Annotated in this window: 41 protein-coding genes and 2 pseudogenes (2 of these 43 cut by a window edge); 29 read left to right on the top strand and 14 right to left on the bottom strand. The window is 75.2% G+C overall.

The features are described from left to right. The 3 genes from cobN to ACFVFR_RS20800 all read left to right on the top strand — a co-directional run. A protein-coding gene (gene cobN, locus ACFVFR_RS20790) for a cobaltochelatase subunit CobN (protein WP_383703771.1) crosses the window boundary here: on the top strand, positions 1 to 2,595 show its 3' portion. It extends 1,053 nt beyond the left edge of the window; the window shows 2,595 of its 3,648 coding nt (coding positions 1,054-3,648); the start codon falls outside the window, past its left edge; its stop codon occupies positions 2,593 to 2,595. Beyond that, a complete protein-coding gene (locus ACFVFR_RS20795) occupies positions 2,588 to 2,998 on the top strand; it encodes an NUDIX domain-containing protein (protein WP_383703773.1) in 411 nt (136 codons plus the stop codon). The genes cobN and ACFVFR_RS20795 overlap by 8 nt, the downstream gene beginning before the upstream one ends. Before the next feature lie 685 nt (positions 2,999 to 3,683). Continuing rightward, positions 3,684 to 4,838 carry a macrolide family glycosyltransferase gene (locus ACFVFR_RS20800; protein WP_383703899.1) on the top strand — a complete coding sequence of 385 codons (1,155 nt, stop codon included), beginning with the start codon at positions 3,684 to 3,686 and terminating at the stop codon, positions 4,836 to 4,838. Positions 4,839 to 4,982: 144 nt separating this feature from the next. Here the strand turns inward: ACFVFR_RS20800 and ACFVFR_RS20805 are convergent, their stop codons facing one another. Beyond that, positions 4,983 to 5,147 (bottom strand): hypothetical protein, encoded by a 165-nt coding sequence (locus ACFVFR_RS20805; RefSeq protein WP_383703775.1) that lies wholly within the window; start codon positions 5,145 to 5,147, stop codon positions 4,983 to 4,985. A gap of 611 nt (positions 5,148 to 5,758) precedes the next feature. Between ACFVFR_RS20805 and ACFVFR_RS20810 the strand changes: the two genes are divergently transcribed. From ACFVFR_RS20810 to ptsP, 3 genes are all read left to right on the top strand, one after another. Then, positions 5,759 to 6,829, top strand: coding sequence for an SIS domain-containing protein (locus tag ACFVFR_RS20810; protein ID WP_383703777.1), 1,071 nt, complete (start codon positions 5,759 to 5,761; stop codon positions 6,827 to 6,829). A gap of 100 nt (positions 6,830 to 6,929) precedes the next feature. Then, the gene (locus ACFVFR_RS20815) at positions 6,930 to 7,379 is read left to right on the top strand and encodes a PTS glucose transporter subunit IIA (protein ID WP_383703779.1); all 450 of its coding nucleotides are present in this window, start codon (positions 6,930 to 6,932) and stop codon (positions 7,377 to 7,379) included. Positions 7,380 to 7,513: 134 nt separating this feature from the next. After that, a complete protein-coding gene (ptsP, locus tag ACFVFR_RS20820) occupies positions 7,514 to 9,187 on the top strand; it encodes a phosphoenolpyruvate--protein phosphotransferase (RefSeq protein WP_383703901.1) in 1,674 nt (557 codons plus the stop codon). A gap of 501 nt (positions 9,188 to 9,688) precedes the next feature. Here ptsP and ACFVFR_RS20825 read toward each other — a convergent pair. Then, on the bottom strand, positions 9,689 to 10,420 hold the full coding sequence (locus ACFVFR_RS20825; protein ID WP_383703781.1) for a TetR/AcrR family transcriptional regulator: 732 nt from the start codon (positions 10,418 to 10,420) through the stop codon (positions 9,689 to 9,691). A 206-nt stretch (positions 10,421 to 10,626) separates the two neighbouring features. On the opposite strand from ACFVFR_RS20825, the gene ACFVFR_RS20830 reads away from it, so the two are divergent. Beyond that, positions 10,627 to 11,658 (top strand): hypothetical protein, encoded by a 1,032-nt coding sequence (locus tag ACFVFR_RS20830; RefSeq protein ID WP_383703783.1) that lies wholly within the window; start codon positions 10,627 to 10,629, stop codon positions 11,656 to 11,658. Positions 11,659 to 11,729: 71 nt separating this feature from the next. Here ACFVFR_RS20830 and ACFVFR_RS20835 read toward each other — a convergent pair whose 3' ends face one another. Then, positions 11,730 to 12,203 carry a hypothetical protein gene (locus ACFVFR_RS20835; protein WP_383703785.1) on the bottom strand — a complete coding sequence of 158 codons (474 nt, stop codon included), beginning with the start codon at positions 12,201 to 12,203 and terminating at the stop codon, positions 11,730 to 11,732. Positions 12,204 to 12,825: 622 nt separating this feature from the next. Between ACFVFR_RS20835 and ACFVFR_RS20840 the strand changes: the two are divergent. Then, positions 12,826 to 16,158 (top strand): annotated as a pseudogene (locus ACFVFR_RS20840) (hypothetical protein); the annotation flags it as partial. A gap of 349 nt (positions 16,159 to 16,507) precedes the next feature. On the opposite strand, the gene ACFVFR_RS20845 reads toward ACFVFR_RS20840, so the two are convergent. Continuing rightward, positions 16,508 to 18,544 carry a heavy metal translocating P-type ATPase gene (locus ACFVFR_RS20845; protein WP_383703787.1) on the bottom strand — a complete coding sequence of 679 codons (2,037 nt, stop codon included), beginning with the start codon at positions 18,542 to 18,544 and terminating at the stop codon, positions 16,508 to 16,510. Positions 18,545 to 18,650: 106 nt separating this feature from the next. Here ACFVFR_RS20845 and ACFVFR_RS20850 point away from each other — a divergent pair, with 106 nt between their 5' ends. Continuing rightward, positions 18,651 to 19,007 carry an ArsR/SmtB family transcription factor gene (locus ACFVFR_RS20850; RefSeq protein ID WP_383703790.1) on the top strand — a complete coding sequence of 119 codons (357 nt, stop codon included), beginning with the start codon at positions 18,651 to 18,653 and terminating at the stop codon, positions 19,005 to 19,007. Between the two features lie 174 nt (positions 19,008 to 19,181). On the opposite strand, the gene ACFVFR_RS20855 is transcribed toward ACFVFR_RS20850, so the two are convergent. Next, positions 19,182 to 20,660: a lipase maturation factor family protein gene (locus ACFVFR_RS20855; RefSeq protein WP_383703792.1), complete on the bottom strand. Its 1,479-nt coding sequence runs from the start codon at positions 20,658 to 20,660 to the stop codon at positions 19,182 to 19,184. A 125-nt stretch (positions 20,661 to 20,785) separates the two neighbouring features. Beyond that, positions 20,786 to 22,342 carry an alpha/beta fold hydrolase gene (locus ACFVFR_RS20860; protein ID WP_383703795.1) on the bottom strand — a complete coding sequence of 519 codons (1,557 nt, stop codon included), beginning with the start codon at positions 22,340 to 22,342 and terminating at the stop codon, positions 20,786 to 20,788. Positions 22,343 to 22,524: 182 nt separating this feature from the next. Between ACFVFR_RS20860 and ACFVFR_RS20865 the strand changes: the two genes are divergently transcribed. From ACFVFR_RS20865 to ACFVFR_RS20915, 11 genes and pseudogenes are all read left to right on the top strand, one after another. Next, positions 22,525 to 23,781, top strand: a complete 1,257-nt coding sequence (locus ACFVFR_RS20865; RefSeq protein ID WP_383703798.1) for an ATP-grasp domain-containing protein — start codon at positions 22,525 to 22,527, stop codon at positions 23,779 to 23,781. Continuing rightward, the gene (locus ACFVFR_RS20870) at positions 23,778 to 24,602 is read left to right on the top strand and encodes a hypothetical protein (RefSeq protein WP_383703801.1); all 825 of its coding nucleotides are present in this window, start codon (positions 23,778 to 23,780) and stop codon (positions 24,600 to 24,602) included. Before ACFVFR_RS20865 ends, ACFVFR_RS20870 begins: the two co-directional genes overlap by 4 nt. Next, positions 24,599 to 25,669: a PLP-dependent cysteine synthase family protein gene (locus tag ACFVFR_RS20875; RefSeq protein ID WP_383703803.1), complete on the top strand. Its 1,071-nt coding sequence runs from the start codon at positions 24,599 to 24,601 to the stop codon at positions 25,667 to 25,669. Before ACFVFR_RS20870 ends, ACFVFR_RS20875 begins: the two co-directional genes overlap by 4 nt. Continuing rightward, entirely contained in the window at positions 25,666 to 26,757 is a 1,092-nt protein-coding gene (locus ACFVFR_RS20880; RefSeq protein ID WP_383703805.1) for an enolase C-terminal domain-like protein, read from the top strand. Before ACFVFR_RS20875 ends, ACFVFR_RS20880 begins: the two co-directional genes overlap by 4 nt. Before the next feature lie 496 nt (positions 26,758 to 27,253). Beyond that, a pseudogene (locus ACFVFR_RS20885) lies at positions 27,254 to 28,498 on the top strand (MFS transporter); the annotation flags it as partial. A gap of 287 nt (positions 28,499 to 28,785) precedes the next feature. Further along, positions 28,786 to 29,688, top strand: a complete 903-nt coding sequence (locus ACFVFR_RS20890; protein ID WP_383703808.1) for a class I SAM-dependent DNA methyltransferase — start codon at positions 28,786 to 28,788, stop codon at positions 29,686 to 29,688. Between the two features lie 272 nt (positions 29,689 to 29,960). Next, positions 29,961 to 31,547: an ABC transporter substrate-binding protein gene (locus ACFVFR_RS20895; RefSeq protein WP_383703810.1), complete on the top strand. Its 1,587-nt coding sequence runs from the start codon at positions 29,961 to 29,963 to the stop codon at positions 31,545 to 31,547. After that, entirely contained in the window at positions 31,544 to 32,497 is a 954-nt protein-coding gene (locus tag ACFVFR_RS20900; RefSeq protein ID WP_383703812.1) for an ABC transporter permease, read from the top strand. Before ACFVFR_RS20895 ends, ACFVFR_RS20900 begins: the two co-directional genes overlap by 4 nt. Before the next feature lie 95 nt (positions 32,498 to 32,592). Further along, positions 32,593 to 33,594 carry an ABC transporter permease gene (locus ACFVFR_RS20905; protein ID WP_383703903.1) on the top strand — a complete coding sequence of 334 codons (1,002 nt, stop codon included), beginning with the start codon at positions 32,593 to 32,595 and terminating at the stop codon, positions 33,592 to 33,594. Then, entirely contained in the window at positions 33,591 to 35,429 is a 1,839-nt protein-coding gene (locus ACFVFR_RS20910) for an ABC transporter ATP-binding protein (RefSeq protein ID WP_383703814.1), read from the top strand. Before ACFVFR_RS20905 ends, ACFVFR_RS20910 begins: the two co-directional genes overlap by 4 nt. A 127-nt stretch (positions 35,430 to 35,556) precedes the next feature. Beyond that, positions 35,557 to 37,548 carry an ABC transporter ATP-binding protein gene (locus tag ACFVFR_RS20915; protein WP_383703817.1) on the top strand — a complete coding sequence of 664 codons (1,992 nt, stop codon included), beginning with the start codon at positions 35,557 to 35,559 and terminating at the stop codon, positions 37,546 to 37,548. 743 nt (positions 37,549 to 38,291) lie between these two features. Here the strand turns inward: ACFVFR_RS20915 and ACFVFR_RS20920 are convergent. Together ACFVFR_RS20920 and ACFVFR_RS20925 are read right to left on the bottom strand one after the other, a co-directional pair. After that, on the bottom strand, positions 38,292 to 39,467 hold the full coding sequence (locus ACFVFR_RS20920; protein WP_383703819.1) for an aminoglycoside phosphotransferase family protein: 1,176 nt from the start codon (positions 39,465 to 39,467) through the stop codon (positions 38,292 to 38,294). Positions 39,468 to 39,824: 357 nt separating this feature from the next. Next, on the bottom strand, positions 39,825 to 40,718 hold the full coding sequence (locus tag ACFVFR_RS20925) for an NADP-dependent oxidoreductase (protein WP_383703821.1): 894 nt from the start codon (positions 40,716 to 40,718) through the stop codon (positions 39,825 to 39,827). Between the two features lie 70 nt (positions 40,719 to 40,788). Here ACFVFR_RS20925 and ACFVFR_RS20930 point away from each other — a divergent pair, with 70 nt between their 5' ends. Together ACFVFR_RS20930 and ACFVFR_RS20935 are read left to right on the top strand one after the other, a co-directional pair. Next, positions 40,789 to 41,376, top strand: a complete 588-nt coding sequence (locus ACFVFR_RS20930) for a TetR/AcrR family transcriptional regulator (protein ID WP_383703824.1) — start codon at positions 40,789 to 40,791, stop codon at positions 41,374 to 41,376. Between the two features lie 64 nt (positions 41,377 to 41,440). After that, positions 41,441 to 43,975, top strand: a complete 2,535-nt coding sequence (locus tag ACFVFR_RS20935; RefSeq protein WP_383703826.1) for an ABC transporter — start codon at positions 41,441 to 41,443, stop codon at positions 43,973 to 43,975. A 95-nt stretch (positions 43,976 to 44,070) separates the two neighbouring features. On the opposite strand, the gene ACFVFR_RS20940 is transcribed toward ACFVFR_RS20935, so the two are convergent. Then, the gene (locus ACFVFR_RS20940; protein ID WP_383703828.1) at positions 44,071 to 45,663 is read right to left on the bottom strand and encodes an amino acid permease; all 1,593 of its coding nucleotides are present in this window, start codon (positions 45,661 to 45,663) and stop codon (positions 44,071 to 44,073) included. Positions 45,664 to 46,177: 514 nt separating this feature from the next. Beyond that, positions 46,178 to 46,813, bottom strand: a complete 636-nt coding sequence (locus ACFVFR_RS20945) for a PAS domain-containing protein (RefSeq protein ID WP_383703830.1) — start codon at positions 46,811 to 46,813, stop codon at positions 46,178 to 46,180. Between the two features lie 107 nt (positions 46,814 to 46,920). Here ACFVFR_RS20945 and ACFVFR_RS20950 point away from each other — a divergent pair, with 107 nt between their 5' ends. Next, positions 46,921 to 50,160 carry a cytochrome P450 gene (locus ACFVFR_RS20950; protein ID WP_383703832.1) on the top strand — a complete coding sequence of 1,080 codons (3,240 nt, stop codon included), beginning with the start codon at positions 46,921 to 46,923 and terminating at the stop codon, positions 50,158 to 50,160. A 25-nt stretch (positions 50,161 to 50,185) separates the two neighbouring features. Here ACFVFR_RS20950 and ACFVFR_RS20955 read toward each other — a convergent pair whose 3' ends face one another. Then, positions 50,186 to 50,386 (bottom strand): hypothetical protein, encoded by a 201-nt coding sequence (locus ACFVFR_RS20955; RefSeq protein ID WP_383703834.1) that lies wholly within the window; start codon positions 50,384 to 50,386, stop codon positions 50,186 to 50,188. A 434-nt stretch (positions 50,387 to 50,820) separates the two neighbouring features. Next, positions 50,821 to 51,354: a DUF2165 domain-containing protein gene (locus tag ACFVFR_RS20960; RefSeq protein WP_383703836.1), complete on the bottom strand. Its 534-nt coding sequence runs from the start codon at positions 51,352 to 51,354 to the stop codon at positions 50,821 to 50,823. 395 nt (positions 51,355 to 51,749) lie between these two features. On the opposite strand from ACFVFR_RS20960, the gene ACFVFR_RS20965 reads away from it, so the two are divergent. From ACFVFR_RS20965 to ACFVFR_RS20980, 4 genes are all read left to right on the top strand, one after another. Then, positions 51,750 to 52,088 (top strand): MerR family transcriptional regulator, encoded by a 339-nt coding sequence (locus tag ACFVFR_RS20965; RefSeq protein ID WP_383703838.1) that lies wholly within the window; start codon positions 51,750 to 51,752, stop codon positions 52,086 to 52,088. Between the two features lie 416 nt (positions 52,089 to 52,504). Continuing rightward, complete coding sequence (locus ACFVFR_RS20970) at positions 52,505 to 52,708, top strand: cold-shock protein (RefSeq protein ID WP_383703840.1); 204 nt, start codon at positions 52,505 to 52,507, stop codon at positions 52,706 to 52,708. Between the two features lie 844 nt (positions 52,709 to 53,552). Next, a complete protein-coding gene (locus tag ACFVFR_RS20975; protein WP_383703842.1) occupies positions 53,553 to 53,894 on the top strand; it encodes an SCO5918 family protein in 342 nt (113 codons plus the stop codon). Positions 53,895 to 54,023: 129 nt separating this feature from the next. Then, on the top strand, positions 54,024 to 55,064 hold the full coding sequence (locus ACFVFR_RS20980; RefSeq protein WP_383703844.1) for a phosphatidylinositol-specific phospholipase C domain-containing protein: 1,041 nt from the start codon (positions 54,024 to 54,026) through the stop codon (positions 55,062 to 55,064). Positions 55,065 to 55,129: 65 nt separating this feature from the next. On the opposite strand, the gene ACFVFR_RS20985 is transcribed toward ACFVFR_RS20980, so the two are convergent. Next, the gene (locus ACFVFR_RS20985; RefSeq protein WP_383703846.1) at positions 55,130 to 55,348 is read right to left on the bottom strand and encodes a dodecin; all 219 of its coding nucleotides are present in this window, start codon (positions 55,346 to 55,348) and stop codon (positions 55,130 to 55,132) included. A gap of 94 nt (positions 55,349 to 55,442) precedes the next feature. Then, the gene (locus ACFVFR_RS20990) at positions 55,443 to 55,904 is read right to left on the bottom strand and encodes a universal stress protein (protein WP_383703848.1); all 462 of its coding nucleotides are present in this window, start codon (positions 55,902 to 55,904) and stop codon (positions 55,443 to 55,445) included. Between the two features lie 318 nt (positions 55,905 to 56,222). Here ACFVFR_RS20990 and ACFVFR_RS20995 point away from each other — a divergent pair, with 318 nt between their 5' ends. After that, positions 56,223 to 56,975 carry a DedA family protein gene (locus tag ACFVFR_RS20995; protein ID WP_383703850.1) on the top strand — a complete coding sequence of 251 codons (753 nt, stop codon included), beginning with the start codon at positions 56,223 to 56,225 and terminating at the stop codon, positions 56,973 to 56,975. A gap of 227 nt (positions 56,976 to 57,202) precedes the next feature. Beyond that, a protein-coding gene (locus ACFVFR_RS21000) for a metallophosphoesterase family protein (protein WP_383703852.1) crosses the window boundary here: on the top strand, positions 57,203 to 57,671 show its 5' portion. 383 nt of this gene lie beyond the right edge of the window; 469 of the gene's 852 nt are visible here — the first part of the coding sequence; its start codon is at positions 57,203 to 57,205; its stop codon lies beyond the right edge, outside the window.

The following is a 57,671-nucleotide window of genomic DNA, read 5'->3' on the forward strand; positions in this document are numbered from 1 at the left end:
CTCGACACCCCCGCCAGCGCCGTCGCCCTGCTGCGCAGGCTGCGCGCCGACGGCTACGACCTCGGGCCCCTGGAGGGCGAGGCCGCGCTGCCCGGCCTGGCCTCGGGCAACGGTGACGAGCTCATCTACGCCCTGATCGAGGCCGGCGGCCACGACCAGGAGTGGCTCACCGAGGAGCAGCTCGCCCGCAACCCGGTGCGTATCCCCGCCGCTGACTACCGCCGCTGGTACGCCGAACTGCCCAAGGAACTGCGGGAGTCCGTCGAGGAGCACTGGGGCCCGCCCCCGGGGCGGATGTTCGTGGACACCAGCCGCGACCCCGAGGGTGAGATCGTGCTCGCCGCGCTGCGCCGGGGCAACCTGCTGGTGCTCATCCAGCCGCCGCGCGGCTTCGGCGAGAACCCCATCGCCATCTACCACGACCCCGACCTGCCGCCCTCGCACCACTACCTGGCCGCCTACCGCTGGATCGCCGCCTCCCAGGAGGACGGCGGCTTCGGCGCCGACGCCATGGTGCACCTGGGCAAGCACGGCAACCTGGAGTGGCTGCCGGGCAAGAACGCGGGCCTGTCCGCCGCGTGCGCCCCCGACGCCGCGCTCGGTGACCTGCCGCTGGTCTACCCCTTCCTCGTCAACGACCCCGGCGAGGGCACCCAGGCCAAGCGCCGGGTGCACGCCACGCTCGTGGACCACCTGGTGCCCCCGATGGCCCGCGCCGAGTCCTACGGCGACATCGCCCGCCTCGAACAGCTCCTGGACGAGTACGCGGCCATCTCCTCCATGGACCCGGCCAAGCTGCCCGCCATCCGCGCTCAGATCTGGACCCTCATCCAGGCCGCCAAGCTCGACCACGACCTGGGTCTGGCCGACCGGCCCGACGACGAGGGGTTCGACGACTTCCTGCTGCACGTCGACGGCTGGCTGTGCGAGGTCAAGGACGTACAGATCCGCGACGGACTGCACGTGCTCGGCGGCGCCCCCGCCGGCGCCGACCGCGTCAACCTGGTCCTGGCCATCCTGCGCGCCCGCCAGATCTGGGGCGGTACGACCGCGCTGCCCGGCCTGCGCGAGGCGCTCGGCCACGACGAGTCGGGCACCAGCCGCATCGGGGCCGACGAGGCCGAGGAGCGGGCCCGCGCCCTGGTGCAGGCCATGGAGGACGCCGACTGGGCGCCCGTGGCGACCGGGACGGTGTGCGCGACGCTTCCGGCCGAGCTGCGCGAGAACGTCACGGCCATCCTGGACTTCGCCGCCCGCGAGGTGGTGCCGCGACTGGCCCGCACCACCGACGAGATCGAGCACGCCGTGCACGCCCTCGCCGGCGGCTTCGTGCCCGCCGGGCCCTCCGGGTCGCCGCTGCGCGGCCTGGTCAACGTGCTCCCCACCGGCCGCAACTTCTACTCCGTCGACCCCAAGGCCGTACCCAGCCGGCTGGCCTGGGAGACCGGCCAGGCGCTGGCCGACTCGCTCGTCGAGCGCTACCGCACGGACAACGACGGGGCCTGGCCGCAGTCCGTCGGCCTGTCGCTGTGGGGCACCAGCGCCATGCGCACCGCCGGCGACGACATCGCCGAGGCCCTGGCCCTGCTCGGCGTGCGCCCCACCTGGGACGAGGCGTCCCGCCGGGTCACGGGCCTGGAGGCCGTCCCGCTCGACCAGCTCGGCCGCCCGCGCATCGACGTGACGCTGCGCATCTCCGGCTTCTTCCGCGACGCCTTCCCCCACGTGGTGGGCCTGCTGGACGACGCGGTACGCCTGGTGGCCGGGCTGGAGGAGCCCGCGAGCGACAACTACGTACGCGCCCACGCCCAGGCCGACCTGGCCGCGCACGGCGACGAACGCCGCGCCACCACGCGGATCTTCGGCTCCCGGCCGGGCACCTACGGCGCGGGCCTGCTCCAGCTCATCGACAGCCGCGACTGGCGCACCGACGCCGACCTCGCCGAGGTCTACACCGTGTGGGGCGGCTACGCCTACGGGCGCGGCCTGGACGGCCGCCCCGCGCGCGAGGAGATGGAGAGCGCGTACAAGCGCATCGCGGTCGCGGCGAAGAACACCGACACCCGCGAGCACGACATCGCCGACTCCGACGACTACTTCCAGTACCACGGCGGCATGGTGGCCACCGTGCGCGCGCTCAAGGGCACCGCCCCGGCCGCGTACATCGGCGACAGCACCCGCCCGGAGACGGTGCGCACCCGCACCCTGCACGAGGAGACCTCCCGCGTCTTCCGCGCCCGCGTCGTCAACCCCCGCTGGATCGAGGCGATGCGCCGCCACGGCTACAAGGGCGCCTTCGAACTCGCCGCCACCGTCGACTACCTCTTCGGCTACGACGCCACCACCGGCGTGGTCGCCGACTGGATGTACGACAAGCTCGCCCAGAGCTACCTGCTCGACCCGGAGAACCGGGCCTTCCTCGAAGAGGCCAACCCCTGGGCCCTGCACGGCATGGCGGAGCGGCTGCTGGAGGCCGAGAGCCGTGGCCTGTGGGCCGAGCCCGACCAGGAGACGCTGGCCGCGGTGCGCGAGCTGTACCTGGAGACCGAGGGCAACCTGGAGGACAACGCGGCGGGCGGGGACGGCGATGACTGAGCGGCTGACCACCCTGGAGTCGGTGGCCTGGCTCCATGTGCGCGACGGCCGCCTGCTCACCGTCCGCACCCAGGGCCGGGACGTGTTCTACCTGCCCGGGGGCAAGCTCGAAGCCGGTGAGAGCGGCGCGCGGGCACTGGCCCGCGAACTCGCCGAGGAACTCGGTGTGCGGGCCGACGCGGAGGAGCTGACCCAGGCGTTCGTCATCGAGGACGAGGCCCACGGTCAGGGCGGCCGACCGCTGCGCATGACCTGCTTCACCGGCCCCGCCATCGGCACCCCACACCCCGACCGCGAGATCGCCGAACTGGGCTGGTTCCGCGAACGGGACGCCCCACGCGGCGCCCCCGCCCTACGCCAGGTGCTGACGCGGCTGGCCGAGGACGGACTGGTGGCGCGCTAACCCGGCCCGACGGCCCCCGGCCGGGGCGACACGGCACGGCGCGAGCCGCCGCCGTGGCGCGCCCCGGCCCGGTCGGCGCGTCCTCGCGCCCCTGACCCGCCGGCACGGGGCGGCACCACGCTCGCGCGCGCCTGACGATGAAGACCGGCCTGCGAAACGGCGCCTCCCACCGCCCCGCCCCTCGTCGACGTCGCTCACGCGCTTCCCGGTCACGTTCGCGCCGGTGCGCTCGGACGCCCCCTCCGTGTGGTGGCGCGCCCCGCCCCTCGCCGCGCCTCCGGTCCTCCCGGACGACCCCGCCGTGCCCACGGGAGGAGTCCGGGGAGTGCTGACGCCCCACCCGGCGGGCGTGCGGCGAAGGCCGTGCCGGCTGGCCCGCCTCGCCTCGTCCAGTCGCCGGCGTCCGACTCACGACAGGGCGGACGGCCGGTGCCCTCGCCCACGCCGGAAATCCCGTGGCTCGCGCCGCTGCCCGCGAGCTAGCATGCGCCGCATGTACGGTCCCCAGATCTACGGCTGACACGACAGCGGGCCCAGCCGCCCGCTCCTCGCCGCGCCCGGGCGGGCATTCGGCGCGTCCGACCGACGTGCCGCACCGCCGCACGGGCGTCGCCCCGTCGTGTCCGTTCGCCGTAGTACCGACCAAGGACGTACTCCCGTGTCACGCAAGCGTGCCCATATCGCCATGATCGGCGTTCCCGTCGTCAGTCACATCCTGCCCAGCCTGGAGATCATCCGCGAGCTCGTCGCCCGGGGCCACCGGGTCACCTACGCCAACGACCCGGCCGTCGCGGAGGTGATCGCGCCCACCGGGGCCGAACTGGTCGTCTGCCGCTCGACGCTGCCGGTGGCCGACAACGACTGGCCCAGCGACCCCGTCGCCGCGATGGGGGTCTTCCTCGACGACGCCCGACAGGCGTTGCCACAACTGCGGGCCCGCTACGACCCCGACCCCGCGGACCTGTACCTGTACGACATCGGCGGCTACGCGGGCCGCGCGCTCGCCGAGCGGCAGGGGCGGCCCACCGTGCAGCTGTCGCCCAGCTACGTCGCCTGGAGCACCTTCGAGGAGGAGGTCGGTGCCCAGCTCCGGGCGCTGCCGGGAGCCGGCGCCCACTTCGCGCGGTTCGCCGGCTGGCTGGCGGAGTGCGGCGCCACCACGACCGACCCCGAGGAGTTCGGCGGGCGCCCGACCCGCGCGGTGGCCGTGATCCCCCGGGCCATGCAGCCGCACGCCGACACCGTGGACCCGCGGATCGTCAGCTTCGTGGGGCCCTGCCTGGGCGAGCGCGCCGACCAGGGCGCCTGGACGCGCCCGCCCGCCGCCGAGAAGGTGCTGTTGATCTCGCTGGGCTCGGCCTACACCCGGCAGGCCGCGTTCTACCGCCGCTGCCTCGCGGCCTTCGGGGACCTACCCGGCTGGCACGTCGTCCTCCAGATCGGCAAATACACCGACCCCGCCGCCCTCGGGCCCATCCCGCGCAACGTCGAGGTGCGCGCGTGGGTGCCGCAGGTGGCCGTGTTGCGCCAGGCCGACGCGTTCGTGACGCACGCGGGCATGGGCGGCTGCGGCGAGGGGCTGGACAGCGGCGTGCCGATGATCGCCGTGCCGCAGGGCGCTGAACAGTTCGCGAACGCCGACCGCCTGGTGGAGTTGGGCGTGGCCCGTCGCGTCGACACCGAGGACGCCACCCCCGAGGTGCTCCGCGCGGCCCTGTCGGCGCTCACCTCGAACCCGGAGGTCGCCCGCCGCCTCGCCGAGCTGCGGGCCCGGTCACGGGCGGAGGGCGGCACCCCTCGCGCGGCCGACCTGATCGAGGCCGAGCTGCCCCGGGGCTGACCCGTGCCGGCGAGCCCGTGCCAGCCCCGGCGCCCGGTCGGGCACCCGCCGCGCCGAACGGTCGCACGTACGGCGCGGCGGGGGCGGCCCGGTGGCACGGGGCGAGCGCGAGCACCCGACCGGGTGGCCGGGCCCGGCGTGGTCTCAGCCGCTCGCGCCCGGCCCACCGGCTCGGGGCGCGGCGGGCCAGGTGGGGCGGTGGACCAGCTCGGTCCACTCGCGGTCGTCCGTCCCGGGCACCGTCCGGCCCGCGCCGAGCCAGCGCTCCACCAGCTCCGCGTAGATCGGCATGCCCGGCGCGGCGGGCACGGCCCGCGGCATGGGTCGCGGTGGCTGGGGGAGCGGGAGGGAGCGGGCCGGCGCCGGGACGGATGGCCGGCCCGTCGCGGCGGCGTCCGGGGGAGAGGGGAGGGGACCGGTCGGTGGGACGAGGGGGTGGCCGGCGGGCGAGGTGCGGAGCGGGCCCGGCGGGGCGTCGACGCGTACCGGCTGGGTGATCAGTGCCGGTGGGGACGTGGGCCGCGCTGCCCGTACGGGCGCCGAGGTCGGCGCCGGCTGCTGGTGAACCGTTTCCCCGCTCGATGTACACGCGGGCTTCGCCTCCGTGGGAGGGCGAGGGGGTCGTCGACGGTGGTATGAAGTGGCACGCCGCATCGTCGTCACGCCGGACCAACGCGGGGGCGCCCCGGCGGTCACGTTCGGGGTGCCCGGCTCACCCGCATCGGCGGGTACTCGAACGGGGTAGCGGCGGGCGGTCTGGTGACGCTCGAAGGGCCGTAGGCTCGGCCCGTGGGCGGCCGTCACGGAGCGGTCGCGGCGCGCGGAGGAGTGGACTAGACCTCTGGAGCGCTACGGGGTACAAATAAGACGCGCGGGAGATCACTGTCCGCGCTTCACAGCGCCCACCGGGAGGCACCTACATGTCGGCGACGACTGCCGCTCAGCACAACGATCGACCGGGCCGGATCATGGCCGGTGAGATGGCCGAGCAGCCCGAGGTACTGCGCCGCATCCTGGAGGAGGGCGCGCCTCGTATCCGGGAGGTGGCCGAGGCCATCGCGGCCCGCCAGCCCCGGTTCGTCCTGCTGACCGCGCGGGGTACCTCCGACAACGCCGCGCTCTACGCCAAGTACCTCCTCGAGGTGCGCCTGGGCCTGCCCTGTGGCCTCACGTCGATGTCCACCACCACCGCCTACGGGGCCAAGCCCGACCTGCGCGACGTGCTGGTGATCACCGTCAGCCAGTCGGGTGGTTCGCCCGACCTGGTGGCCTCCACCCGCGCCGCGCGCGAGGCCGGCGCGATCACCCTGGCCGTGACGAACAACGCCGGCTCGCCGCTGGCCGAGGTCTCCGAGTACCACATCGACGTGCTGGCGGGCGAGGAGAAGGCGCTCCCCGCGACGAAGACGTACACCGCCGAACTGCTGGCCCTGTACCTGTTCGTGGAGGGGCTGGCCGGCGGCGACGGCGCCGCGGCCAAGGTGCTCCCGGACCTGGCGCGGCAGATCCTGGACCGGCAGGAGGAGGTGCGCACCCTGGCGGGGCGCTACCGCTTCGCCGAGCGCATGGTGCTGACCTCTCGTGGTTACGGCTACCCGACCGCCAAGGAGGCCGCGCTCAAGCTGATGGAGACCAGCTACATCCCCGCCCTGTCCTACTCGGGCGCCGACCTGCTGCACGGCCCGCTGGCCATGGTGGACAACGTGTCGCCGGTCATCGCCATCGTCACCGACGGCCGCGGCGGCGAGGCGCTGCAGCCGGTCCTGGAGCGGCTGCGCGGGCGCGGCGCCGACCTGGTCGTCATCGGCACGCGCGCCGAGACGGAGAAGGCCTCGGCCGGGTTCGCGCTGCCCACCGATGGCGTGGCGGAGGAGGTCCAGCCCATCCTGGAGATCCTGCCGCTGCAGATGCTGGCGTACGAGGTGACCATTGCCCGTGGGCAGGACCCGGACGCGCCGCGCGCCCTGGCCAAGGTCACCGAGACCCACTGAGCCGTGCCACACCACGGCGGTGCGCCGGCGGGCCAGCGACAGGGCCCGCCGGTCACCGCCGTGTCCGTACCACCCCACCCTCGCTGTTGAAAGGTTTCCCATGACCCTCGTGATGTCCCCGCTGGCCGGGCGTGCCATCGGCCTCGCCGCTGTTCCCGACCCGGTCTTCTCCGGCGCGATGGTCGGCCCGGGCACCGCCATCGACCCCGTGCGCGAGGAGGGCGTGGCCGTCGCCCCGGTCGGCGGCGTCATCGTCTCCCTGCACCCGCATGCCTTCGTGGTCGTCGACGACGAGGGCCACGGTGTGCTCACGCACCTGGGCATCGACACCGTCCAGCTCGCCGGCGAGGGCTTCGAGCTGCTGGTGAACAAGGGCGACACCGTGCGGACCGGCGACCCGGTGGTGCGCTGGAACCCGGCCGAGGTCGAGCGCGCGGGCAAGTCCCCGGTGTGCCCCGTGGTCGCCCTGGAGGCCACCGCGGACGCGCTGAGCGAGGTCGTGGAGGACGGGGAGATCGCCACGGACGGCGTTCTCTTCCGCTGGCAGTAGGTCGTGAGCGGGTGGCCGTGTGGGTCGCCCGTTCCAGAGCGGGGCGGGGCGACCGCCCCGCGTCGGCGTGTTCGCGGGACGTGCGCGAGCGCGGATGCGTTGGGTTTCGTCGGGTGGAACGGGAGATGGGTGTGATGGAGACGGTGCTGCGTGGCGTCGGCGTGAGCGACGGAGTAGCGGTGGGCGAGGTGCGCCACATGGGCACCGCCGTACTGGAGCCGCCGGTGCGCACGATCGCCGCCGACGAGGTGGAGCGGGAGCAGGCGCGGTCGCGGCAGGCCGTCGAGTGGGTGGCCGCCGACCTGGTGGCGCGCGGCAACCTCGCCGGCGGCGAGGCCCAGGCGGTGCTGGAGGCGCAGGCCCTGATGGCCCGCGACCCGGAGCTGGCCAGCGACGTGGAGCGCCGGATCGCCGAGGGCGGCACCGCCGAGCGCGCGGTCTACGACGCGTTCGCCGCCTACCGCGTGCTGCTCCTGGGCGCCGGCGACTACCTGGCCGGCCGGGTCGCGGACCTGGACGACGTACGCAACCGCCTGGTCGCCCGACTCCTGGGTGTGCCGATGCCGGGCGTGCCCGACAGCGACCACCCGTACGTGCTGGTCGCACGCGACCTGGCACCGGCCGACACCGCGCTGCTCGACCCGGCGCTGGTGCTCGGCTTCGTGACCCAGGAAGGCGGGCCCACCAGCCACAGCGCGATCCTCGCGCGGGCGCTCGGCGTGCCCGCCGTGGTCGCGGTGCCCGGCGCCGGTGAGCTCGTGGAGGGCACCACGGTGGCGCTCGACGGCTCCGACGGGCAGGTGGTGATCGAGCCGGGCGAGGAGCTGCGGGCCGAGCTGGTGGCGCGCGCCGAGCGGCGCCGCGCCGCCGTCGCCGCCGTCAGCGGTCCGGGTGCCACCCAGGACGGGCACGCGGTGCCGCTGCTGGCCAACATCGGTGGGGTCGGCGACGTGGCCGCGGCCGTGGAGGCCGGCGCCGAGGGCGTGGGCCTCTTCCGGACCGAGTTCCTCTTCCTGGACGACCACCAGCGGGCGCCGTCGGTCGAGGCGCAGCAGGAGGCGTACCGGCAGGTCCTTGAGGCATTCCCCGAGGGTCGCGTGGTCGTCCGCGTGCTGGACGCGGGCGCCGACAAGCCGCTGGACTTCCTCACTCCCGCCGAGGAGCCCAACCCGGCGCTCGGCGTGCGGGGTCTGCGGACCCTGCTGGACCACCCCGAGGTGTTGGACGGGCAGCTCCAGGCGCTGACGCGCGCCGCCGCCGGGCTGCCGGTGCGGCTTGAGGTGATGGCGCCGATGGTGGCCGACCGGGCGGACGCGGCCCAGTTCGCCGCCGCCTGTCAGCGCGCCGGCCTGCCCGCGAAGGTGGGGGCCATGGTGGAGATCCCCTCGGCGGCCCTGCGCGCGGGCGCGTTGCTGCGCGAGGTGGACTTCCTGTCGCTGGGCACCAACGACCTGGCGCAGTACACGTTCGCCGCCGACCGGCAGACCGGTTCGCTGGCCCGGCTCCAGGACCCGTGGCAGCCGGCCCTGCTCGACCTGGTGCACGCCGCCGCCCAGGCGGCCCAGGCCCAGGACAAGAGCTGCGGGGTGTGTGGCGAGGCCGCCGCCGACCCGCTGCTGGCCTGCGTCCTGACCGGCCTCGGCGTCACCAGTCTGTCGATGAGCCCCACCGCCATCCCCCGGGTGCGCGCCACGCTGGCCCAGCACACGCTGGAGGCGTGTCAGGAGGCGGCCCGTGCCGCCCTGGCCACCGACACGCCGCAGGAGGCACGCGAGGCGGTCCGGGCCGCCCTGGGGGTCAAGGACTGACCCTTCCCGCGACCCCGCCGCGCGCCGGCCGGACCCGCCCCAGGCGGCCCCGGCCGGCGCGCGCTCGTCCGGGCCCGTGCCGTCGGCCCCGCTACGATCCGCCGCCGGCCTCCCGAAGGCCCGACTGTCGGCCGCCGCCCGCCCCGCTCCTCGCCTGGTGACCCCGCACGCTCCTGTCGCCCCTCGCCCTCGGCCGCCGCTGGCGGTAGACGGTCCCTCGGCCGCCGCTCGGCGTCGCGCGCTCTCGACTGTCGGCCGGTCGCCGGCCGTCGGTCGCCGCACGGCGTGCTCGCGGCGGGGTGTTCGCGTTCTGACGCGCGGGCCCGGCTCGGCTTCGTGCGCGGACGTCGGCCGCCGCTTGGCCGCTCGTCGCCGGGGCGTAGGCCGTGCGCGGCCCGCCGCGCGCTCGCGGCGGCGGCGGTCGGGAGCGCGCCGCGTGGGCCCGGCCCGTACGCCGATCTCGCCCATGGCCCGGGTCGTCGTTCCGGTGGCCGTGGGTGGTCAGGGCGCGGGGTCGTCCGCCGGCGCGCGCCCGGTGAGGGCTCCGTCCAGGATGTGCCGCAGGCCGCTCTCGTAGGTGTAGTCCTCCTCCCACTGGTGCGAGCGGCCCACCAGCCGGGCCAGGTGCGGGAACTCGGCCGGGTCCCGGGTGGCCATGGCCACCTCGATGTAGTCCGGCGCCGGCTCGCCCATCGGCCCCGCCGCGTCCTGGCCGGCGCCGGGCCGTGGCGCGGCGGACATCACCTGCCCGGCCGTGAAGTACCAGATGGTCTGGTGGGCGAGGAAGGCGTGCTCGTCGCTGAGTCCGAGCGCCACGAGCGCGGCCATGATCTCCTCGGTCATCCACACGGCCGACACGCCGACCAGGTCGCCGCGCGCGACGATCGGCACCACCCACGGGTTGTCCATGAACGCCCCGTACATCAGCGAGCACGCGGCGAGCAGCCGCTGTCGGGGTTCCGGCGGCAGCGGGGGGTGCGGCAGGTTGCGCGCGACGTGCTCCAGGACCAGGACGAGCAGTTCGTCCTTGTCCCGCACGTGGTGGTAGACGGCCATGGGCGTACTGCGCAACGCGCTGGCCAGCCGCCGCATCGTCAGGTGCTCCGCACCCTCCCTGACGATGATCTCGTGCGCCGCCGCGACGATCTGCTCGCGCGAGAGCCGTGGTGGCCGCCCCCGTTTCGGTCTGGTGGTCGTGTTCCCGCTCAGAGCTCTGCCCTCACCGTGTCTCACCTCTGTCTCCGCACCCGCTCCACAGCCGCCCGGGCCGTGCGGCGGAGGCTTGAGGATACTTTTATTGTACGTGTACGTTAATTCGTGTCGGGGCGCCGTCACAGGCCGTGCCACCGGTCGGCGGGGTGCGCCGGCTGCCGGATCGCGCTGCCTGCCGCCGCCCGTCGCACCACCGCGCCTCACCCACCACCGTACGGAGGAGCGGCATGCGCCACGACGGGGCGAGCCAGCCGCACGGTCGCCGGCAGGCCCACCCACCGCCGGGGGCGCGCCCCCACCGCACCGCACGCGCCGGCCGGGACGCGCCACGCCCCACCGCCACCCGCGAGGAGCGGGGCCCGGACGACGCGCGGGGCGCCGGCTCCGGCGGGTGCGGGCCCGCCACCGCTCCGCCGGCGGGCACCCAGGCCGCTGGCGTCGCGTCCCCAGGCGTCGATGGGGTCGACCCCGCGTCGCCGTCCCTGCTCGCCGCCTTCGCCCGGCAGGGGGTGCGTCGAGCCGACCCACCACCGGTCCGCCTCGGTGGGTCGGGTCGCCGAGCGGTGGGCACGGCCAACGCCACCATCTTCCCGCTCGCGTCCGGGCGGTTCGCCGGCTTCTCCTGCGCCTCCCGCTACCCGCGACGGGTCCTGGCCCACGGCCCGGCCGCCACGGGGCTGGCCTTTCTCCCCTGCTGTGTCGGCTTCACCGCCGGCGCCCGTAGGGCCGGCCGGCCCTACGGGCGCACCGGGGCGCGAACGCTGGTGCTGGTCGGCGCGGTGGTCGGGGCGCTGGGCCTGCTGTGGTTCAGCCGCCTCGGCGTGGACGGCCCGTTCCTCGGCGCCGTCCTCGGGCCCTCGCCGCTCACCAGCCTCGGCATCGGAGCCTGCTTCGTCCCGCCGGCCAGCCCGGCCACCACCGGCGTCGACGTCGAGGAGGCCGGGATGGCCTCCGGCGTGCTCAACAGCGCGCAGCGGGTGGGTGGTTCGCTCGGCCTGACGGTCACGGCCAGCGCGGCCACCCGGCACACCCACCCCACCGGCACGCCGCGCCTGAGCGACCTCACCGCCGGCTACGGCGCCGGCCTCTTCCTGGCGGCCCGCCTCCTGGCCGCAGCGGCGCTCCTGGCCTGCCTCCCGCCGGGCCGGGACCGCGACCACCCGCCGGTGGCCCCGGGCGACGGAGGGCCCCCGGGGCGAGAGGGAGACGGGTCCGGCGCCTCCCCGGGTCCCCTCGCGCGCGGGCGAGGACGCGCGTGACACGCGGACGGAGGCCGCCTCGCCGCTGAACGCGGGGCGGCCTCCTGGTGGTTCGGCGGTCGCGGGGTCGCTCAGCCCTGCTTCCAGCCGGACCACTTTCCGCTGGCGTAACGCTCATTCAGGTATCGCTTGTGGTTGGTGCCCTTGCACTGGATCTTGAAGTTCCACTTGTTGGCGGGGTTCTTCCAGTAGAGGTTGATCGAGTTGTTGCCCGGCTCGGCGCACTGGCCGCCGAGGGACGTCCAGGCGCTCAGGCCGCTGCCCGCCTCCCAGCGGGTCCAGGCGGCCTTGTTCGTGCCGATGGCGAAGATCTGCAGCTTGCCGTTGGGCAGGGTGTGCACGTACGAGCTCTTGCAGTAGTACTGGCCACCGAACTTCGGGTGACTGCACCACGCGAGGGTGTCCGTGTCCCCGGCCGCCCTCGTGTCGCTCCTGACCGAGGCGGTGGCCGGGGTCGGGCCCGGTGCGGCCCCGGCCGTCGGCGCCAGGGCCAGACCCGAGCCCATGACGATCGCCGCCACGGCCACGCGCTGCTTGTTGATCACGATGTGTTCCCCATTCCGCTGTCCGCTCGGATGTCGGGGTCGGTGTGTCCGCTGCCGCGCACGCGCTGGACACGGTGGAGATGGCGCGTCCGGTACGTGGCGCGGTGGTGACGTCGACCGACACGGTCGACATCGCGTGAACGGGCACCCGAGCCCCTTCGTGGGCGGCGGCATCCGGTCGCCGGCCGCGCACCACAGAGTCCACACCGACGAGGTGTTTTTCATCAGCCCAGGTCGGTGCGGGTGAAAAATCGGATCGCGGACGAAGAGGGGCAACGGGGATGGCTGACGGGTGACTTGTCGCGGTTTCGTCGTATCCGTAGCGTGGCGCCGCAGCGGTCATCCGGTTGTTGGGGGAAGCAGGGTGGGACGCAGAGAGAAGCCGCTCGACCCGGCGGCGGGCCCGGTGGCGCGGTTCGCGTACGAGTTGCGCACACTGCGCGGCGGCGTCGGGTGCGTCGCCTACCGGGTGATGGCCGAGCGCACCGGCTACTCGATCACCGCGCTGTCCCAGGCCGCGGCCGGGGACAAGTTTCCCTCCCTGGCCCTGACGCTCGCCTACGTCACCGCCTGCGGAGGCGACGTGCCGCACTGGGAACGACGCTGGCGGGCCGTCGCCCGCATGCGGGAGGCGGCCACGGCGGCGGGCGAGGGCACCGCCGCCGCGCCCTACCGGGGGCTGGCCCGCTTCGAGGTCGCCGACGCGCATCTGTTCTTCGGCCGGGACCGGCTGACCGAGCGCCTGGTGCGGATGGCCCACCGGCATCGGGTCACGGCCGTCACCGGGCCGTCCGGCAGCGGCAAGTCCTCGCTCCTGCGGGCCGGGCTCATCCCGCGTCTGCGCCGCCCCGCGGGCGGCGATCCGCGCCCGGCGACGATCCGCGTGCTCACGCCGGGCGCGGAGCCCCTGCGCGCCCACGCGCGGGCGCTGACGCCCGCGGCGGGCGACGGGGAGACCTGGCTGGTCGTGGACCAGTTCGAGGAGGTCTTCACGCGCTGCCACGACCCGGAACAACGGCGCGGATTCATCGACGTACTCCTGGGCGCCCGGGACCCCCGGCGCCGGCTGCGGGTGGTCCTGGGGGTGCGGGCCGACTTCCTCGCCCGATGTCTGGGCCAGCCGGGCCTGGACGAGATCCTCCGGAAGGCGAGCCTGCCGGTCGGGCGCATGACGCCGGCCGAGTGGCGCGCGGTCATCGTCAAGCCGGCCGTGGCCGAGGGCCTGATCGTCGAGCGCGCGCTGACGGCGTGTCTGATCAGGGAGGTGACGGAGCAGCCGGGGGCGCTGCCGCTGCTGTCGCACGCGCTGCTGGAGACCTGGCGCCACCGCCGTGGCCGTACGCTGACCACGGACGCGTACGAAGCCGCCGGAGGACTCCACGGCGCCATCGCCCGGACAGCCGAGGACGTCTACCTGCGCCTGTCCGGCGCCCAGGCCGCCACGGCCCGGCGCATTCTGTTGCGCCTGGTCACCCCGGGCGACGGCACCCCGGACACGCGCCGCTCCGTCGACCGGGGCGAGATCGACCCGAGCCCGGCCGCCGCGCTGGTCCTGGAGCACCTGGCCCAGGGGCGGCTGGTCACCCTCGACGACCGACGTGTCGACCTCACCCACGAGGCGATCATCACCGCGTGGCCCCGGTTGCGTGCCTGGATCGCGGCGGACCGCGAGCGCCTGCGCCAGCACCGGAGCCTGACGGCGGCGGCCCGTACCTGGGACGAACTGGGCCGCGACAACGCCGCCGTCTACCGGGGCGGGCGGCTCGCGACCTGGCGTGAGACGGCGCGAAGCGATCGCGGCCGCGCGGAGCTGACCCCCCTTGAGCGCGAGTTCCTGGAGGCCAGTGTCGCGCTGGAGGACGCCGAGCGGGCCACGGCCCTGCGCCGGCGTCACCATCTGCGCCTGCTGGTCCTCTGCCTGGCCGTGCTGCTGCTGGTGGCCGCGAGCGTGGGAGCGATCGCGGTGCACCAGCGGCAGGACGCCGTCCACCAGCGGCAGATCGCCGCGCACGAGAGACAGCGCACGCTCTCGCGTCAACTGGCCACCCAGGCACTGGGGTTGGTCGCGCGCCAGCCGTCCCTGGCGAAGCTGCTGAGCGTGGCGGCCCTCCAGGTCGCGTCGACCCCCGAGGCGCGCGGAGCCCTGCTCTCGATGTCCACCCACCAGTACCACCAGGGGGAACTCACCGGGCACCGGGACGCCGTGTCGCGGGTGGCGTTCAGCCCGTCGGGCGTGCTGGCCTCCGCGAGCCGCGACCGTACCGTGGCGCTCTGGGACGTCCGGCGCCACGCGCGCCTGGCCACGCTCGGCGACCGCCGCACCCGGTCGCGGGCCGTGGCCTTCAGCCCCGACGGCCGCACGATGGCCACGGGAGGCGACGACGGGAAGGTGGTCCTGTGGGACCCGGCCACCCACACCGTGAGGGCCACCCTGGGCGGTCACGCCGAACCGCTCACCAGCCTCGCCTTCAGCCCCGACAGCCGCCACCTGGCCAGCGCGTCCGCCGACGGCACCGTCCTGCTGCGGGACCTCGACGCCCGCGCCCGCGTCCGGACCCTCGGCCGGGGCGCGCGAGGCGTGAGCGAGGTGGCCTTCAGTCCCCGCGGACACACGGCGGCCGTGGCGACCACCGACGGCGTGGTCACCCTGTGGGACACCAGGACCAGAGCCCGGGGCTCCGTCCTGACCGGCCATCACGGCGCCGTCTCGGCAGTGGCCTTCGCCCCCGACGGGCGCACCCTGGCCACCGCCGGCCACGATCGCCAGGTCAGACTCTGGGACGCCCGGCGCGGCACCCGCAGAGCCACCCTCTCCGGCCACGTCGGGGCGGTACGCGGCATCGCCTTCAGCCCCGACGGGCGCCATCTGGCCTCCGCCGGTCTCGACCGCTCCGTCATCCTGTGGGACCCGGCGCGCGGCACCCGCCGCGCCACCCTCACCGGCCACGGCACCACCGTCTCCACCCTGGCCTTCGCCCCGGGCCCCACCCCGCTGCTCGCCTCCGCGGGGGAGACCGGTGTCGTCAGCCTGTGGGATGTCGGAGGCGTCGCCCTGACCGGGCACCGGCACCGGGTGAACAAGGCCGTCTTCAGCCCGGACGGCCGGCTGTTGGCCAGCGCGAGCGACGACGGGACCACCATCACGTGGGACCTGCGCGGCCGAACGCGACGCGCCGTGGCCAACCGGCGTACGGGAAGCGCGAACTCGGTGGCCTTCAGCCCCGACGGTCGCACCCTGGCCACCGCCACCGGAGCCGACACCCGCCCGCCCACGCCCGGGGCCCTGCACCTGTGGCGGGCCGGAAGACCGCCGGGGCGGCACATCGCGGCGATCACCACGCACGGGGACCGGTTTCTCGACGTCGCCTACAGTCCCGACGCCCGTCTCATGGCGACGGCGGGCGCCGACGGCGCGGTCACGCTCTGGGACGCCGCGCGGCGCACACGGTTGGCGCGCCTGGCCCACGACGCGGGCCCGCGACCAGGAGGCCCGGCCAGACCGGCGGCGCGCGCGGTCCTCGCGGTGGCCTTCAGCCCCGACGGCCGCACCCTCGCCTCGGCCGGACACGACGGCACCACCGCCCTGTGGGACGTGGCCAGCAAAACCCGCAGCCGGACCCTGGCCGGACACACCGGTTCGCTGCGGGCCGTGGCCTTCAGCCCCGACGGCCGGATCGTGGCCACTGCGGGCACCGACCGGCGGACCATTGTCTGGGACGTCGCCCGGGGCACCCGCCTGGCCGACGTCCCCGGCGACTTCCCCGCCACCGCCGTCGCCTTCAGCCCGGACGGCCGCACCCTGGCCACCGCCAACGCCGATGTCTCCGTGGCGCTGTGGAGCGTCGAGGACCGCCGCCTGGCGGCCGTGCTGACCGGCCACCGCCGACCGGTGCGCACCCTGGCCTTCAGCCCCGACGGGCAGACCCTGGCCACTGGCGGCGTGGATGGCACGGTGCTGCTCTGGAACACGGACGCCGCCCGGACGGCCGACCAGCTCTGCCGGACGGTTGCACGCGACCTCACCCGCGCGGAGTGGGCCCGCTTCGCCCCCGGCGCCGCCTACCACGAGACCTGCCCGCCGCTACCGGCACCAGCGGCCCCGGCACCCGCCCCACCGCCGAGACGGTCGGCGGCACATTCCCCCGGCGGCCGGTGCGCGGGCGCCGCCGGGCCCACCGGAGCGGTCGACCGGCCCCGCCCTCTCGACCACGGCGTCCTCGGCGCGGCCCGCTGCCACCCGGCCGGCCCCGCGTACGCCGCACACCGACGCCACCTCCCGGCCGAGGCCCACGCCCGGCGTACGCCTACGCCACCTCCCGCCGCCAGGCCGACCCGCGCAGGAGCCGCAGGCCGTTCAGCCCGACCAGCACCGTGGAGCCCTCGTGGCCGGCCACGCCCAGCGGGAGGGGGAGGTGGCCGACCAGGTCCCAGGTCACCAGGGCGGCGATGCACACCGAGGCGATGACCAGGTTCTGTCGCACCACCGCGCGGGCCCGACGGGAGAGGGCCACCACGGCCGGTACGGTGCCCAACTCGTCGCGTACGACCACGGCGTCGGCCGTCTCCAGGGCCAGGTCCGCACCCGCGCGGCCCATGGCCAGACCGCTGTGGGCGGCGGCCAGGGCCGGGGCGTCGTTGACCCCGTCCCCGACGAGGAGCACCCGGTGTCCGGCGTCCTGCCAGGCGCGGACAGCGGCCACCTTGTCCTGGGGCAGCAGTCCGGCGCGTACGTCGCCGATACCGGTGGCGGCGGCCAGCCGGGTCGCCGCGCGCGCGTTGTCGCCGGTGAGCAGGGCGGGTTCGGCGCCGGTGAGCGCGCGTAGCGCCGCGACGGCGTCGGCCGCGCCCGCGCGCGTACGGTCCTCGACGGCCAGCACCGCCACGGGGCGGTCGGCCACGGTGAGGACGACGGCCGTGCGGCCCGCGCCCTCCTCCTCGGCCACCACCCGCCACGCCTCGGCCACCTCCGGCGTGTCCGCGCGGGTGGCCCGGGCCGGTGTCCCGGCCGACGCCTTGGCGCGCTCGCCCAGCGTCGCGGCCGGGCTGCCCACCCGTACCCGCCGCCCCGTCACCAGCGCGCGCACCCCGCTGCCCGGGGCGGAGTCGAAGTCGTGGGCGGGCTCCAGGGTGAGGCCGCGTTCGCGTGCCGCCTCCACCACGGCCCGTGCCAGGGGGTGTTCGCTGGGCCGCTCGACGGACGCGGCCAGCGCCAGGGCCGCGTCCGTGGTGGACGGCTCACCCCGCCGCGCGGGCCGCTCAAGGAGGCGCACCGAGGCCAGGCGCGGCGCGCCCTCGGTGAGCGTGCCGGTCTTGTCCAGCGCCACCCGGTCCACCTCGCCCAGCCGCTCCATCACCACTGCCGACTTCACCAGGACGCCGTGCCGCCCGGCGTTGGCGATCGCCGACAGCAGCGGCGGCATGGTGGCCAGGACCACCGCGCACGGCGACGCCACGATCATGAACGTCATGGCCCGCAGCAGCGTTGGGGTGAACCCCGCGCCGAACGCCAGCGGGATCGCGAACAGCGCGAGGGTGGCCACGACCACGCCCACCGAGTAGCGCTGCTCGACCTTCTCGATGAACAGCTGGGTCGGGGCCTTGGTCTCGCTGGCCTCCGCGACCATGGCTACGATCCGGGCGATGACCGAGTCGTGGGCGTCGCGCTCCACCCGTACCCGCAGGGCGCCCGTGCCGTTGAGGGTGCCGGCGAACACGCCGTCCCCCGGCCGCTTGGCCACCGGCAGCGGTTCGCCGGTGATGGTGGCCTGGTCCACGTCACTGGCGCCCCGCACCACCGTGCCGTCGGCGGGCAGCCGCTCGCCCGGCCGCACCAGGACCGCGTCACCGACCCGCAGTTCCGCCACGCCCACCCGCCGCTCGGCGCCGTCGGGGCCCAGGCGGAGCGCGGTGGCCGGGGCCAGGTCAAGCAGGCCGCGCACCGAGTCGGCCGTGCGCCGGGTCGCCAGCGCCTCCAGGGCGCCGGAGGTGGCGAAGATGACGATCAGCAGCCCGCCGTCGAGGAACTGGCCGATGCCCGCCGCGCCCAGCGCGGCGACGACCATGAGTAGGTCGACGTCGAGGGTCCGCGCCCGCAGCGCCGCCAGGCCCGCCCAACCCGGCTCCCAGCCGCCCGCCGCGTAACACACCGCGTACAGCGCCCCCCACGCCCAGGCGGGCGCGCCAGCCAGGTCCAGCGGCAGGGCCAGCGCGAAGGCGAGGGTGGCGAGCGCGGCCCAGCGCACCTCGGGCAGCGCGAGCAGCCGGGTCGGGCGCGGTGGCGGGGGCGCGCCGGTCGCGTCGGGGGAGGGGAGGCGGGGTTCGTCGACGAGCTGGGCTGCCATGGCGGCCTACCTCTCGCGGGCGGGGAACGGGGGGTGCCCTCACCATAGCCGAATACATGAAGAGATCTTCACGTGTTTGTATGGAGCCGCGACTACGATGACCCGTATGGGACACGGAGCCAAGGGCAAGGGTGAGACCACCCCGGTGGAGCTGCTCGACGCGGACTCGGCCGCCACCATCGCCGCCACGCTCCAGGCCCTGGCGACGCCGTCGAGGCTGATGATCCTGACGCGACTGCGCCAGGGGCCCTGTCCGGTCACCGAGTTGGCCGAGGCGATCGGCATGGAGCAGTCCGCTGTCTCGCACCAGCTACGCCTGCTCCGCGCCCTCGGCCTGGTCACCGGCTCCCGACAGGGCCGCCGCATCGTCTACAGCCTCTACGACCACCACGTCGCCCAACTTCTCGACGAGGCGGTCTACCACATCGAGCACCTCCGCCTCGGCGCCCGCGACCTGCCCTGACCCACCCCGCGCGGCCGTGGCCACGCCTCGGCCCCACCCCGCCGCCCTCACCAGCCTGTACGTCAGCCGTCACGCCGACGCGGCATCCGGGCCGCCACGCGCTCGCTGGCTGGCGGTGGTCGTGAGGCCGGCCTGCTCGCGGAAGTCGGCCGCGCCGGCCGCGAACCGGTGGCCTCAGGGCTCCTCGCGCGGCGGGGCCAGGCCCGCCCGGCGGGCCGTGGCGGGCAGGGTCTCGCGCGTGACCGGTGGGAGGTAGGCGCCCGCCCGGGTGCGGTGCCACCAGGCGCCGCTGTCGCGCCGCTCGCGCCAGGTGGTGAACCGGTACGCGTAGAGCGTGGCCCGCAGCTGGGCCGGGGGCGCGTCGGGGAAGGGGTTGGTCCGCAGCAGTGCCAGCGTCGCGCGGTCACCGGTCAGCAGCCTGTCGAGCAGCGGCGCGAACCAGGAGCGGGCGAAGGCGGGGGACATCGCGGCGAACCACATCATCCAGTCCAGCCGCCGGTGGTACGGGGCGCAGGGGCGCGGCAGGCGTCGGGGGTCGCCCGGCTTGCCCTTGAACTCGTAGGCGCGCCAGCGGGGTTCGGGGGAGTCGGGCGGGGCGTCGGTGCCCTCGATGACGATCTCGCGCCGGTGGCGGTTGACGCTGCCGAACGCGCCGTAGGAGCCGGCGATGTGCAGCGGGTTGAACGAGACGTTCATCCGCTGCCGCCTGGCCAGCAGGTTGCGCGCGGGCCAGTAGCTGAGGACCGCCACCAGTACGGTCGCGGCGAGCACCAGCGCGGTGAACCACCCGGGGGGCCCGGCGCGCTCGGCCGGGTCCGACAGGCCCAGGGCGGCGCCGACCAGGTGGCTGTCGACGACGGTCAGCGCCAGGGCGATGGTGAGCCAGTTGAGCCAGGCGAAGTTGCCCGAGAGCACCAGCCACAGCTGGGTGGCGATGATGGTCGCGGCGGCCACGGTGGCCACCGGCTGCGGCGTGAACAGGGCCAGGGGCACGACGAGTTGGGCGACGTGGTTGGCCGCCGTCTCCACCCGGTGCAGCGGCCTCGGCAGGTGGTGGAAAAACCAGCTCAGCGGGCCCGGCATGGGTTGGGTCTCGTGGTGGTAGTCCAGACAGGTCAGCTCGCGCCAACAGCGGTCGCCCCGCATCTTGATCAGCCCGGCGCCGAACTCCACCCGAAACAGCAGCCAGCGCACCAGCCACAGCGTCAGCACCGGCGGGTCCACCCGCGCGTTGCCCAGGAAGACGGCCAGGAAGCCGGCTTCGAGGAGCAGCGACTCCCAACCGAAGCCGTACCACGTCTGGCCCACGTTGACGATCGACAGGTACAGCGCCCACAGCGTGGCCCACACCGCCACCCCGACCCCCAGCGGCACCGCGTCCGCGCAGCCCACCAGGGTGGCCGCCGACAGCGCGGCCCCGCCCCAGGCGACGGCCGCGTAGCACCGGTCGCAGTAGTGGAGCTGGAAGAGGCTGGGCGCGGCGCGGAAGGGCACCCGGGCCACGAACCGTGGCACCGGAGTGAGGCCGCGCGCGCCGAGCAGGGCCCGGAACTGGAGGGCCGCGGTGAGGAAGGCCGTCAGGTAGACGGCGGCCAGGACGCGTTGGAAGGCCAATCGGCTCCACCAGTAGCCGTCCGCGGTGAACCACTGCATCGCCCTCGCTCCTCGCGCCGCCCGCTGCGGAAGAGAGCCATCCGTACCACCCACAGGCGCCCCGAGGGAGCTCCCCGCCCCGCGTGTCGCCGATCGCGGGCGGCGCGCGGGGCGGGGGCCGGTGGCTAGCGCCCCGGGTGTCGCGGCAGGCCGTCACCCTGACAGTCGAGGTCCGCGCCGGGCAGGGCGCCGGTGAGCAGGTACGTCGCCGTCGCCTGGTCCACGCACGGGTTGCCCCGGCTGGCGAACACGCCGTGGGAGTAGTCGTCGCGCAAGGTGATCACGCGCGAGCCCGGGAGGCCGGCCGCCAGGCGCCGGGCGCCGGCCAGCGGGGTGACGGGGTCGTGTTCGCTGGCGACCAGCAGCGCCGGGGCGGCCCCGGGCCCGCCGAGCGGGGTGCGGTGCCGTGGCCGGTGGTGCCAGTACGCGCAGGCGCTGGCCTCCAACCCGGTCAGCAGCGGGCGCGGGTCGAGCCGGCGCAGCGCGCGCACGTCCGCGACGACGCGCCGCGGGCTCGGGCCGGGCCCGTCCGCGCACTTGACGACGCGGTTGGCCGCCTCGTAGTTGCGCGAGGCGGGCCCGTCGAACGGCGCGGCGGGCCGCAGCGCGGCGACGTCGCCCCGCCGGAGGTAGTCGCGTAGTCCGTCACCGAACGGCGCCCACCGCTCGGTGCGCCCCAACGTCCGGTAGACGGCGCGGTCGAACGCGGCCGGACCGAAGCCGTCCACCGGCCGGGCCGCGAGCCCCTCGCGGGCCCGCGTGTACGCGGCCCGCACCTGGCCGGCCGTGTCGCCGAGGCCGTACCGCCGCGGGTCACCGGCCAGCCAGTCGAAGAGCACCTCGCGCTGACGGAGCAGCGCCACGGCCTGGCGCATGTCGAAGTCATGCCAGTCCTCGGGGCCGACAACGCTGTCGAGCACCATGCGGCCGGTGCGGCCCGGGAAACGGGCCGCGTACGCCGCGCCCAGGTAGCTGCCGTAGGAGACGCCCAGGAAGTGGGTGCGCGGCTCGCCGAGCGCGGCCCGTAGCGCGTCCATGTCGCGCACCGTGGCCTCGGTCGAGAACAGCGACAGGCGCGGCCCCACGGCACCGGCGCAGTCGGCGGCCAGCTCGCGCAGCGCGGCCGACCGGCGTCGCTGTCCGGCCGCGTCCCGGGGCAGCGGGTCGGCGCCCGGGCTCGCGAACAGCCCGCCCATCGGGCCACAGTCGACGGGGGCGCTGTGCCCCACGCCGCGTGGGTCGAAGCCGACGACGTCGTAGGCGCGGCGCACCGACTCCGGCAGCTTGGCGCGCTTGGTCACCGCGTACGCCAGTCCGGAGCCGCCGGGACCACCGGGGTTGACCAGCAGAGCGCCACGCCGCTCGGCCCCGGTGCCGGTGGCGCGCACCCGGGAGACGGCCATGTCGAGCGCCGGCCCGGTCGGGTGGTCCCAGTCCAGCGGTAGTCGGACGGTGCCGCACTCGACGTGCTCGCCAGGCGGCGGCGCCGGTACGGAGTCGGGGCACGGGCCGAAGTCGATCGCGCCGCGCGAGGCGGCGCCGGGTATCGGCGCGGCGTGCGCCAGCGGCGGCGGAAGCACCGGCGCCAGGACGGCGACGCCGGCGACCAGGGCGCCGAGGGCGCTGACCCGGCGGGCGCGCCGGGCGCGGCGCGCGGTCGGTTCGGTGGCGGTGTGCGCCACGGACGCGGGGGTCGGAACGACGGAGGGCATACGGGACTCGCAATCGGAAGATCAGTGGTTCAGCCAGGTGACAATGAAAATGATTATCGATAGCGTGTGCTCTTGGTCAATACGGTCCCGGCTGTCGAAGGGTGCTCCTTCGCGTGTCCGGAATCCCAAGTGCCCTGGCGATGAGGAGAGTTGTGGGTCACCTTCTGATGATCGAAAGCTGGGTCGGGTCCATGAGCCGACTGCTGCCGCGCGCCGTACGCGAGAGCGGACACGAGTTCACCTTCCTCACCCGTGACCTGCACCACTACCTACGGAACGCCCCCGAGGGCGCGGCTCACCCCCTGCTCGGCGCGCGCAACGTCCTCACCGGGGACACCAACGACACCGGCGCGCTGCTCCCGCACGTGGAACGGCTGCACGCCGCGCTCGGCTTCGACGGCGTGATCACCTCGTGCGACTACTACCTGCCCACCGTCGCCGAGGTCGCCGCCCGGCTCGGGCTGCCCGGCGCCCCGCCCCGCGCCGTCACCGACGCCTGCCGCAAGGACGTCACCCGCCGCGCGCTCCAGGCCGCCGGGGTCCCCGGGCCGCGCTTCGCCGTCTGCGCCGACTGGGCCGCCACGGCCGAAGGCGCCCGCGAGATCGGCTACCCGCTGGTCATCAAGCCCGTGGACCTGTGCGCGGGCATGTTCGTACGACGCGTGGACGACGAGGGCGACCTCTCCCGCGCCTACCGCGCCCTCGCCGACTTCCCCGTCAACGCGCGCGGCCAGCGACGCGCCCCCCAGGTGCTTCTCGAAGAACTCCTGGAGGGGCCCGAAGTCAGCGTCGAGACCGTCACCTTCGACGGGAGGACGCACGTCGTCGGCGTCACCGACAAGAGTATCGGCGGGGCGCCGGCGTTCATCGAGACCGGCCACATGTTCCCCGCCGCCCTCGACGCCCCGGACGCCGAAGCCGCCACCACCACCGCGCGGGACGCGCTGGCCGCCCTGGGCCTTGACCACGTCGTGGCCCACACCGAGATCAAGCTCACCGCGCGCGGCCCCCGCGTCGTGGAGGTCAACCCCCGGCCCGCCGGAAACCGCATCACCGAACTCGTCCGCCACGTCACCGGCATCGACCTCGCCGCCGCGTTCGTGGACGTCGCCCTGGGCAACCCGCCCGACCTCACCGCCCGCGCCACCGGTCTCGAAAGCGCCGCCATCGGTTTCCTGGTGCCCGGCGCCGCCGGCGTACTGGAGGGCATCGACGGCGCCGACGGCCTGACCGAGCGCCCCGGCGTGCTGGAGGCCCAGCTCGCCGCCCCCGGCACGGCCGTGAAGGTGGCCGGCAGCAACAACGAGTACCTCGGCCACGTCATGGCCGCCGACCCCGCCGGCGCCGGCGCCCGCGACCGGGTCGAGGGCCTGCTCGGCGCGCTGCGCCCGCGCGTGGCGGCCCGATGAGCACCGCCCTCGGCGCCGCCACCGGCTACGCCGACCTGCTACGCCGCGTACGGGCCGGCGAGTTCGGCGCCGATCCCGCCACCCAGCGGGTCTCCGTCGCCTTCAGCACCACGCAGGCCGTACGCCACGAGGGCCGGGGCGGCGGGTACCGCAACGAGGTGCTGAGCCTGCGCCTGGCCGAAGCCGTCGGCTCCTGCGCCGTGGAGCCCGGCGCGCTGCCGGCCGGCGCGCTCGACGACTGCGTCGGCGCCGACATCGCCACCCTGCTGGCCCACCCGCTGCCCGCCGTGCGCGTCGCCGCGCTCGACGCCTACCTGCTGCACGCGCACCCGCACCAGCGGGCCGCCCACGCCCGTCCCTACCCGCTGCCCGCGGGCACCTCGCTGCACAAGTCGCGGGCCCGCGCCCGCGCCGTCGCCGCCCTCCTGGAGCCCTCCCGCCCCCGGCGCGTCCTGGTCGTCGGCGTCGTCAACTCGCTGCTCGAAGCGCTGCGGGCCCGCGACATCGGCTACCTGCCCTGCGACCTCAAGGGCGGCAGCACCGAATGGGGCGAGCCCATCAGCACCGACGCCGCCGCCGAACTGGAGCGCTGCGACGCCATCCTGGCCTCCGGCATGACGCTGGGCAACGACACCTTCGAGGGGCTGCGCCGACACGCGGTGGCGCACGACAAGCCCCTGGTGATGTTCGCCCAGACCGGCAGCGCCATCCTGCCCCACCTGATCGGCGCCGGCGTCAGCGCCGTGTGCGCCGAGCCGTACCCGTTCTTCTGGCTCGACGGCGGCCCCGGCGTCATCTACCGCTACGGGGGCCCACGTTGACCAGCACCACCCTGGCACCCACCGCGAGCCACGAACTCCTGGCCCTCCTCGGCCGCACCCCACTGGCCCGCGTCACCGCCGCGCTGCCCCACCCCCACCCCGGCTTCTGGGCCAAGCTCGAAGGGCTCGGCGTCGGCGGCATGAAGGCGCGGGCCGCCGTCGCCATGCTGCTCGGCGCCCGCGAGCGCGGCGAACTCGCCCCCGGCGCACCCGTCGTCGAGTCCACCTCGGGCACCCTGGGCGTCGGCCTCGCCTTCGCGGGGCAGGCGCTCGGCCACCCGGTGACCCTGGTGTGCGACAACGAACTCGAAGCTCCCATGCGCCAGCTGCTGCGCGCCTACGGAGCCCGCCTGGAGATCGTCGAGCGGCCCGCCCCGCACGGCGGCTGGCAGGCCGCGCGCATCCGCCGGCTACGCGAGGTGCTGGCCACCCAGTCCGGCGCGTACTGGCCCGACCAGTACAACAACCCCGACAACATCGCCGGCTACGCCTCCCTCGCCGCCGAACTCGCCGTCCAGCTCGACCACCTGGACATCCTGGTGTGCAGCGTGGGCACCGGCGGCCACAGCGCCGGGATCATCGGCCCCCTGCGCCGCCACTGGCCGGCGCTGCGGCTGGTCGGCGTGGACGCCACCGGCTCCACCATCTTCGGACAGCCCGCCCGCGCGCGCCTGATGCGTGGCCTGGGCAGCAGCATCCACCCGCGCAACGTGGCCTACCACGCCTTCGACGAGGTGCACTGGGTGGGCCCGGCCGAGTCCGTGAACGCCTGCCGCCGCCTGGCCCGGGCCAGCTTCGTCAGCGGTGGCTGGAGCACCGGGGCCGTCGCGCTGGTCGCCGCCTGGGCCGCCCGCGTCCACCCCGGGGCGGTCGTCGCCACCGTCTTCCCCGACGGCCCGCACCGCTACCTCGGCAGCGTCTTCGACGACGCCTTCACCTCGGCGCACGGCATCGACCCGGACCGCGCCGCCACCCGCCCCGTGGAGATACCACACCCACGGGCCGCGGAGGCCGTCGGCTGGGCGCGCTGCACCACGGTCATCGACCCCCTGGAGGGCACCCCATGAAGACGACCCTGCGCACCACCCGCCTGCGCCTGGCCGAACCGCTGCGCATCTCGCGCTCGGTGATGGACGCCCGCGACGCGGTGTGGCTGTCCATCGAACACCGCGGCCTGCGCGGCCACGGCGAGGCGGTGGCCAGCGTCTACTTCGGCCTCGACGCCGACACCCTCGGCCGCCTGCTCGCCGACGCCGGGCTCGACCTCGCGCGCTTCCCCGACCCGGAGACCGCGCTCGGCGCGCTGCGCGCGGGGGAACTGCCCGCCGAGGGCACGCCGCCCGCCGTCGTCGCCGCCGTCGAGGCGGCGCTGCTCGACCTCGTCGGCAAGCGCGCCGGCGCCCCCGTCCACCACCTGATCGGCACCCTGACCCCGCCGGTCGCCGCCACCGCCCGCACCATCGGCATCACCACCACCGTCAGCGCGGCCGTGCGCGCCCGCTCCCTGGCCGACAGCGGGTTTCGCACCATCAAGGTCAAGGTGGGCACGGCCGACCCGGAGGCGGACCTGGAGCGGGTACGCGTCATCCGGGCCGAGGCCCCCGGCCCCCGGCTGCTCCTGGACCCCAACGGGGCCTGGACCGCGACCGAGGCCCGCACCCTGCTGCCCCGGTACGCCGAACTCGGCGTCGAGGCCGTCGAGCAGCCCATCGCCCCCGGCGACCCGGACGCCCTCGCGGCCCTCGCCGAGGACTCGCCGCTGCCCGTCATCGCCGACGAGGACGCGGTCAGCATCGAGGACGTACGCCGGTTGGCCGGGCGGGTGCACGGCGTCAACGTCAAGCTCGCCAAGTGCGGCGGCGTGCACGCCGCGCTGCGCATCGGCGAACTCGTCGCCGGCAGCGGCACCGCGCTCATGCTCGGCTGCCTGACCGCGAGTTCGCTGGGCATCGCCCCCGCCGTCCACCTCGCCGACCGGGCCCGTTGGGTGGACCTGGACGGACATCTGCTGCTCGCCGACGACCCGTGGACGGGCATCGGCGGCACCGACGGCACCGTGCGCGTCAGCGCCCACGCGGGCCTGGGCGTGCGCCCCACCCGCCCCCAGACCCCCGTGCCCCGCCCACCGCAGACGCCACCCCGCCTGCGGACCTGAGCCCCGCCGGCCACCGGCCGGCCACCCGACGAGCGCCGGCGGCCGATCCCGCCGGCCCCGCCGACAGCCCCCGCCGCACCACCCACCCCGACCACACCGGCCACGGCGCGACGCCCACCGGCGTATCGACGTGTCGACGTCCCCAGGCATCGACATCCCCCCATGTCGACACACCGCCACGCCGCCACCCCGACGTACCGCCTGTGCGGACGGGCCGGCACGCAGCCGCCACGCCCCGGGGCCGTGGTGCCGGCGGCACCCTGTACCGGCCGTACGCCGGCACCACTCCAGCCGCCCCGCCCGGCCGTGGTCGCTCACGCTCGGCCCGCGTGCCGTCCGCCGCGCCCGGGCGGCCAGGGGGCGCGCGTCCGGCCCGGCCCACGGGGACGCGCTCCGGCCGTACGAGGTCCACGGCGCGTCACCAGGGCCCGCGTCCGATGCGAAGGCCGCCGGTCCGCGTTCAGAAACCCACCCCCACCCAGGAAGAGAGCACGCCGTGAAGACCTGGAGCGAGATACGCGGCTTCCCCCTCGCCATCCGCCTGCTGCTGGTCAACCAGCTCGGTGTGAACACCGGCTTCTACCTGCTCATCCCCTATCTGGCCACCCACCTCAGCGAGGATCTCGGGATGTCCGCCGCCGTGGTCGGCATCGTCCTGGGGGTGCGTAACCTCAGCCAGCAGGGACTGTTCATCATCGGCGGATCGGCCGCCGACCGGCTCGGCGCCCGAGGCGTGATCATCGCCGGATGCGCGCTGCGCACCCTGGGGTTCGCGCTCTTCGCGCTCGGTGACGGGCTACCGGTGCTGCTCACCGCCTCCATACTCAGCGGGCTCGCGGGGGCCCTCTTCAACCCCGCCGTACGCGCCTACCTGGCCCGGGAGGCCGGGGAGCGCAAGGCGGAGGCGTTCGCGCTGTTCAACGTGTTCGCCACCACCGGGGCCCTGCTCGGGCCACTGCTCGGCGGCGCCCTGTTGCTCGTCGACTTCCGGGCCTCGGCGCTCACCGCCGCCGGCATCTTCGCCCTGCTCACCCTCGCCCAGGCCCTGGTGCTCCCGGCCCGACCGGTGCCGCCGGCCCGGGCCAGCGTGCTCGGCGACTGGCGTGAGGTCCTCTCCCACCGGGCCTTCCTGGCGTTCTCGCTGGCCATGGTCGGCATGTTCACCATGGAGAACCAGCTCTACCTGCTGCTGCCCGACGGCGCCCGGCGCGCCACCGGCTGGGAGGGCGCCGCCGGACTGGTCTTCCTGGTCGGCACGGTCGCCAACCTGACGCTCCAGATGCGGATCACCGGGCGGCTGCGCCACCGGGGCGCACGCGCCCGCTGGATCAGCGCCGGGCTGGCCCTGATGGGCCTGGCGTTCGTGCCACCGCTGCTGGTGACCGGCCACGGCGCGCCCGACGGCACGGCGCGCGCGACGCTGGCCCTGCTGCCCGTGCTGGCCGGGGCGCTGCTGCTCTACCTCGGCATCATGATCGCGCAGCCGTTCGTGATGGAGCTGATACCGCAGTTCGGCCGCGCCCACCTGACCGGCACCTACTTCGGCATCTTCTACGTCGTCTCCGGCATCGCGGCGGCACTGGGCAACACGGCCGTCGGCTGGGCCATGGACGCGGGCCAACGCGGCGGCGCCCCCTGGCTGCCCTGGGCGTGCTGCCTCGGCTTCGGTCTGGCCTCGGCCACCGGCGTGGCCTGGCTCCACCGACTCCGCGCCCTGCCGACCCCCACCGGCGCGAGCCCCGCCGGCCCGCCTCACACCGCCCGCGCGCCCCAGCCCACCGACGTGCACCAGCCCATCGCGTCGAACGCCGCCGCCGCGAGCCCGCGCCCCGGCCCGACCGCTCCCGGCCGACGCACCCGCGTTCCCGCGCCCGTCGGCGCCCGGCCGGCCGGCACCGGCCCCCGCCCCGACCCGAGCCCCTCCGCGACCACCCCCGCCTCGCGCACCGCCACCCGGGCCCACCCCACCGGCCACCGCTCGCAGCGGGGCACCGAGGACACCAGCGACGACACGACGGGAGCAGCCCGATGACCGAGCCCACCGCACCGCGTACGCCCACCGCGACGCCCCAGCCGCCGACCACCCCGGCGCCGGATCCCGCGCGGACGCCACCGGCCGACCCGCCGGCCCCGACCACGACGGAGGGCGGCAACCTGCTCACCGACAACCCCGAGCTCTACGAGGCGCGCTTCCCCGACCCCGACGGCCTCGCCGCACGGTGGGCCGAGGCCGTGTTGCGGACGTACGACGCCGGGCCGCGCGTGCTCGACCTGGGCTGCGGCACCGGTCGGGACGCGGCCCGGCTGCACGCGGCGGGCCGGCGCGTGGTGGGGGCCGACCTGTCCGAGGCGATGCTCGCCCACGCCGGGCGGCGCCACCCGGGCCCCGCGTACGTCCGTGCCGACCTGCGCGACTTCGACCTCGGCCAGGATGCCTTCGACGCCATCACCTGCCTGGACAGCGCCCTGCTGTACTGCCACACCGGCGCGGATCTCGACGGGGCGCTCACCTCCTGCCGGCGCGCCCTGGCACCGGGCGGACTGCTGGTGGCCGAGATGCGCAACGGGGCGTTCTTCCTGGGCAACACCGAGCTCCTCGACATTCCCCGCCACACGACCCTGAGCTGGCAGGGCGTCACCTACACGGCCGTGACCACGCTCTGGATCGACCGCGCCGCGCAACTGCTGCGCCGCTGCCGGGTGTGGAGCGCCGACGACAACTCGCCGCCCCTGGCCCAGCACTCCGCCTGGCGGCTGCTCTTCCCACAGGAGCTGCGCCACCTGCTGGCCGCGCACGGCTTTCGGGTGCGGGAGCTGCACGACGGCCCGGGGCCCCGCACGGAGCCCGCGTGGCACGAGGCCGCCCCGCCGCCGCCCGGCACGGCCGACGGCGACCGGCTCCACCTGGTCGCCGAGCGCCTCCCCGACTGACCCGACCCACCCCGCGCCAGGCCACCCACCCGTCGCTGCGTCCAACCCACCCGCCCCCCACCCTGGGCCCACCTGCCCACCCGGCCGCTGCCCACCCGGCCCCGCGCCAGCCCCCTCCCTCCCCGCTCCGACCAACGCCGACCCGTGACGCACCGGCCGTGCCGCGCCCCGGCCCACCCCGCCCCGGCCGTCGCGCGCGGGCCCCGACCCGTACCGCGCGACCCCGCGCTCCCGCTCAGCCCGTATCCCGTACCGCCGTCCAAGGAGTCCCCGTGACCGCATCCGCTCAGCCCGACCGTTCCCTTCCCGCCCTGCGACGGCGCGGCTTCCTCGCCGCCGGCGCCGCGGCCGGCCTCGGCACCCTGGCCCTGACCGGGTGCGGCGGGGGTGCCGGCGGCACCGGGGCGACCTCCGGGGGCGGCGCGCCCCGGCGGGGTGGGCGGTTGCGCGCCGCGTTCGCCGGGGGCGGCGCGGCCGAGACACTCGACCCGCACCGGAGCAACCTGTTCGCCGACGCGGCCCGCGCCAAGGCCCTGTTCGACAAGCTCGCCGACTGCGGCGCCGACATGACGGCCAGGCCCCGCCTCGCCGCCTCCTGGGAACCGGGGCCCCGCCTCGACCGCTGGAAGGTCACGCTGCGCGAGGCCACCTTCCACGACGGCAGGACCGTCACCGCCGAGGACGTGCTCTACAGCTACCGCCGCATCGCCGACCCCGGCCAGACCTACCGGGCCAAGGCGTCCCTGGAACCCATCGACCTGAAGGCCAGCCGCGCCCTGGACCCGCGCACCATCGAGTTCCGCCTCAAGCGACCCACCGCCGAGTTCCCCAACGTGCTGGCCGCGTTCGGCGCCTACGTCATACCCCGCGACACCGAGCGCTTCGAGCGGCCCGTCGGCTCCGGACCCTTCCGATTCGTCTCCTTCGCGCCCGGCCGTTCGTGCACCGTGCGCCGCTACGACGACTACTGGGACGGCGCCCCGTACCTGGACGAGCTGGAGTTCCTCATCGCCAACGAGGAGTCCGCCCGCGTCAACGCCCTCCTGGGCGGCCAGGTCGAGTACGCCCACGAGCTCAACCCGGCCACCGCCCGGGCCCACCAGGACCAGGGGCGGATCACCATCGTCCGGTTGCGTAACAGCGCCATGCAGGCGTTCGCGATGAAGACCGACCGGCCACCGTTCGACGACGTCCGGGTGCGCCAGGCGTTCTTCCTGATCGCCGACCGGCAGGAGCTGGTGGACGGCGCGCTCTCGGGCGCCGGCGAGGTCGGCAACGACCTGTTCGGCAAGGGCTACCAGTACTACGCGGCCGACCTGCCGCAGCGCGAGCGGGACCTGACGCGGGCCCGCCACCTCCTCAAGCGGGCCGGGGCCGAGGACCTGCGGGTCACCCTGGACACCTCCGAGGTCGCCGCCGGGTTCACCGAGGCCGCCGGCATCTTCCGCGACCAGGCGGCCAAGGCGGGCGTCACGGTCCGGGTCCGGGCGGGCAGCAAGGACACGTACTGGAGCGACATCCTGGACGGCGGCACCCTCAGCTGCTACCGCTCGGGCGCCATGCCCATCGAGTCGCACATCTCCCAACGGCTGCTCACCGACTCCTCCACCAACGCCACCCACTGGCGCCGCCCCGCCTTCGACGCCCTCTACCAGCAGGCCCAGTCCACCCGCGACCAGAGCGCGCGGGCCGAGGTCTACGCGCGCATGCAGCGTGAGCTGCACACCGAGGGCGGCTTCCTGGTGTGGGGCTTCGCCGACTGGATCGTCGGCACCGCGCGCGGGGTCGGCGGTGTGCGCTCCGACGCGCCCGCCAACACCCTGGACTGGGCGCGCTTCGACAAGGTGTGGCTGCGGTGATCCCCGCACACTCCTGGCTCACCCGCCGCCTGCTCCTTGGCCTCGCCCAGACCGCCGCCGTCGTCCTGCTGGTCTTCGCGCTCACCGAGGCGCTGCCGGGCGACGCGGCCGTCGCCCTGGCCGCCGACAACCCCGACCCCGCGCGCATCGAGCGGATTCGCGCGGCGATGGACCTGGACCGACCCGCCTCCGAGCGGTTCGCCGAGTGGGTCACCGGGCTGCTCCACGGCGACCTCGGCACCTCGCTGGCCTCCGGGCGCCCCGTCGCCGACTACCTCGCCGACGGCTTCGGACCCACCCTGCTGCTCGCGGCGCTCACCATCGCGCTGCTGGTGCCGGTCTCGGTCGGCCTCGGAGTGCTCGCCGCCCGCCGCGTGGGTGGGGCCGTGGACCGGCTGATCAGCTCGGTGACGCTGGGCGTGTACGCGGTGCCCGAGTTCGCCTTCGGCGTGCTCCTGGTCACCGTCTTCGCCCTGCGCCTGGACTGGCTGCCCCCCACCGCCGTCGGCTACGGCACCGACCTGCTGGCCCACCCCGCCGTCCTGGTCCTGCCCGTGCTGGTGCTGCTCTCGCGACCGGTGTGCTCCATCAGCCGACTGGTGCGCGCCGGCATGATCGACGCGCTGTCCGCCCCGTACGCCGAACAGGCCCGCCGCTACGGGGTCGGCGGGGCCCGGGTGTGCTTCGCGCACGCGCTGCCCAACGCCGTGACGCCCGCCGCGCAGCAACTGGCCCGCACCGTGGACTGGTTGCTGTGCGGCGTCATCGTCGTGGAGGCCCTGTTCATCATCCCTGGTCTGGGCACGGTGCTCATGGACGCGGTCGCCGCCCGGGACGTGCCGGTGGTGCAGGGGCTCGCGGTGGTCTTCGGTCTGCTCGCGGTGGTGCTCAACCTCGCCGCCGACGTGGTCGCGCACCGCCTCGCCCCCCGCGCGGGGGTGGCCGCGTGAGCGCGACCGACCCCCCGCCGTCGCCCACCACCCGCCCGACGTCACCCACGCCGTCCGCGAGCGCCCCGCCGCCCCGGGCGCGGCGCCCGTGGCGCCTGGGCCGGTTCGCGGTCGGCCTGCTCCTCGTCCTGCCGCCACTGCTGCTGGCCCTCCTCGGACCACTGCTGGCGGGGGAGGCGGGGGAGCGGGGCGTGTCCTTCACCGGTGGCGAGGGGCACTGGCTCGGCACCGACTTCGTCGGTCGCGACGTGTGGCGGCAGGTGTTGCTCGGCGGGCACTCGGTGGTGCTCGTCGCGCTGTCGGCCACGGCCCTCACCTACGTCGTGGCCCTGCCGATCGGCCTCACCGCGGCCCTCACCCACCGTGGCTGGCTGGAGGAGCTGCTCATGCGGCCGTTGGACGTGGTGCTGGCCGTGCCCTCGCTGCTGTTCGTCCTGCTGGTCGCCGCCGTCTACCAGCCGGGCACGCTCGGCCTGGTGCTGCTGATCGCGCTGGTCAACCTGCCGGACGCGGCCCGCATGGTGCGCGCGGCGGCGGCCGAGGCGGCCTCCCGGCCTGCCGTGGAGGCGCTGCGGGCGCAGGGCGAGAGCTGGTGGCGGATCGCCGTCGGCTACGTCGGCCGCGCCACCCGGCACACCCTGGTCGCCGACGCGGGCGTACGCCTGACGGGTGTGCTGTACCTGGTGGCCACCGTCGCCTTCCTGGGGGTGGGGGTCGCGCCCGACGCCGCCGACTGGGCCGTGATGGTCGACCGCAACCGCACCGGCCTGCTGCTCCAACCGTGGGCGGTGGTGGTGCCCGCGCTGCTGATCGTGGCGCTGTCGATGGGCACCAACCTGCTGTTCGACGCGGCCCTCACCCCTCGCGCCGCCCGCCCCCCGACCCGCCACCGCCCCACCCGCCCGCGCGATCGCGTCGCCGCGCCGGCCCGCGCCGCCGACCACCACGCACCGACCGCCCCCGCCCCACCCGCTGACGCGGGCAGCCCGCCCGCCGCCGAGCCCCGCGGGGCGGCGCGTCGCGGCCTACGCCGCGTACGGCCCACCCACCGGGCGTGGGGAAACCGGGGGACCCAAGGAGAGGAGAAGCGCCGATGAGCGTCGGGAGACCGGCCGTCGCCGAGGTCAGGGATCTGCGGATCGAGGTGGCCGGGCGGGTCCTGGTGGACGGTGTCAGCCTGCGGGCCGCGCCGGGCCGGGTGACCGCGCTGGTGGGTGCCTCCGGCAGCGGCAAGACCACCACCGGCCTGGCCCTGCTGGGGAGCTACCCGGCCGGCGCCGTGGTGACCGGCGAGACACACGTGGCCGACCAGCCGGCCGGCTACGTGCCCCAGCACCCCGCGGCCGTGCTCAACCCGGCCCGCCGGGTGGCCGCGCTGCTCACCGACATCGCCCGCCGCCAGGTACGCGACCTGCCGCGCGGGCAGCGCCGGGCCGCCGCTCGCGCGCGCGTGCTCGCCGCGCTGGCCTCGGCCCACGTCGACGACGGGCCACGGGTGATCGACCGCTATCCGCACCAGCTCTCGGGCGGTCAGCAGCAGCGCGTGGTGCTGGCCCAGGCGCTGCTGCTCGGCGCGCGCGTCATCGTCGCCGACGAACCCACCACCGGCCAGGACGCGCTGACCAAGCGACGGGTGGTGGACGAACTCGCGGCCGTGACCCGGCGCGGCATCGCGCTCGTCCTGCTCAGCCACGACCTGGACGTGGTGCGCGACCTGGCCGACGACATCGTGGTCCTGCACGCCGGCCGGGTCGTCGAAGCCGGCCCGGCCGACCGGCTCCTGAGCACCCCGCGACACCCGCTGACCCGCCAGCTCCTGGCCCCGCCACCACTCCCCACCCAGCCCTCGGCGCGCCGCGCCCCGACCACCACGCCCGGCCCGAAGACGCCGGCGGCCGGTACCCCGGCGGGCGACGTGTCGCCCCCGACACCCGATGACGCGCCTCCCGCGCCAAGGGAGCCGGCCGCCCGGGACGGCGGGCCAGCCCGGCCCTGGCGGCGGCCGGCCACCGACGCCCCGGGGCCGACACCGGCCGACCAGCCGACACCGGTTCCCCAGGGGGCCGACACCGGGCGGCGACCGCCCGCCGCCGGGCTCGTCGTCCACGCGCTCACCGCCCGGCACCGCGCCGCCGGGCGGCGCGCGGCCGTGGCCGTCGTCCACGTCGCCGAACTCGCCGTGCCCCCGGGGCGGACGCTGGCCCTGGTGGGCCGCTCCGGCAGCGGCAAGACCACCCTGGCCCGTTGCCTGGCGGGGCTGCACCGCGCGTACACCGGGCAGGTGTTGCTGGACGGCGCCGCGCTGCCCCGCAGCCTGCGTGATCGCTCCCGGTCCCAACTGGCCGCCGTGCAGTACGTGTTCCAGGACGCGCGGGCCGCCTTCGACGCGTACCGGCCGGTGCTCGACCAGGTGGCGCGCACCGCCGTCCGGCTGCGCGGCGTGGCGCCCGGCACGGCGCGCGAGGAGGCCGCCGCGCTGCTCGCCGCCACCGGGCTGCGCGCGGAGCTGACGGCGCGTCGACCGGACCAGCTCTCCGGTGGCGAGTTGCAGCGCGCGGCGCTGGCCCGCGCGCTGTTGGCCCGGCCCCGGGTGCTGCTGTGCGACGAGGTGACCTCCGGGCTCGACGCGGTCAGCCGGCGCGACATCCTGGACCTGCTGGCCGCGCTGGCGCGCGAGCGCGCGGAGCTGGCGCTGGTGCTCATCACGCACGACCTGGAGACGGCCGCGTTCGCCGACCGCGTCGCCGTGCTCGACGCGGGCGAGATCGTCGAACACGGCCCCGCCGACCAGGTGCTGACCACGCCCCGCCACCCCTTCACCGCCGCGCTGGTGGCCGCCGCCCGCCCCCGCGCTCCGGGCGACACGACCCGTGCCCTGGCCGCCGGCGACGCGTACCGCGCGAAGGCAGCGAGGCGCCCCGGGCCGCCGTAGGCGACGGGCGGCGGAGCGCCGGGGGAGTGAGCCGGCGGCGCGGAGTATTGACTTAAACATTTGTTGAAGTCATACGTTCGTCGAGAACCGCCGGCCCGGCGGTGCGCCACCCCGCCAAGGAGCCCCCATGGACATGGAAGTCACCGCCTGGACGTCACTGCACCACGTGATGAACGCCAAGAACGACCGGCGCCCCTTCTCCGCGGCGGCCGTGCGCCGCATCGCGCGCTTCGCCCGCCCGCACCGGCCGCAGATCGTACGGTTCCTCGTGCTCAGCGTCGTCACCGCCGCCCTCGCGGTCGCCACCCCGGTGGTCGCCGGCCGCGTCGTCAACGCCATCGTGGACGGCGACGCGGTGCGCGAGGTGGTCACCCTGGCCGTCCTGATCGCCGTGATCGCGGTGGCCGAGGCCGGCCTCGGCCTCACCCAGCGCTGGTTCTCCGCGCGCATCGGCGAGGGCCTGATCCTCGACCTGCGCCGGGCCGTGTACGACCACGTCCAGCGGCTGCCCGTCGCCTTCTTCACCCGCACCCGCACCGGCGCGCTGGTCAGTCGGCTCAACAACGACGTGATCGGCGCCCAACGGGCCTTCAGCGACACCCTCTCCGGTGTGGTGAGCAACGTGGTGACGCTGCTGCTGACGCTCGGCGTGATGCTCAGCCTGTCCTGGCGGATCACCCTGCTCGCCCTCGTCCTGTTGCCGGTCTTCGTGTTGCCGGCGCGCCGGATGGGCGCCCGACTGGCCCGCCTCCAGCGGGAGGCGGCGACCCACAACGCGGCGATGAGCACCCAGATGACCGAGCGCTTCTCCGCACCCGGCGCCACCCTGGTCAAGCTCTTCGGCCGACCGGCCGACGAGTCGGCCGAGTTCGCCGCGCGGGCCCGCCGCGTCCGGGACATCGGCGTGCGCAGTGCCATGGTGCAGACGGTGTTCATGACGGCCCTGACCATGGTCTCGGCCCTCGCCCTCGCCCTGGTCTACGGACTCGGCGGCTACTACGCGCTGCGCGGGTCCCTGGACGCCGGCGCCGTCGTCGCCCTGGCCCTCCTGCTGACCCGTCTGTACGCCCCGCTGACCGCGCTGGCCAGCGCCCGGGTGGAGATCATGAGCGCCATGGTCAGCTTCGAGCGGGTCTTCGAGGTCCTCGACCTGGAGCCGCTGATCACGGAGAAGCCGGACGCCCGGGCGGTCACACCGGGCCCGGCCTCGGTCGAGTTCGACCACGTGGACTTCGGCTACCCCGCCGCCGACAAGGTCTCCCTGGCCTCCCTGGAGGAGGTCGCCACGTTGGACGCCCGGGGCGGCGAGCAGGTGCTGCACCAGGTCTCCTTCCGGGCCGAACCCGGCCAGATGGTCGCCCTGGTCGGCTCCTCCGGCGCGGGCAAGTCCACCCTCGCCCAGCTGCTGCCCCGCCTGTACGACGCGGACGCCGGCACGGTGCGGATCGACGGCGTGGACGTACGCGACCTCACGGCCGCCTCCCTCCGCGAGACCGTCGGCATGGTCACCCAGGACGGGCACCTCTTCCACGAGTCCATCCGCGCCAACCTGCTCCTGGCCCGCCCGGGCGCCAGCGACGACGAACTGTGGGAGGTGCTGCGCCGGGCCCGGCTGGAGGGGCTGATCGCGGCGCTGCCCGACGGGCTCGACACCGTCGTCGGCGAGCGCGGCTACCGGCTCTCCGGTGGCGAGCGCCAGCGTCTGACCATCGCCCGACTGCTGCTGGCCCGGCCCCAGGTCGTCATTCTGGACGAGGCCACCGCGCACCTGGACTCGACCTCCGAGGCGGCCGTACAGGAGGCGCTGGCCGAGGCGCTGGAGGGCAGGACCGCCGTGGTCATCGCCCACCGGCTGTCCACGGTGCGGGCCGCCGACCTGATCCTGGTCATCGAGGAGGGCCGGGTCGTCGAGCGCGGCACGCACACCGAACTGCTGGCCCGACGCGGCCGGTACGAGCAGCTCCACCGCACCCAGTTCGCCGACGAGCCCGACTCCTCCCCGGACGCGAGCGGCGCCGCCGCCGACACCGCCGACAACGCCACCACTGATGCCGCTGTCGGCGCCCGGCGGGGCGCGGACCACGACGCGCCGGAACCGCTGACCCCGGCGGCCCCGTGAGCGGCCCCCGCCCACCGCGTACGCCCCGCTTGTCACGGCCCCATCGGCCGGGTGACGCCCCCCATCGCCGGCGCCCTCCCCGTCACCACGACGCGGAGGGCGCCGGCGTCCGGGCCCCGCCGCCCGGCCCGTGGGCCCGGTCGGCCACACTGAGGGCCCGAGCGCCTGTGTGGCCCAAGCGTCGGAAGAGCCGACCGCCCGCGACGTCGCGACCGTGGTCCGACCGGCACCGTCCGCGCCACCACGCGCCCGACCCACCCGCACGGTGCCTGGGCGTCCAGGGCGCCCTGGCCCCCAGCGACGCCGGGCGGGAGGTTCGCGACCGGCTCGCCCTGGCGCGACGACGGCCGCTGCCGCGTCCGTGACCGGTTCGCGCGGGCCGTCGACGAGGGCGACCCGCCGCCGGCGGCCGACCCGGGGCCCTTGGCCCGCTACGTCACCAGGCTGGTGTTCGGTATCGGCGTGCAGGCCGCGGGCGGCGTCGGGCGCGAGGAACTCCAGGAGATGGCCGACGCCGTAACTGGCCACCTGTCCGACAGTCGTCCCGGCGTGCCGCCACGGCGACGCCGCCCGCCGTGGCGGCCGGCGCCCACGAACACCCCCGCCACCCCGGACGAGCGCGCCCGAAAGACCCCGCCGGCCGGCCGCGCGGCGAGGCGCTCAACGCCCGCGGCGCCGCGGCCCGTTCCCCCGGCGCCGTTACCCGCCCGTGAGGCGCCCCCCCCGGGCGTGCGACGTCGGTGTTACAGGCCCGCCACCGTGGCCAGCGTCCTGGCCTGGGCCATCTCCTCCGCGCCGTCGGCCACCTCGCCCATGGCGGCGAACCACAGCGCGCTCTCCACCGCCCGCGCCATCGACCAGGCCAGCAGGCGTCGGGGGTCCTCGCCCACCGCGTCGGCGAACAGCGCGTACCGGTGAGCCAGCACCGCGCCCGGGTCGGCGTACTCGAACGGGTCGTCCAACTGGGTGAGCAGCGGCCACGGGTCGTACCCCGGATCGCCCACCATCGGCTTCGGATCGATGGCCAGCCACGGCCGGCGCCCGGCGGCCAGGATGTTGCCCGGGTTGAAGTCGCCGTGCACCACGACCTGTCGCGTGGCGCTCGCCGGCAGCCTCCGCAGCAGGTCCGCCCCGACGGCCACCAACGCCGGGTCGTAGCCGGGCGCGAGGCGCGCCATGCGGCGCTCGACCAGCGTCGCCCACTCGCCGGTGACCGTCGCCAGCGTCTCCAGGCCCGCGCGCGGCACCGGCGCGGACCACAGTCCGCGCAGCAGCTCGGCCGCCGCGAGCAGGCGTGCCTCGGGCGTCAGGTGCTCCGCGTCGTCGAGTTCGGTGCCGGGCACGCAGCGCTCGACCAGCAGCGCGTACCGCCGCTGGTCGGCCGCCAACAGGCGCACCGCGCCGTCGCCGGCCCAGGTGCGCAGCCCGCGTGCCTCGCCGGACGCCTCGCGGTGGGGCCAGGTCAGCTTGAGCACGGCCGCCCCGCCGTCGGGCAGCGTCGCCGGCGCCACCCAGGAACAGCTCCCGCCGTGGATCGGCGGGCCCAGCCGTAGCGACCAACGGTCCTGGAACTCGGCGATGAGCGCGGGCAGCGTCGCGAGCCAGGCGCGCCCGGAGGCGGTCTTGGACATCTCGGTGACGACCGGCAGGTCGGCCGGGAGCACGAGGGGGGCCGGGGCGTCGGCGGCGCGTGGGGCGACGGGAGGCGTGTCCGGCGCGACCGAGCGCGTGGGGGAGATGGCGTCGCCGGCCGGGGTGATCGTGGTGGCCGTGGCCGGTGCGGTCGGCGTGCGCGTGGGACAGGCGGGCCCGGCGGCCGAGGTGGAGATGGGGGTGACGACGGGCGCGAGGACGGGGCGGCGGAGGGGGACGGCGAAGGAGCCGGAGGCTAAGGCGTCCGGTATCGACGAGGGCGGCATAGGGGCAGGGTAAGCCGGTCGGGGGAGGGAAATCGCGGGAGTTTCGGGCAGGAGCGGACGGCCCTCACGGCCAGGCCGCCGGCCCTGTCCCGCCCCGGCGCGCGGCTGCCCGGCCGGGCCGGCCTTCTGACCCGGCGGGCCCGGTCTGTCACGGCCCGGCGAAGGCGAATGAGCCCACGGCGGCGGGCCTGGCCGGGCCCGGCCCTCCGTAGCTCGACCGGGCCCGCCGCGTACGTGCCCCGGCCGGCCGCACCGCCTCGCGGCGACCGCGCCACCGGGCCCGGTGGCCGCCGGCCCGGTCGGACACCCCGCCCCCCGACGGGGCGTCCTACCGGGCCGGTCGTGCGGACGGCGGGCTCAGACGAGGATGACCCGGCGGCCACGGGTGTGACCGGCCTGGCTGTCGGCGTGCGCCGCCGCGGCCTCGGTCAGCGCGTACGACTGCTCGACCGGGATGTGCAGCCGCCCGCGCGTGAGGAGGTCCACGGTCGTGGCGAGCGCGTCGGGCACGCTGCCGGCCACGCCGGAGAAGCGGACGCCCAGGTCCGGCGCGCCGAGATCGGCGATGGAGACCACGCGCCGCGCGTCCCCGGTCAGTTCGACCAGGTCGCGGATGACGCCCGCACCGGCCAGGTCGAGGGCGGCGTCGACGGAGCCGAGCCGCCGGACCCGGTCGACCCAGCCGGCGCCGTACGTCGTGGCGAGGGCGCCCAGGTCGCGCAGGTAGTCCTGGTTCGCGGGCCCGGCCGTGCCGATCACCGTGATGCCGCGCTCGCGGGCGATCTGGAGCACCGCCGACCCGACACCGCCCGCCGCGCCGCTGACCAGCAACGTCTGGCCCGGTTCGACGCCGACCTCGCGCAGGACGCGCAGCGCGGTCTCCATCACGGACGGATAGCCGGCGGCCTCCGCGAACGTCAGGCCCTCGGGCATCAGCGCCCAGGCCGCCAGCACGGCGTACTCGGCGTAGGTGTCAGCTCCCTCGCCGAACACCCGGTCGCCGACCGCGACCCCCGTGACGCCCGAGCCGACCTCGTCCACCACGCCGGCCGCGTCCAGCCCGACCCCGGCGGGCAGTTCGAGCGGATGGGCCTGGAGTACCTGGCCCTCGCGGACCCGCCAGTCGACGGGGTTGACCCCCGCCGCCGCCACGGCCACCCGTATCTGGCCGGGGCCCGCGTGGGGCTCCTCGGCCTCTGTCAGTCGCAGCACATCCGGACCGCCGAACTCGGCGAAGCTCACTTTCCTCATGCCGCCGACCGTAGCACTAACCGTTAGCTTTTAAAAACCGTTATGATTTCGCACCTGGTAGCATCAACCCATGACCGTGCCGACCGGGCGCCGCGAGCGCAAGAAGGCCGCGACCCGCCAGAAGATCGCCGACACCGCCCTGCGGCTCTTCCTGGAGCGCGGGTACGACGCGGTGGGCATCCGGGACGTGGCCGCCGAGGCCGACGTGGCCGTCACCACGCTCTTCTCCCACTTCGCCTCGAAAGAGGCCCTGGTGTTCGAGCAGGACACCGACTTCGAGCGGCGCCTGGCCCAGGTCGTCGCCGACCGGACGCCGGACGAGCGGCTCATACCCGCGCTGCGTCACGAGGTCTGGACCCTGGTGGAGCACTGCACGGCCGACGGCGCCGCCCCGATCTGGCACATGATCGACTCCTCGCCCGCGCTGCGGGAGTACGAGGAGTCGATGCGGCTGCGCCACGCGGAGTCGCTGGCCGCCGCCATCGCCGCCGACCCCGACCTGGCCCGGACCCCGACGGCCTGCCGTGCCATCGCGCGGTTCGTGGTCGACGCGTACGCCCTGGCCCGGGACGCGACTGACCCCCGGGCCGCGCTGGAGGAGACCTTCCAGATGATCGAGGCGGCCTGGCAGGCCAGCGCCCCCGCGCGCCCCGCGTGAGGGCCTGACCCACCCGGGGGAGGCCCGGCGTGGCGGTGAGCGGAGCGAGGCCGATCATGGAGGGATGACCGACTCGTTTGTGCGGGTGCGCGGCGCCCGCGAGCACAACCTCCGCGGCGTGGACGTGGACCTTCCGCGCGACGCGCTCGTCGTCTTCACCGGCGTGTCCGGCTCCGGCAAGTCGTCGCTGGCCTTCGCGACCGTCTACGCCGAGGCCCAGCGCCGCTACTTCGAGTCCGTCGCCCCCTACGCCCGCCGCCTCATCCACCAGGTCGGCGCGCCCCGGGTGGAGGAGATCACCGGGCTGCCGCCCGCCGTCGCCCTGGAACAGCGCCGCTCCGCGCCCACCACGCGTTCGTCCGTGGGCACCATCACCACCCTCTCCAACTCGCTGCGCATGCTCTTCTCCCGCGCCGGCAGCTATCCCGAGGGGGTCACCGAGCGCCTGGACTCCGACGCGTTCTCGCCTAACACCGCCGCCGGCGCCTGCCCCGCCTGCCACGGCCTGGGCCGGGTGCACCGCGTCACCGAACAGTCGCTGGTGCCCGACCCCGACCTGAGCATCCGCGAGGGCGCCATCGCCGCCTGGCCGGGCGCCTGGCAGGGCAAGAACCTCCGCGACATCCTGGCCGCGCTCGGCCACGACGTGGACCGACCGTGGCGCGAGCTGCCGCTCCGGGACCGGGAGTGGATGCTGTTCACGGACGAGCAGCCCGTGGTCACCGTGCACCCGGTGCGCGAGGCCGGCCGCATCCAGCGCCCCTACCAGGGCACCTACATGAGCGCCAAGCGCTACGTCCTGCACACCTTCGCCGACTCCAAGAGCGAGACGCTACGCCGCCGGGTGCGGCAGTTCCTGGTCAGCGCCGACTGCCCGGCGTGCGGCGGGCGCCGGCTGCGGCCCGAAGCACTGGCCGTCACCTTCGCGGGCCACGACATCGGCGAGCTGGCCAGCCTCCCGCTGGACCGACTGGCCCAGCTCCTGCGCCCGGCCGCCGAGCACACCGCCCAGCCGTCCCCGCCCGCCGCCCCGGAACCCGCCGCCACGCCCCCCACCCCGGCCGGCGGGGTGGCCGCCGAGGTCGCCGCGACGCTGGCCCGCGACCTGCTGGCCCGCATCGAGGTGCTGACCGAACTCGGCCTCGGCTACCTCAGCACGGACCGCCCGACTCCCACCCTCTCGGCGGGCGAACTGCAACGGCTACGGCTGGCCACCCAGTTGCGCTCGGGCCTGTTCGGCGTCGTCTACGTCCTGGACGAGCCCTCCGCCGGCCTGCACCCGGCCGACAGCGCCGCCCTGCTCACCGTGCTGGACCGACTCAAGGCGGCCGGGAACTCGCTGTTCGTCGTCGAGCACCACCTGGACGTGGTGCGCCGCGCCGACTGGGTGGTGGACGTCGGGCCGCGCGCCGGCGAGCACGGTGGGCGGGTGCTCTACAGCGGCCCCGTCGCCGGCCTCGCGGACGTCCCCGAGTCCGTCACCCGCCCCTACGTCTTCCCGACCGCTCCCCAGGTCACGGTCGACCCCCCACGCCAGCCCGCCCAGTGGCTGACCCTGCGCGGCGTGCGCCGGCACAACCTGCGCGACCTCGACGTGGAGCTGCCGCTCGGTGTGTTCACCGCCGTGACCGGCGTCTCCGGCTCGGGCAAGTCCACCCTGATCACCCAGGTGCTCGCCGAGGTGCTGACCGACCACCTGGGCGGCGCGGCCGAGGCTACCGACCAAGCCCTGGAGCGGCCTGGCGAGGACGAGGACCTACCGGCGGCGGGCGAGGCGAGCGCGCGGCCCGCCGCCGTCGCGGGGCTGGCCGCCGTCGACCGGCTGGTCCGCGTGGACCAGCGCCCCATCGGCCGCACCCCCCGCTCCAACCTGGCCACCTACACCGGACTGTTCGACGCCGTACGCAAGGTCTACGCCGCCACCGACGAGGCCCGCGCCCGGGGCTACCGCGCCGGCCGGTTCTCCTTCAACGTCGCCGGCGGACGCTGCGAGACCTGCCAGGGAGAGGGGTTCGTGGCCGTGGAACTGCTCTTCCTGCCCGGCACCTACGCGCCCTGCGCCGACTGCCACGGCTCCCGCTACAACCCCGAGACCCTCCAGATCACCTACCACGGGGCCAGCGTCGCCGACGTCCTGGACATGACGGTCGACGCCGCGGCCGACTTCCTGGCCGAGGTGCCCGCCGCGCTGCGCGGGCTGCGCGCCCTGCGCGAGGTGGGCCTTGGCTACCTGCGGCTCGGGCAGCCCGCGACGGAGCTCTCCGGCGGCGAGGCCCAACGCATCAAGCTGGCCACCGAGCTCCAGCGCGCGCACCGGGGCCACACGGTCTACCTCCTGGACGAGCCCACCACCGGCCTGCACCCGGCCGACACCGCACTGCTGCTGCGGCAGTTGCACGGCCTGGTCGACGCCGGCAACTCCGTCTTCGTGGTCGAGCACGACATGGCGGTGGCCGCTGGCGCCGACTGGGTCATCGATCTGGGCCCCGGTGGCGGCGACCGTGGCGGCCTCGTCGTCGCCGCGGGCCCGCCGGCGACCGTCGCCGCCTCCCAGACCAGCGTGACCGCCCCCTACCTGGCGACGGCCCTGCGAAGCTGATCGGACCCCACACCCACCGGCGGGCCGGCGTGTCCCGGCCGTACGCCCGCCGCGCGACCGGTGACCCGGCGCGCGGGGCGGGCGCACGGGGAGTGTCAGCCGGGGCCCGGCGCGTCCGGGCCGCGCCGCTTCGGTCTCGACCCGGGCGCGGCCCCGGGCTCTGGGCCGGATCCGGGGTCGGCCTCCGATCCGGGGCCGGCGTCGGACCCGGGGGTGGCCGGGCCCGACGCCGTCCCACCCGCCGGGGGCTCCCCCGACGTCGTCCCACCCGCCGGGGGAGCGGTGGCCAGCGCCGAGTGCCGGTAGGAGTAGGCGAAGTAGACGATCAGGCCGATGCCGAACCAGACGGCGAAGCGCACCCAGGTGTGCCACTGGAGGTAGGTCGTCAGCCAGATGGAGGCACCCACGCCCACCAGCGGCACGAGTGGCATGCCCGGGGTGCGGAAGGTGCGCGGCAGGTCGGGGCGCCGGTAGCGCAGCACGATCACCGCCACACACACGATCACGAACGCCAACAGGATGCCGATGTTGGTCAGCTCGGCCGCCTCGCCGATCTTCACGAAGCCGGCGATGCCGGCCGACGCGACGCCCACGATCCAGGTCACCCGGGTCGGTACCCGCCGGGTCGGGTGCGTCTTGGCGAACCACCGGGGCAGCAGGCCGTCCCGGCTCATCGAGAACCACACCCGCGTCACGCCGAGCATGAAGGTGAACATCACGGTGAGGATGCCGATGATCGCACCGACCGCGATCACGTCCGCGACGCCGCCCAGCCCCACCGACTTGAACGCGGTGGAGAAGCCGCTCTCCGCGTCCACCTCCGTGTAGTTCTGCATGCCCGTCAGCACCAGGCAGGCCAGCACGTACAGCACCATCGAGATGGCCAGCGAGTACAGGATCGCCTTCGGCATGTGCCGCTGCGAGTCCTTGGACTCCTCGGCCGCCGTGCTCATCGCGTCGTAGCCGAAGACCGCGAAGAAGACCGTCGCCGCCCCGGTGAACGCCCCGCCGACCCCGTACGGGAAGAAAGGCGAGTAGTTACCGGTGTCCACGTGGAAGAAGCCCACCACGATCACCAGGAGCACCACCAGCACCTTCAGAACGACCACGATCATCTCGAACCGGGCCGCGCTCTTGATGCCGAGGTTGAGCAGGTACGCCACGAACAGGCACAGCACCAGCGCGAACAGGTCCACCTTGTGGCCGTCGCCGGTGCCCGGCGCGCCCAGCATCCAGTTCGGCAGGTCGGCGCCCATCTCGCCCACCAGGAAAGAGAAGTAGCCCGAGATGCCGATGGCCACCACCGCGACGATCGCCGTGTACTCCAGGATCAGGTCCCACCCGATCAGCCAGCCCACCAGCTCGCCCAGGACCGCGTAGCCGTAGGTGTAGGCCGAGCCCGCCTTCGGGATGAGCCCGGCGAACTCCGCGTAGGAGAAGGCCGCCGCCGCGCTCGCCACCCCCGCGATCAGGAACGAGATCAGCACCGCGGGCCCGGCCGTCCCGTTCGCGACGGTGCCCGCCAGGGTGAAGATGCCCGCGCCGATGATGCCGCCGACGCCGATCGCCGTCAGGTGCCACAGGCCCAGGCTCCGGCTGAGCTGTTCGCTCGCCGCACCCTCGGTCTCCTCGATGGTCGCGATGGGTTTGCGACGCAGGACGCCGTGCCCTGGTCGGAGTCTCGCCATGATGAGTCCCTCCCCGTCGAACAGTTGACGGCGGATCATGATGGCCCAGCGCCGACGGCGAGGAAAGACGACACTCGGTGGCAGTTTCCTGACGATCTCGTGTCGCGCCGCGTCCGCCGCCCCGCGCGAGCCGCCACCCGTCCCGCCCGAACTGTCGAGCGGACCGCGCCGCGCCCGGCCGCACACCTCCGCTGACCTGGCCGCCCGCCGGCAGCCACCCAGGAACCGGAACCGGCCCCCACCACCGGAACAGGAACATCCCCCGGCCACCCGCCGTCGCCCGACGAGCACCCCGCCACCAGCGGCGACGCGGCCGATGCGACGCCCCCGGTGAACCCGCACCGTTCACCCCCTCCCGAGGTCGAGCCCGGGGGTCACCGTGGGGAGCCCCACCGACACCCGGACCCCGCCCCGCGCCCTCCCGGGGGTTCGCGAGCGGCGGCACCCGGCACCCGGCACCCGCGCGGCGCCGCGCGGCCCGCCGCCGACCGGGCCACCCGCGCCCGTACCGCTCTCAGCGCCGCGCCGCCGGCGGCCACACCCCGGGCGCCAGCACACCCAGGACGTACGCCCTGGCCACCAGCGCCGTCCGGTTGGGCACCCGCCACCGTCGGGAGAGGCGGGTCAGGTGGTAGTTGACACCGTCGACGGTCAACCCCAGCGCCTTGCCCATGGCCGCCGTCGTCGCCCCGGAGGCCGCCAGCGCCAACACCCGCTCCTCCACCGGACTCACCTCCACCCACTCCGGCCGTGCCGGAGCCTGGTCGCCGATGCGCAACAGCACCAGCAGCGCCGGCCGCTCGGCCGTGGCGTCACCCACCGGGTCGATGCTCAACTCACCCTCGCGCTCGGCCCCGTCGCCCCCCAGCCGCCAACACACCCCCACCGGGTAGCGCGAGCGGTAGCCCAGCCGTAACGCCTCACCCAGCCGCTCCAGTTGCGCCCGGTCACGCGGTCGGAACAGGTCAAGCAGGTTACGCCCGCCAAGGCGCCCCGGCGCCACACCCCACTGGCGGGCCATCGCGGGGTTGGCGATGAGGACCTCGCCATCGGACCGGCACACCGCCACCGGCAGCGGCAGCCGGTCGAGCAGCGTCAGGAAGTAGTTGCCCCATCCGCCCCCGCGCCCACCCGTGCCGCCCTCGACCATCGCCCCTGCTCCACGTCGTGTCCGCAAGTGCGGCCCGTGAGAATCCACTGCACAATCATGCAGTGATCACGCGGTAGGGCGGCAACCGGGCTGGCGAGCCTGGAGACATGACCGACACGCCCCTGCTCACAGCCGAAGGCCACCCCACCACCCCGCGCGCACCCCGCACCCCGGTCCCGCGCGCGACCGGCCGCGCCGACGCCGTCCCCGTGGTGGACATCTCGGCGACCGGCCTCGGGCCCACCCCCCTGCAACAGGCCATGGAGCTCAGCCGGCGCCACGGCCCCATCCTCCGCCGCCGACTGCACGGCCGCGACGTGCTGTTCGTCTCCTCCCTCGAACTGGTCGCCGAACTCGCCGACGAGGAGCGCTTCGCCAAGGGCATCTCACCCACCCTGCACAGCGTCCGCGAGTTCGCCGGGGACGGCCTGTTCACCGCGTACAACGACGAACCCAACTGGGCCAAGGCACACGACATCCTCCTGCCCGCCTTCGCGCTGGGCTCGATGCACGCCTACCACGCGGCGATGCTGCGGGTGGCCCGCCGGGTCGTCGCCCGCTGGGACCGGCACGCCGCCACCGGCACCCCCGTCGCGGTCTCCGACGACATGACCCGGATGACCCTGGACACGATCGGCCTGGTGGGCTTCGGCTTCGACTTCGACTCCTTCGCACGGGAAGAGCCGCACCCGTTCATCGACGCCATGGTGCGCTGCCTCCAGTGGAGCATGACCACCCTGGACCGCGCCCCGGGCGGCGACCACGACGCCGTCAACGCCGCCTTCCGCGCCGACGCCGACTACCTGGCCTCCGTCGTCGACGAGGTGATCGCCGCCCGCACCCGTACGACCCCCACCCGCCCCGCCGACGGGACGCCCGGGCCGGGCACCGACGCCCACGACCTGCTCGACCTCATGCTCACCGCCCGACACCCGGCCGACCACACCACACTCGACCTCGCCAACATCCGCAACCAGGTCATCACCTTCCTCATCGCCGGCCACGAGACCACCTCGGGCGCGCTCTCCTTCGCCCTCTACCACCTCCTCAAGGACCCGCTCGCGCTGCGCCTGGTCCAGCGCGAGGTGGACGACCTGTGGGGCGACGACGCCGACCCGGATCCGACGTTCGAGGACATCGGGCGGCTGCGCTTCACCCACCAGGTGCTCCAGGAGGCGCTGCGGCTGTGGCCCACCGCGCCCGCCTTCACCCGCCAGCCGTACGAGGACACCCTGCTCGGCGGCCGCTACCCCCTGCCCGCTGACCAGCGCGTCACCGTCCTGGTCCCGATGCTGCACCGCGACCCGGCCGCCTGGGGCGACAACCCCGAGCTGTTCGACCCGGCCCGCTTCACCCCCGAGGCGGAGGCGAGTCGCTCACCGCACGCGTACAAGCCGTTCGGTACCGGTCAACGTGCCTGTATCGGGCGGCAGTTCGCACTGCACGAGGCGACCATGCTGCTCGGCCTGCTCGCCCACCGCTTCCGTCTGGTCGACCAGGGTGACTACCGGCTGCGGGTCAAGGAGACGCTGACACTCAAGCCGGACGGCCTGACCCTCACCCCCCGCCCGCGCACCGCCGCCGACCGGGCCGTCAACCGCTCCCTCCTGGGCCGCCCCGCCACCCCCGCGGCACCGCCCCAGGCGGCCCCCGCGCCGGACGTCGACCTGCCCCGACGCGTCCGCCAGGGCACCGGCGCGCTCCTGCTGCACGGCAGCAACTACGGAACCTGCCGCGAGCTGGCCCACCGCCTGGCCGACGAGGCCACGGCCCTGGGCTGCGTCACCGAGGTGGCCGCGCTCGACGCGTACGCCGGCGCACTTCCCACCGACCGGCCCGTGGTGATCGTCGCCGCCTCCTACAACGGCACACCCACCGACGACGCCGCCCGCTTCGCCCACTGGCTCACCACCGCCCCCGACGGCGCCGCCCGACAGGTGAGCTACGCCGTCCTCGGCATCGGCGACCGCACCTGGGCCGCCACCTACCAGCACGTCCCGATCCACCTCGACGACCGCTTGGCGGCCCTGGGAGCCACCCGCCTGCTGCCCCGCGCCGAAGCGGACGCCTCGGGTGAACTGTCGCGGGCCGTACGGGACTTCACCGACCGACTGCGCGCCCTGCTCCTGGAGCGGTACGGCGACCCCACCGCCCCCGACGAGCCCGCCCGGCAGCCAGGCCACACCGTCACCGAGGTGCGCGGCGGTCCGCTGGACGCGCTGGCCCAGCGGCACGGCCTGCACCCCCTGACCGTCACCGAGGCCCGCGACCTCACCGCCCCCGGCCACCGCAAGCCCAAGCGCTTCCTGCGGCTCGCCCTACCCGAGGGAGTGGACTACCGCGCCGGCGACCACCTCGCGGTGCTGCCCGCCAACGACTCGGCCACCGTCGAGCGCGCCCTGCGCGCCCTCGGCGCCGAAGCCGACACCGTCCTGGACATCCGCGCCGACCGCCCCGGCCGCACCACACTGCCCCTGGACCGACCCGTCACCGCCCACCAACTCCTGACGCACTACCTGGAGTTGGGCGCACCCGCCAGCGTCGAACAGCGCGCCGCGCTCGCCACCCACCACCCCTGCCCACCCGAGCGCGCCGCCCTGGCGGCGCTGCCGGCCGACGACCCGAGCACCGTCATCGACCTGGTCGAGGCCAACCCCGCGCTACGCGGCGCCCTGCCCTGGGCCACCCTGCTCGACCTGCTGCCGCCGCTGCGCCCGCGCCACTACTCCATCTCCTCGGCGCCGGCGGGCCGCCCCGCGACGGCCGAACTGATGGTCTCCCGCCAGGCGGGCGGCGTGGGTTCCGGCCACGCCCACCGGCTGACCCCGGGCGAGACACTCTGGGCCCGCGTCCAACCCTGCCGCGACGCCTTCCGGCTCGACCCGACCGACCCCACCCCGGTGATCATGGTCGCGGCGGGCACGGGCCTGGCCCCGTTCCGCGCCGCCGTCGCCGAGCGGGTGGCCGTCGGCCAGCGGGCTCCCGCGCTGCTGTACTTCGGCTGCGACGCCCCCGAGGCCGACTACCTGCACGCCGACGAGTTGCGCGCCGCCGAGCGGGCCGGGGCGGTCACCCTGCGCCCCACCTTCAGCGCGCACCCCGAGCGCCACGGCCGCTACGTCCAACACCGCGTCCTGGCCGAGGCGGACGAGGTGTGGACGCTCCTGGCGGACGGCGCCCGGGTACGCGTGTGCGGTGACGGTCGGGGGATGGCACCCGGGGTACGCGCCGCCTTCCGCGAGCTGTACGCGGCGCGCGCCGACGCGTCACCGGCCGACGCCGAGCAGTGGCTGAACGCCCTGATCGCCGCCGGCCGCTACGTGGAGGACGTCTACGCCGCGAGGTGAGTCCCGACCAGAGGCCGGGGTCGCCTCAGTCCACCACGCTCGTCCTGCCCAGGATGGCCGCGTGCTCCAACACGTCCTCCATCGGGTCGTCGATCTGACCGGTGTGGATCAGCGCCACCACGGGCGCGTTGTGCGAGTCGGTGTGCGACTCGTCGGCGTGCGCGACCCCGGCCGGCACCGTGGCCGCCAACAGCGTCGCCCCCACGGCGGACAGCGTGAACCTCATGTCGTCTCCTCGCCTTGACTGTTCATCGGACCATGCGTCGACCTGCGTATCCACCCGGTCGGCCCCGAGGTCACGGCGTGGCGCGCGGTGTCATCCGAACGGTTGCGGCGCCGGCCGCACGGATACGGCGCCGGCCGCGCCCGAGGAGCGCCCGGTGGCGGCGCGAGGTCGAGGGCGCGCGGTGGTGGGGTCCGCGCGGCGCGCGACGAACGATAGCCAGGCGTGTGTCGCCCCGCCGCGCGACAGTGCCGCCCCGCGCGCCGGTTGGGCCGAACGGCGGCAGCCGGGCCCCACACCCGCCCCGCGAGCCTGGACCGGGCCCCGCCGGCCCGCCGCGCCATGCCGCGCCGCCCTACCGTCGCCCCGACGCCTGGCGAACCCCCGGCCGGGGGCGGCCCGTGCCGCCCGCCGAGGGCTCCGCGTACGGGGGCCGCTCACCGTGGGGGTGGGGCCTCCGTGGCCGGGGCCGGCGCCCGGTGGGGTGACTGCGCCACCAGCAGGGCCAGGCCCGCCAGCACCACGGCGCGCAGCGCCGCGTCCAGGCCGTTCCAGTCCTCGGACTGCCACATCGCGAACCACTCGCCGCCGATCGCCAGGAAGCCCCCTCCGAACAGCGACAACACCAGCACCAGTCCCACCGTGCTGGCCCACCGGGCGCGCGCGAACGCCCCGTGCCGCATCCCGAGCCCCCACAGCCCCGTGGCCCAGACCAGGACGAGCGCCGCGAGCGCCTCCCAGCCGATGATCGCGACGTACACGGCGTCCCGCACCCGCCGCGACCCGATCGCCCGCCCCATCAGATCCGGGTCCTGGGAGGTGGTGTCCATCGCCAGCACGTGCTGGACGAACTCCCGGTTGGTGTCGAAGTCGAAGACGTTGCCGACCACGACCAGCGTGAGATACAGCGCGTTGATCCCGGTCAGCGCGGCAGCCGCGAGCGGCCCCGGCCCCGGCCGGCGTGTCGTCATCAGCCACCTCTTCGTGTCGTCGACCACCGCACCAGTGTCGGGTGCGCGGCCGTGCGTGGCCGGCCGAGCGGGACGGGCCCGGCCGTGCCACGCGCGGCCCAGGCCGCCGCACCCCCCGAAGGTGGTCGGGCCGGGCGCCCCCGGAGCGGGCCGAGGAGTCGCGGCGCCGGTGACGTGGCGGGCGGTTCCTCGGCCGCGCCGGACAGCCCGCCGCGAGAGGTCCGCGACCCAGGTCCGGCGGGGACGCGCCCCCGTGCCCCTGACGGCGTCCTGGCCGGCAGGCGGAGACAGGAGGCCTGCGCGGTACTAGGGTCGGCAGCCGGTGTAGCGGATTCTTCGGGGCCCTGGTGTCGAACGGCCCCAGGGCCTCTCCGCGTGTTCGACGAAGAGGTGCGATGACAGCAGAGGACTCGTTCGGCCGTCTCGACGACGACGACTACCCCGCCTACACCATGGGCCGGGCCGCCGAGCTGCTCGGCACCACCCCGGGCTTCCTCCGTGCCCTCGGCGAGGCCAACCTGATCACCCCGCTCCGGTCCCAGGGCGGCCATCGCCGTTACTCCCGCTGCCAGTTGCGTATCGCCGCCCGCACCAGGGAGCTCGTCGACCAGGGCACTCCCATCGAGGCCGCCTGCCGCATCATCATCCTTGAGGACCAGCTCGAAGACGCCCGGCGCAGCAACGCCGAGTACCGCCGCGCCGCCGAGGCGGCGAACGCCGCGCCCGAGGAGTGAGGCCCCCGCGTCCGTACGTCTCCCCGTCCCCGTGTGCCGCGCGCCTGCCGGACGCACGGGCGACTGTCAGGGCGTGGGCGACCTTCGCCGTGGACCGACGGCCGGCGGGGAGCAGGTGCGACGCCGTGCTCCGGGCGAGCGGATATCTGTGTTCGCCGGATGAGAATGTGCTGGGTCGCGCGAGCGGGCTTTTTGTCACAGCGAACACAGTGGAATGACGCGCCCCGGGCGCGTCGCCCGCGCATGCTAGTGTCGAGCTTGGTTGCAGCCGTGATTCCCAGAACTTCCAGGCTTTTGTCGGGTTTCTTCACTGCTTGAGACGTTCTGTATTTCCGGTAGCTCCGGACAGGGCCTTTTGACGACTATCCAGGCCCATCAATTGCGAGTCTCGGAGTACTGCCCCAAGGAGATACGACATGGCGTCCGGCACGGTGAAGTGGTTCAACGCGTCCAAGGGTTTCGGATTCATCGAGCAGGATGGTGGCGGCGTCGACGTGTTCGCCCACTTCTCGAACATCGCCGCCCAGGGCTTCCGAGAGCTACAGGAAGGCCAGAAGGTCACCTTCGACATCGCACAGGGCCAGAAGGGCCCGACGGCCGAGAACATCGTTCCCGTCTGAGCACCCGCCCGTGCCGCGTAGCTGGGGCCCGCGTCCTACGGAGCGCGGGCCCCAGCTACAGGCATTCCCCGCGCATTCATCCACGAGATTGCCCCCGCCGCGGTTCCCGCGACATTACGGCCCACCTCGTGCCCGCTGTCGCCGGCACTCCGGTTCCTACGTCCCCGTGTCCCGTGTGAGCACCCGCCCCGTAACGGCTTCCTCCCGGGCCGGTGCGAATCCCGTATCGCTCCGGTCCGTACCGGTGATCGCCCACCGCTTCCCTGTCGGGGGAATTCCCTGATAAACGCCGAACCAAAGAAGGTTCCGCATGAACCCCCTCCGTACGAACGTCCGCCCCTCTCCCGGGCGGATACGGTCGGCGGCACGTGATGGTTCACCGCGCTTACGCCCCGTCGAGGGCCGGTGCCCCCACGCCGCCCGCCCCCAGACGCCCACGAACCCGGACCCGCCCTGCGAGCGGGGCAGGAGCGGGCCGCTCCCGCCTCGGGGCGGGACGCAGACGGCGCCGCCGGCGGACGTACCAGACCGACGCCGCGCCGCGCGGCCGTCGCCCCTCGGCCCGACCGTCCGCGGCCGGGCCGAACGCCGCACCGAACTCCGGCTCGTCATCCCACGACGCGGTGACCGACCAGGCGGTCCCGTCCGGCGGGGCCGGCAGCCACGTCCCGCGCCGCTCGCCCGCGACGCCGACGATCGCGGTCCGGCGCGCCACGCGCCCGACCCCCACCCGACCGACCCCGGCGGAGTGGGGCGTGCCCCCGACGCCACACCACCGCTCCCCGAGCCGCCTCGCCGAGGCGGAACCGCGACCCTCCCACCACCGCTACCCCTGTGAGGCATCATGCGCTGTGTCATCGCTCGCTTCCCGTTCTACCTCACCAAGGGCGGGATCCTGGAAGCCATGAAGGACGTCAAGCCCGAAGAGGTCATCGGTGAGTCCGTGACCATCGGCCGCCGCACCTACCCCGCCAAGCAGGTCGGGCAGGTCATCACACGCCAGGACCGACGCGACTTCAGCGCCGGCGAGATCGTGCGAGCCATGCGTCAACTCGGCTTCACCTGCTCCGACCTGCCCCAACCCGCCACGCCCCAGCGCGACCTCGACTCGTTCCAGCAGGCCTCCGCGATGCTGGGCACGTCCCCGGCCGCCGGCTGGCCGGCGAACGGGCGCGAACAGCGGTGAACCCCTGCCGGGGGCCGGTGGCCGCCGCCGCGTGAGCGGTGCCCGCCCTGGCGGCCGCGCCGGCCGCTCCCGTACGCTGGCGCGCGGTCGCCGGGGCGGCGGTCGCGCGGACGCGACGGGGGCGGGGACATGGACAGGGCGACACGGCGGAGCGCGGTCACCCTCGCGGCGCTGGCGGCGCTGGTCGTCGCGGGAAGCACCGCCGACGCGGGCCAGCGCACCACGGCCCCCGCGTACTCCGCGACCACGTCGGTCGGCGTGCACAACGCGTACGAGAAGAGCGTCTTCCCGCACCTCGCGGACGCGCTCGACTCCGGTGCCGCACTACTCGAACTGGACGTGTGGACCAACGCGTTCGGGCCCGGCTGGCGGGTCTCACACGGCAACCCGCTGGGCAACGACAACAACTGCGCGGGCGCCAGCACCGTCGCCGACCTACGCGCCCGGCGCGGTGACCGGGACCTGCCGGGCTGCCTGGCCGATCTGCGGACCTGGCACGAGGCACACCCGGGCCACCGGCCGGTGCTCGTCAAGGTCGAGCTGAAGGACGGCTTCAACGACAAGCACGGCCGGGGCCCCCAGGCGTTCGACACGCTGCTCGACCGGACCCTGGGCGACGCCCTGTTCCGGCCGGGCGAGCTCGCCGTCGGCCACGCCACGCTGGACGCGGCGGTCCGCGCCCGGGGCTGGCCCACGCGCGACGCGCTGGCGGGCCGGTTCGTCGTGGAGCTGATCCCGGGCACCGTCGAGGAGAAGAACCCGCTGGACACCCTGTGGACCGACCGCGAGTACGCCCTGCACCTGCGCGACCTGGCCGCCCGTGACGAACTCGACCGGGCCACCGCCTTCCCGGCCGTGCACGGCGCCGCGGCCGGCGACCCGCGCGAACGCTATCGGGACGCGTCGATCCGCGCGTGGTTCGTGCTCTTCGACGGCGACGCGAGCCAGTACGCGAACGGGAGCGTCGACACCGCCTGGTACGACCGGCGCCACTACCTGCTGGTCATGACCGACGCCCACCGCGTGCCGCCCGCCATCGACGGCACCCGTCCCACCGAGGAACAGGCCCGCACCCGGGTGGGCGAGCTGGCCGCCCGGCACGCGAGCTTCGCCACCGCCGACTGGTACCCGCTGCCGCGCGTGCTGTCCCTGGTCCTCCCGCGCGGCTGACCCGCCCGGGAGGACAGGTCACCGGTGGCTGACCGGCAGCCCCCGCCCGGGCGTGGCGTCGCCGGCTACGGTTGCGGCTCCTCCAGCCGGAAGCCGACCTTGAGGCCCACCTGGTAGTGCTTCACCGCGCCGTCCTCGATCTGCCCGCGCACCTCCTTGACCTCGAACCAGTCGAGGTTGCGGATGGTCTGGGCGGCGCGGGCGATGCCGTTGCGGATCGCGGCGTCGATGCCCTCGTGGGAGGTGCCGACGATCTCGGTCACCCGGTAGGTGTGGTGGGACATGTCGAAGACTCCCCGGTCACTGGGGTGCTGTGCGGTCCCCACCACCGTGCCTCACCCGGCCACCCGGCGCGAGCCGAGGGCCGCGCCGGCGCCGTCAGGGGACGACCGTCACCGGCCACCGGCCGGCCTTGACCAGCCGGATCGCCACCGAGCCCACGATCCGGTGCCCGGCCTGCTCGGAGGCGCCGACCACCACCGCGTCCGCCTTCAGCTGGTCGGCCACGGCGACCAGCCCGCCGTACGGGTCGCCGACGTGGGTGTGGAACTCCCAGCGCACCTCGAAGATGCCCCGCAGCCGCTCGGTGGCCTCCCGCATCTGCGCGACCAGTTCGTCGGCGACCTCCCCCGTGGTGTCGGCCACCGGCGCGCCGAAGGCCGCGCTGGCCGGCAGCACGGGCTGGACGTACACCACCGCCAACAGCGCGTTCTGCCGTCGGGCCAGCCCGGCGGCGTAGGCCACCGCGCGCCACGAGGACTGTGAGCCGTCCAGGCCGGTGACGATGACCTTCGGTCCGTCGGTGCCGCGTTCGAATTGTCCGGGAGTCTTGTCCACCACGGGTGTGAGGTTAACGGTCGGTAGGTCGGGCCCGGTGACCGGCCGGCGTGTGGAGCGCTCCCGGAGGTCGACCGTCGGGACGCGCCCGGGCCACGGGCGGCTCCGGGCGCGCGGCCGAGGCCGGGCGCGCGAGGGCGTACGGGCGGCGCGCGAGCGCGACGGGGGCTGTGCCGGGGTGCCCCGGGGCAGGACAGGTGAGAGAGACCGGCGGGTGCCGCCCTCGTTCTCGATTCCGAGTTGCCCCAGCGCCCCGACCCTTGTCAGCGTTGCCCTACGGGCGTGCCGCCCCCCTCGCGGCACCCGACGAGAGGTGGCCGCATGGACACCGCACCACTCGCCCATCCCCTGGCCGTCCTGGCCGCACTGTCGCCGGCCGGCCTCGACGTGCCGTGCGTCAGTGCCCCGACCGTCTGGCCCACCCTGGCCGGGAGCCTGGAGCAGGAGCTGACGCACGGCGCGGCCTGGGCGTACGTGCTGCTGATGATCACCACCCTGCCGCCGCTGGTGCCCAACTCGGCGCTGCTGGTCACCAGCGGGGTGCTCGCCGCGCGCGGCAGTCTCAACATCGTGCTGGTGCTGTGCGTCGTCGCCGGCAGCGCGCTGCTGGGTGACGGCCTGCTGCACTGGTTCGGCGGCCGGTTCAAGGAGCGGGTCAACCACTGGGCGGCCCGCACCCCACGCCGCAAGGCGCTGCTGGCGTGGTCGGCGAGCCGGATACAGCGGCACGGGGTGCCGTTCGTGGTCGCCGTCCGCTTCCTGCCCAGCGGCCGGCTGGTCGGCGCGCTGGGCGCCGGCGCCATCGGCTACCCGCTGCACCGCTACCTCATCGGCGCCGGCATCGCCGAGTCCATCTGGGCGCTGTACTCCGTGGGCCTGGGCTACCTGGGCAGCGCGGCGGCACGCGGCGAACTCCAGGCCATCGCCATCGGCTGCGGCATCTCGCTGCTGGTGGCCCTCACCGCCACCCTGCTACGCCTACGCACCCACCACACCGCCGGCCACCACGACCGGGCCGCACCCGGGACGGGACGCCGGGAGCGGCCCGGCGACGGACCCGGCGAACGGCCCTGACACCCGCACCGGCCGTGTCCGCGCTCGCTCGCCGCTAACTCCCGCACTATGCGATCCTTTTGGGCAACGGCCTGCTGAACAGCCCCGCCACGGCACGGGGGGCGAGAACGGGAGAGACGAATGCGCGGCACGCCCGTCGAGGACGGCGTAGACATACAGCACGCGGCCAGGGTCACCGGCCGGCCCCGCCCCGGGGCACCGGCCGCCGCGACCGTGGCGTCGCCCCGATGACGGGCGGCGCGCAGCGGGGCGAGCTCCTGGCCATCAGCGATCTGCACGTCAGTTACGAGGACAACCGCGCCATCAGCGAGGAACTGCGCCCCGGCTCCGACGCGGACTGGCTGATCGTGGCGGGCGACGTGGGCGAGGTGTTCGGCGACATCGAGCGCACCCTGCGGGTGCTCAGCGAGAAGTTCGCCAAGGTCATCTGGGTGCCGGGCAACCACGAGCTGTGGACCCACCCCAAGGACCCGGTGGAGCTGCGGGGTGTCGCCCGCTACGACGCGCTGGTCGAGATGTGTCGCTCGCTGGGCGTCGCCACCCCCGAGGACCCGTACCTGGTCTGGGAGGGCGACGCGGGACCGCTGACCCTCGCCCCGGTCTTCACGCTCTACGACTACACCTTCCGCGCCAACCCCGCGCACACCCAGGAGGAGGCGCTGGCCGCCGCGTACCAGAGCGGCGTGGTCTGCACCG

This window comes from Streptomyces sp. NPDC057702, from assembly GCF_042799315.1.
In the GTDB taxonomy this organism is placed as follows: Bacteria; Actinomycetota; Actinomycetes; order Streptomycetales; family Streptomycetaceae; genus Streptomyces.

What these genes read in the sequence shown, in the direction of transcription:
- ACFVFR_RS20795 (WP_383703773.1), top strand. Translation starts at nt 2,588, where the DNA reads ATGACTGAGCGGCTGACCACCCTGGAGTCGGTGGCCTGGCTCCATGTG.
- ACFVFR_RS20800 (WP_383703899.1), top strand. Translation starts at nt 3,684, where the DNA reads ATGATCGGCGTTCCCGTCGTCAGTCACATCCTGCCCAGCCTGGAGATC.
- ACFVFR_RS20810 (WP_383703777.1), top strand. Translation starts at nt 5,759, where the DNA reads ATGTCGGCGACGACTGCCGCTCAGCACAACGATCGACCGGGCCGGATC.
- ACFVFR_RS20815 (WP_383703779.1), top strand. Translation starts at nt 6,930, where the DNA reads ATGACCCTCGTGATGTCCCCGCTGGCCGGGCGTGCCATCGGCCTCGCC.
- ptsP (WP_383703901.1), top strand. Translation starts at nt 7,514, where the DNA reads ATGGAGACGGTGCTGCGTGGCGTCGGCGTGAGCGACGGAGTAGCGGTG.
- ACFVFR_RS20830 (WP_383703783.1), top strand. Translation starts at nt 10,627, where the DNA reads ATGCGCCACGACGGGGCGAGCCAGCCGCACGGTCGCCGGCAGGCCCAC.
- ACFVFR_RS20845 (WP_383703787.1), bottom strand. Translation starts at nt 18,544, where the DNA reads ATGGCAGCCCAGCTCGTCGACGAACCCCGCCTCCCCTCCCCCGACGCG.
- ACFVFR_RS20850 (WP_383703790.1), top strand. Translation starts at nt 18,651, where the DNA reads ATGGGACACGGAGCCAAGGGCAAGGGTGAGACCACCCCGGTGGAGCTG.
- ACFVFR_RS20855 (WP_383703792.1), bottom strand. Translation starts at nt 20,660, where the DNA reads ATGCAGTGGTTCACCGCGGACGGCTACTGGTGGAGCCGATTGGCCTTC.
- ACFVFR_RS20870 (WP_383703801.1), top strand. Translation starts at nt 23,778, where the DNA reads ATGAGCACCGCCCTCGGCGCCGCCACCGGCTACGCCGACCTGCTACGC.
- ACFVFR_RS20880 (WP_383703805.1), top strand. Translation starts at nt 25,666, where the DNA reads ATGAAGACGACCCTGCGCACCACCCGCCTGCGCCTGGCCGAACCGCTG.
- ACFVFR_RS20890 (WP_383703808.1), top strand. Translation starts at nt 28,786, where the DNA reads ATGACCGAGCCCACCGCACCGCGTACGCCCACCGCGACGCCCCAGCCG.
- ACFVFR_RS20910 (WP_383703814.1), top strand. Translation starts at nt 33,591, where the DNA reads ATGAGCGTCGGGAGACCGGCCGTCGCCGAGGTCAGGGATCTGCGGATC.
- ACFVFR_RS20915 (WP_383703817.1), top strand. Translation starts at nt 35,557, where the DNA reads ATGGACATGGAAGTCACCGCCTGGACGTCACTGCACCACGTGATGAAC.
- ACFVFR_RS20920 (WP_383703819.1), bottom strand. Translation starts at nt 39,467, where the DNA reads ATGCCGCCCTCGTCGATACCGGACGCCTTAGCCTCCGGCTCCTTCGCC.
- ACFVFR_RS20925 (WP_383703821.1), bottom strand. Translation starts at nt 40,718, where the DNA reads ATGAGGAAAGTGAGCTTCGCCGAGTTCGGCGGTCCGGATGTGCTGCGA.
- ACFVFR_RS20930 (WP_383703824.1), top strand. Translation starts at nt 40,789, where the DNA reads ATGACCGTGCCGACCGGGCGCCGCGAGCGCAAGAAGGCCGCGACCCGC.
- ACFVFR_RS20935 (WP_383703826.1), top strand. Translation starts at nt 41,441, where the DNA reads ATGACCGACTCGTTTGTGCGGGTGCGCGGCGCCCGCGAGCACAACCTC.
- ACFVFR_RS20940 (WP_383703828.1), bottom strand. Translation starts at nt 45,663, where the DNA reads ATGGCGAGACTCCGACCAGGGCACGGCGTCCTGCGTCGCAAACCCATC.
- ACFVFR_RS20945 (WP_383703830.1), bottom strand. Translation starts at nt 46,813, where the DNA reads ATGGTCGAGGGCGGCACGGGTGGGCGCGGGGGCGGATGGGGCAACTAC.
- ACFVFR_RS20950 (WP_383703832.1), top strand. Translation starts at nt 46,921, where the DNA reads ATGACCGACACGCCCCTGCTCACAGCCGAAGGCCACCCCACCACCCCG.
- ACFVFR_RS20955 (WP_383703834.1), bottom strand. Translation starts at nt 50,386, where the DNA reads ATGAGGTTCACGCTGTCCGCCGTGGGGGCGACGCTGTTGGCGGCCACG.
- ACFVFR_RS20960 (WP_383703836.1), bottom strand. Translation starts at nt 51,354, where the DNA reads ATGACGACACGCCGGCCGGGGCCGGGGCCGCTCGCGGCTGCCGCGCTG.
- ACFVFR_RS20965 (WP_383703838.1), top strand. Translation starts at nt 51,750, where the DNA reads ATGACAGCAGAGGACTCGTTCGGCCGTCTCGACGACGACGACTACCCC.
- ACFVFR_RS20970 (WP_383703840.1), top strand. Translation starts at nt 52,505, where the DNA reads ATGGCGTCCGGCACGGTGAAGTGGTTCAACGCGTCCAAGGGTTTCGGA.
- ACFVFR_RS20975 (WP_383703842.1), top strand. Translation starts at nt 53,553, where the DNA reads ATGCGCTGTGTCATCGCTCGCTTCCCGTTCTACCTCACCAAGGGCGGG.
- ACFVFR_RS20980 (WP_383703844.1), top strand. Translation starts at nt 54,024, where the DNA reads ATGGACAGGGCGACACGGCGGAGCGCGGTCACCCTCGCGGCGCTGGCG.
- ACFVFR_RS20985 (WP_383703846.1), bottom strand. Translation starts at nt 55,348, where the DNA reads ATGTCCCACCACACCTACCGGGTGACCGAGATCGTCGGCACCTCCCAC.
- ACFVFR_RS20995 (WP_383703850.1), top strand. Translation starts at nt 56,223, where the DNA reads ATGGACACCGCACCACTCGCCCATCCCCTGGCCGTCCTGGCCGCACTG.